Source organism: Pseudomonas fildesensis, from assembly GCF_001050345.1.
Lineage (GTDB): Bacteria > Pseudomonadota > Gammaproteobacteria > Pseudomonadales > Pseudomonadaceae > Aquipseudomonas > Aquipseudomonas fildesensis.
Genome location: NZ_LFMW01000012.1, coordinates 54,112 through 110,307, shown reverse-complemented (window position 1 = coordinate 110,307; position 56,196 = coordinate 54,112). Strand labels below are relative to the sequence as shown.

Genomic DNA, 56,196 nt, shown 5'->3' with positions numbered 1-56,196 from the left:
TCTGCGCCAGGCGCGCGGCCACGGTTTCAGTGTTCACGGTGTCCGGGTGTTCGCCTTCCAGGCCCAGCAGCACGGCTTTGTCACTGCCGTGGCCTTTGCCGGTGGCGCCGAGGGAGCCATAGAGTTCCACCTTGATACTGTTGGTGGCGTTCAGCAAATCATCGCGTCTCAAACCCTCGACAAAACGGGCTGCGGCGCGCATCGGGCCGACGGTGTGGGAGCTGGAGGGGCCGATGCCAATCTTGAACAGGTCGAACACGCTTAAAGACATGAGTTGTTCTCCGGTTTCTTGTTATGTATTGGGTGTACTCGGTCAGTGTGGGAGGGGGCTTGCTCCCGATGGCAGTGTGTCAGTCAACAGAGATGTTGAATGCACAGCCGCCATCGGGAGCAAGCCCCCTCCCACATTTGATTGAGTTCAGCCTCAGGTTACGCGTAGCTCTCGATCGACGGGCACGCACACACCAAATTGCGATCGCCAAACACGTTGTCGACCCGGCCAACCGGCGGCCAGTACTTGCCTTCGATCAAGGACGCAACCGGGTAAACCGCTTGCTCACGGCTGTATGGGTGGCTCCATTCGCCCACCAGTTCCGCCGCCGTGTGTGGGGCGTTCTTCAACGGGTTGTCATCCTTGTCCAACGTGCCGTTTTCCACCGCGCGGATCTCGCAGCGGATCGCGATCATCGCGTCGCAGAAGCGGTCCAGTTCTTCCTTGGATTCGCTCTCGGTAGGCTCGATCATCAGGGTGCCCGCGACCGGGAACGACATGGTCGGCGCATGGAAACCGAAATCGATCAGGCGCTTGGCCACGTCATCCACGCTAATGCCGCTGCTGTCTTTCAGTGGGCGCAGGTCGAGGATGCACTCGTGTGCCACCAGGCCGTTGCTGCCGGTGTACAGCACGGGGTAGTGCTCTTCCAGGCGACGGGAAATGTAGTTGGCATTCAGGATCGCCAGCTGCGAAGCGCGCTTGAGGCCCGCGCCGCCCATCATGCTGATGTACATCCAGGTGATCGGCAAAATGCTCGCGCTGCCGAACGGCGCCGCGCACACCGCACCTTCCTTGCGTTCCATGGCTGCGTGGCCGGGCAGGAACGGCGTCAGGTGCGACTTCACACCAATCGGGCCAACGCCCGGGCCGCCACCGCCGTGGGGGATGCAGAAAGTCTTGTGCAGGTTCAGGTGGGACACGTCGCCGCCGAACTTGCCCGGGGCGCACAGGCCGACCATTGCGTTCATGTTGGCGCCGTCGATGTACACCTGGCCGCCGTTGTCGTGGATGATCCCGCAGATTTCGCGGATGCCTTCCTCGAACACGCCGTGGGTCGACGGGTAGGTGATCATCAGCGCGGCGAGGTGTTCGCGGTGCTCGATGGCTTTGGCGCGCAGGTCTTCGATGTCGACGTTGCCACGTGCATCGCAAGCAGTGACCACAACACGCATGCCGGCCATGTTGGCAGTGGCCGGGTTGGTGCCGTGGGCCGACGACGGGATCAGGCAGATGTCGCGAAGGGCTTCGCCACGGCTCTGGTGATAGGCACGAATGGCCAACAAGCCAGCGTATTCACCCTGGGAGCCGGCGTTCGGTTGCAGCGAGATCGCGTCGTAACCGGTGGCCGCACAGAGCATGGCTTCCAGTTCGGTGGTCAGTTGCAGGTAGCCGGCGCTTTGTTCGGCGGGGGCGAACGGGTGCAGGGCACCGAATTCGGCCCAGGTTACCGGGATCATTTCGCTGGCGGCATTGAGCTTCATGGTGCACGAGCCCAGCGGGATCATGGTGCGGTCCAGCGCCAGGTCCTTGTCGGCCAGCTTGCGCAAGTAGCGCATCAGCTCGGTTTCCGAGTGATAACGGTTGAACACCGGGTGGCTGAGGATCGGCGACTGACGCAGCAGCGCCGCCGGCAGGGTGCTGTCGACGCTGGCGGCGAGTGCGGCGAAGTCCGGCAGCGCTTTGCCGCCTGCGAACACGCTCCACAAGGTTTCGATATCGGCCTGGGTGGTGGTTTCATCCACCGACAGGCCCAGGCGTTCGCCGTCGACCACACGCAGGTTGATGCGCTGGGCGCGGGCCTTGTCGTGCAGGGCCACGGTGTTGGCACCGGTGGCGAGCGTCAGGGTGTCGAAGAAATGCTCTTGCTCAACCTTCAGGCCCAGCGCGCTCAAGCCATTGGCCAGGATCGCGGTCAGGTGATGAATGCGGTTGGCGATCTGAGCCAGGCCTTTAGGCCCGTGGTACACGGCGTACATACTGGCGATGTTGGCCAGCAGCACTTGCGCGGTGCAGATGTTGCTGGTGGCTTTCTCACGGCGGATATGTTGCTCGCGGGTCTGCATGGCCAGGCGCAGGGCCGGCTTGCCGAAGCGGTCTACGGAAACGCCGACCAGACGGCCCGGCATGTCGCGCTTGAACGCATCCTGGGTGGAGAAGTACGCCGCGTGCGGGCCACCAAAGCCCAGCGGCACGCCGAAACGTTGCGCGCTGCCGATGGCCACGTCGGCGCCGAACTCACCCGGCGGGGTCAGCAGGGTCAGGGCCAGCAGGTCGGCGGCCACGGCTACCAGGGCGTTGGCGGCGTGGAAACGGTCGGTCAGTTCGCGGTAATCAAACACGTCACCGTTGCTGGCAGGGTATTGCAGCAGGGCGCCGAAGAACGCGCTGACGTCAGTCAGTTCACGCTCATCGCCGACTACCACCTCAATGCCCAGCGGCTCGGCACGGGTGCGCAGTACGTCGAGGGTTTGTGGGTGGCTGTGCACCGAGGCGAAGAAGGCGTTGCTGCCTTTGTTCTTGCTCAGGCGCTTGCAGAAGGTCATCGCTTCGGCAGCGGCGGTGGCTTCATCGAGCAGCGAGGCGTTGGCGATCGGCAGGCCGGTGAGGTCGCTGATCAGGGTCTGGAAGTTCAGCAGCGCTTCCAGGCGGCCCTGGGAAATTTCCGGCTGGTACGGGGTGTAGGCGGTATACCAGGCCGGGTTTTCCAGGAGGTTGCGCAGGATCGGCGACGGCGTGTGGCAGTTGTAGTAGCCCTGGCCGATGTAGGTCTTGAACAGTTGGTTCTGGCTGGCGATGGCCTTGATCTTGGCCAGGGCCTCGGCTTCGCTCAAGCCGTCTTCCAGGCCGAGCACGCTGGTGCCCTTGATACTTTCCGGGATCACGCTGGCGCTCAGGCCTTCCAGGGAGTCAAAGCCCAGGCTGGCGAGCATCTGCTGCTCATCTTCCTGGCGTGGGCCGATGTGACGGGCGATGAATTCGTTGGCGGTGCTGAGATTGATCGTCATGGTGCGCTCCTCAAGCTTCAGCGTTGGCTTTGATCAGGCGGTCATACGCATCCTGATCCAACAGTTTAGCGACTGCTTCGGCATCGGCCGGTTTAAAGCGGAAGAACCAGCCTTCGCCCATCGGATCTTCGTTGACCAGTTCCGGGCTGCCATCGAGCTTGTCGTTCACTTCGAGGACTTCACCGTCCAATGGCATGTACACACCGCTGGCAGCTTTTACCGACTCGACGGTGGACGCTTCGGCGCCCTTGGCGTAGGTCTGCAACTCCGGCAGTTGCACGAAAACCACATCACCCAGCGCGTTCTGCGCGAAAGCGGTGATACCCACGGTGACGCTGCCATCGGCTTCGGCGCGCAGCCATTCGTGATCTTCAGTGAAACGCAACTCGCTCATGGAAACTCCTCGGGGCCAGATTCGTCTGGTGGACGGGATTGGAATAATGAGGAGTTGCTTAGCAATATCGCGGCCAATGTTATTAAATCTTTATAAATCAATAACTTAATAAAACTGGTTATGACGTTATAGATTTTGGCTGTAGCGATTTCGCTACAGTCGGGCCGGTGAAAAAAAGCCTATGTGGATCAAAGCCTTGCATGGCGCGTAAAAAACAGGGTTGTAGCGATATCGTTCCACTGTAGCGATTTCAGTACAGACGGAGGTCGCATTTGATGAGGCACCGCAAAACCAATGTGGGAGGGGGCTTGCTCCCGATGGCGGGCGTTCAGCTATAGACAAGCTGACTGACACACCGTCATCGGGAGCAAGCCCCCTGCCACATTAGTTTTGCGTTTAGTCAGGGCTTGTTCGGGATGCCGTACTTGCGCAGGCGATGGGCGATGGCGGTGTGGGAGGTTTGCAGACGGCTGGCCAGTTGCCGGGTCGAGGGGTAACGGGTGTAGAGCTTTTCCAGCAGGCTGCGCTCGAAGTCTTCCACGGCTTGCTCCAGGCTGTCGATTTCGCCGTCGTTCTGGCGTGCCACCGAGGTGCCGGCGATGTCCAGGTCGCCGATGTCCACCAGGCTGCTTTCGCAGATGGCGGCGGCGCGGAAGATCACGTTCTGCAATTGCCGCACATTGCCCGGCCAGCGGTTTCCCAGCAGCGCCGGGTACGTGCCGGGTGCCAGGCGGCACACCGGACGCTGGATCTGCGCGCAGGCCTGCTGCATGAAGTAGCGCGCCAGCAGCAGGATGTCCTGGCCACGCTCACGCAGCGGCGGCACTTCGACGTTGAGCACGTTGAGGCGGTAGAACAGGTCTTCGCGAAAGGTGCCCTCGCTGACCATTTTTTCCAGGTCGCGGTGAGTGGCGCTGAGGATGCGCACATTGACCTTCACTTCACGGTCGCCGCCCACCCGGCGAAAGCTGCCGTCATTGAGAAAACGCAGCAGCTTGGCCTGCAAGTACGGCGACATCTCGCCGATCTCGTCGAGAAACACCGTGCCCTGGTTGGCCAACTCCATCAGCCCCGGCTTGCCGCCGCGCTGGGCGCCGGTAAAGGCGCCGGGGGCGTAGCCGAACAACTCACTTTCGGCGAGGTTTTCCGGCAGCGCCGCGCAGTTCAACGCCAGGAACGGTGCGCTGTGGCGCGCACTGATGGCGTGGCAGGCACGCGCCACCAGCTCTTTGCCGGTGCCGGTCTCGCCCTGGATCAACAGCGGTGCATCCAGCGCCGCCACGCGTTGCGCCCGCGCCTTGAGGGTGCGGATCGCCGGGGACTCACCCAGCAGTGCATCAAACCCTTCGGCGTGATCATGGTGCAGCGCCGACAATTGCTCGCCGATGCGGTTGGGTTGGTAAAGGGTGAGCAGGGCGCCGGCATCGGTGATCGGCGTGGCGTCCAGCAGCAGGGTCTGGCCGTTGACGCTGATCTCGCGCAGGGGCAAACGAAAGCCATTGTCCAGCAAGGTCTCCAGCAACGCCGGGTCATTGAACAGCTCGGTGATGCTTTCCCCGGCCGGCTCGCGACCGTACAGCGCAATCAGCGCCGGGTTGGCCAGCAGGATCTTGCCCGCGCTGTCCAGGGCCAGCACCGGGTCGGTCATCGCCGCCAGCAGGGCGTCGAGTTGCAGGTGGCGGCGTTGGCCGGGGAGGATGTCCACCACCTTGACCGCCTGCACGCCGTGCACGCTGAACAGGGCATCGCGCAGTTCTTCGAGTACTTCGGCGCTGAGGGTCGGGGCGTCGATGTAGACGTTGGGCGGCACCATTTCCACCGCATCCAGGTTGAGATTGCGCCCACCGAGCAAGGCCAGGACTTCCTGGGTAATGCCGACGCGGTCGATGAAGCTGACGTGGATACGCATGGGGCGGATCTTGATTCTGGAGTGCGGAGGGTGGCAAGTATGCCTTGGAGGAGAGCTGAGGTGAAATCTGACGGGTGATGGAGATGTTGATCGTTCCCACGCTCTGCGTGGGAATGCCGCCCAGGACGCTCCGCGTCCCGCTGTCGATGCAGGTTTTCAATCCTGCGCAAGGTGACGCGGAGCGTCACGGGATACATTCCTTTGCTGCGCGTGGGAACGATCAACATCTGTAGCTGTTCCACCGCTATCGGGAGCAAGTCGAATCGTCGCACCGCCCCTCCCACATTTGGAAGCGTGTTGTTATCCCAGGTGTTCGGGTTTGACCGGATCGCCTGGCTTCACATCCAGCTGATGCCGCACATCTTCGAACATCTTGTCGTACTGCTGGTGCATCGAACCATTCAACACGGCAGTCTTCGGCATTCCGTACTTCTGCGCGATATTCATCGCATGCCGCGCAAAGTCGAACGCCTGGTCCTTGGGCAGAAAGAACTCTTCCTTAAGCTCCTTGCCCTGCACCGTTCCGTGCAGCTTGAACAGCATCCCCTTGCCGTCCTTTGGGTCCTGGCTGACTTCATAGTCGATGCACAGGTTGTAGCTGTAGTCATCCTTGTTCAGCGCATGACGTTCGACATGCAAGTGACCGGGTTCAAAGGTGGCCATAGGCGAATCTCCTCTACTTCACAGATAGGTGATGCCAGGTTTTGCCGTGCTGATGCGCGTGCCGGCGCTGCCCTGGACGATGGCTTCGATGTCCGAGAGTGAACCGATCACTGCGGTTTTGCCAGTCTGGCGGGCGAACTCGCAGGCGGCTTGCACCTTGGGTCCCATGGAGCCGGCGGCGAAGCCGAGTCTTTCCATTTCGTCGGGGTGGGCCTGGCCGATGGCCTTCTGGGTTGGCTTGCCGAAGTCGATAAACGCCGCGTTGACGTCGGTGGCGATCACCAGCAAATCGGCCTCCAGTTGCTTAGCCAACAGGGAGGAACACAGGTCCTTGTCGATCACCGCTTCGATGCCGCGCAGCTTGCCGTCTTCGCCATACATGGTCGGGATGCCGCCGCCACCGGCGCAGATCACGATGCTGCCTTTTTCCAACAACCACTGGATCGGGCGAATCTCGAAGATGCGTTTCGGGCGCGGGCTGGCGACCACGCGGCGGTACTTATCGCCATCGGGGGCGATGGCCCAGCCTTTTTCGGCCGCGAGTTGTTCGGCCTCGGCTTTGGAATACACCGGGCCGATGGGCTTGGTGGGGTTCTGGAAGGCCGGGTCCTTGGCGTCCACTTCCACCTGGGTGAGCAGGGTGGCGAACGGCACTTCGAAGTCCAGCAGGTTGCCCAGTTCCTGTTCGATGATGTAGCCGATCATGCCCTCGGTCTCGGCGCCGAGCACGTCCAGCGGGTACGGCGAAACCTGGGTGTAGGCCGCCGCCTGCAATGACAGCAGGCCGACTTGCGGACCATTGCCGTGGGCGATCACCAGTTCGTTGCCGGGGTAGATCTTGGCGATCTGTTCGGTGGCGATTCGGATATTGGCGCGTTGGTTGTCCGCTGTCATGGGTTCACCACGGCGGAGCAGGGCGTTACCGCCCAGTGCAACGACGATACGCATAAAGAATGTCCTTTTAAAAAGCTTAAACAACGCGGTCACTGTAGGAGCCAGCTTCCTGTGGTGAGCGGGCTTGCCCCGCGTTGGGCTGCGAAGCAGCCCCAGTACAGTCACCGCGTTTATGTCTATCAAACCGCAGTGGCAGGTTTTGGGGCTGCTGCGCAGCCCAACGCGGGGCAAGCCCGCTCGCCACAGAGGCCTCCTCCTATGTGCATGTCCCGACAGTGAGGTTTAGATATCCGCCAACGCCGACACCAGGATCGCCTTGATGGTATGCATGCGGTTTTCCGCCTGCTCAAACGCGATGTTGGCCGGCGACTCGAAGACTTCCTCGGTCACTTCCACGCCATTGGCCAGGTTCGGATAACGCGCGGCGATGTCCTTGCCGACCTTGGTTTCGCTGTTATGGAACGCCGGCAGGCAATGCATGAACTTCACGCGCGGGTTGCCCGAGGCTTTCATCATCTTGGCGTTGACCTGGTACGGCAGCAGTTGCTCGATGCGCTCGTCCCACGCTTCCACCGGCTCACCCATCGACACCCAGATATCGGTGTGGATGAAGTCCACGCCTTTCACGGCTTCTTTCGGGTCTTCAGTGATGGTGATGCGCGCGCCGCTCTCTTCGGCAAACGCCTGGCATTGTTTGATGAAATCTTCATCTGGCCACAGCGCTTTCGGCGCGCCAATGCGCACGTCCATGCCCAGCTTGGCGCCGATCATCAGCAGCGAGTTGCCCATGTTGTAACGGGCGTCGCCCAGGTAGGCGTAGCTGATGTCATGCAGCGGCTTGTCGCTGTGTTCGCGCATGGTCAGGGTGTCGGCGATCATTTGGGTCGGGTGGAATTCGGCGGTGAGGCCGTTGAACACCGGCACGCCGGCGAACTTGGCCAGCTCTTCGACGATCTCCTGCGCGAAGCCACGGTATTCAATGGCGTCGAACATGCGGCCGAGGACGCGGGCGGTGTCTTTCATGCTTTCTTTGTGGCCGATCTGCGACGACACCGGGTCGATATAGGTGACGTGGGCGCCCTGGTCATGGGCCGCGACTTCGAAGGCGCAGCGGGTGCGGGTCGAGGTTTTTTCGAAGATCAGCGCGATGTTTTTGCCCTGCAGGTGCGGACGCTCGGTGCCGGTGTATTTGGCGCGTTTGAGGTCGCGGGACAGGTCCAGCAGGTAGTTGAGCTCGCGGGTGGTGTGGTGCATCAGCGAGAGCAGGCTGCGGTTGCGCATATTGAAAGCCATGGTGGATCTCCTTCTGTTTAGGTTATCCCCTTGGCCGGCGCCTCGTGAGCGGCGGCCAAGGCCTGAAAATTAATAATCGATAGGGTCGCGGATGATCGGGCAGGTCATGCAGTGGCCACCGCCACGGCCACGGCCGAGTTCACCGGCGCTGATGGTGATGACTTCCACACCGGCCTTGCGCAGCAGGGTGTTGGTGTAGGTGTTGCGGTCGTAGCCGATCACCACGCCAGGCTCCAGGGCCACCACGTTGTTACCGTCGTCCCACTGCTCGCGTTCGGCGGCGAAGCTGTTGCCGCCGGTTTCGACGACCCGCAGGGCCTTGAGGTTGAGCGCTGCGGCCACGGTGTCGAGGAAGTTGGTTTTCTCCCGTTGGATATCGATGCCGTGTGGCTTGCTTTCGTCAGGGCGCAGGGTGAAGGCGACGATCTGGTTGACCACTTCAGGGAAGATGGTGACCAGATCGCGGTCGCAGAAACTGAACACAGTGTCCAGGTGCATCGCCGCGCGGGATTTTGGCAGGCCGGCAACGATTACCCGTTCTACCGCCTTGTTTTTGAACAGGTTTCGCGCCAGTTGGCCGATGGCCTGGTGGGACGAGCGCTCGCCCATGCCGATCAACACGACGCCATTGCCAATCGGCATAACGTCACCGCCTTCCAGCGTGGCGGCGCCGTGTTCCAGGTCGGGGTCGCCGTACCAGATCTGGAAGTCCGCGTTGGCAAACTCAGGGTGGAATTTGTAGATGGCGCTGGCCAGCAGGGTTTCCTGACGTCGCGCCGGCCAGTACATCGGGTTCAGCGTCACGCCACCGTAGATCCAGCAGGTGGTGTCGCGGGTGAACTGGGTGTTGGGCAGCGGCGGCAGAATGAAGCTGGAGTGGCCGAGGAAATCGCGGAACATCTCGATGGTCTTGCCACCGAAGCTGCTCGGCAGGTCATCGGCCGACACGCCACCAATCAGGAACTCGGCGGTCTTGCGCGGCTCCAGGCTGCGTAGCCAGGAGCTGACTTCATCGACCAGGCCCAGACCCACCGTGTTGGAGGTGATCTTGCGTTGCAGAATCCAGTCGAGGGCTTCGGGGATGGCGACAATGTCGGTGAGCAGGTTGTGCATTTCCAGCACATCAATGTCCCGCTCGCGCATTTTGGTGACGAAGTCGAAATGGTCGCGCTTGGCCTGGGCCACCCACAGCACGTCATCAAACAGCAGTTCATCGCAGTTGTTGGGGGTCAGCCGTTGGTGGGCCAAACCTGGGGAGCACACCATGACTTTGCGCAGTTTGCCGGCTTCGGAATGTACGCCGTACTTCACTTTTTCCGTGGTCATTACAGATCCTCCAAGGAACAAAAATTAACAATTACAGCGTCAGGAAACCGTCGTAGAGCCCATAGGCCGCCACCAGGGCGCCAATGACTACCGCGGCGAAAATCAGCTTCTCGACGTTGGTGAAAATCGGTTTGCCCAGTTCATGCTTGGCCTTGGCGAACAGGATCGCGCCGGGGGCATAGAGCAGGGCGGAGAGCAGCAGGTATTTGGTACCTCCCGCATAGAGCAGCCAGACCGCGTAGATCACCGCAATCGCGCCGATGAACAGGTCTTTTTTGCGCTCGGCAAGAGCGTTTTCGTAAGTCTCACCGCGTACCGCCAGCAACAGGGCGTAGGCCGCCGACCACAGGTAAGGCACCAGGATCATCGAGGTGGCGAGGTATATCAGCGACAGGTAAGTGCTGGCGGAAAACAGCGTGATCACCAGGAACACCTGGACCATGGCATTGGTCAGCCACAGCGCATTGACCGGCACATGGTTAGCGTTTTCCTTGCGCAGGAACTCCGGCATGGTGTGGTCCTTGGCGGCGGCGAACATGATCTCCGCACACAGCAGCACCCACGACAGCAACGCGCCGAGCAACGAGATGATCAAGCCTACGCTGATCAGCACCGCGCCCCAGTGGCCCACCACGTGTTCCAGTACGGCGGCCATCGACGGGTTCTGCAGCTTGGCCAGTTCCGGCTGGGTCATGATGCCCAGGGACAGTACGTTCACCAGCATCAGGAACAGCAGCACGGTGATAAAGCCGATCACCGTGGCCTTGCCCACGTCGCTGCGTTTTTCCGCACGGGACGAGAAGATGCTCGCGCCTTCGATACCGATAAACACCCACACGGTGACCAGCATCATGTTGCGTACCTGGTTCATCACGCTGCCCAGGTCGGGGTTTTTGATGCCCCAGATGTCAGCGGTGAAGATGTCCAGCTTGAACGCGAACACGGCGATCAACACAAACAGCACCAGCGGCACCACTTTGGCGACGGTGGTCACCAGGTTGATGAACGCCGCTTCCTTGATCCCGCGCAGCACCAGGAAATGCACGGCCCACAACAGCACCGAGGCGCCGATGACCGCCGCCGGGGTGTTGCCTTCGCCAAATATCGGGAAGAAATAACCGAGGGTGCTGAACAGCAACACGAAGTAACCGACGTTACCCAGCCAGGCACTGATCCAGTAACCCCAGGCGGACGAGAAACCCATGTAGTCGCCAAACCCGGCCTTGGCGTAGGCGTACACGCCGCCGTCGAGGTTGGGCTTGCGATTGGCCAGGGTCTGGAACACGAAAGCGAGGGTCAACATGCCAACAGCGGTAATCACCCAACCGATCAGCACCGCGCCGACATCGGCACTGGCGGCCATGTTTTGCGGAAGTGAGAAGATCCCGCCGCCAATCATTGAGCCCACGACCAGTGCAACCAGTGCACCTAATCGAAGTTTTCCGGGAGATTCAGACATTGCATGACTCCAATGCAGGAGAAGAGAGACCACAGATTAAATCCGTGCGCTAATCAAACAGCTGACTCAGATCACTTCATTGGCACATTCCATTGTGAATTAATGACTTATGATGAAAGCTGCGGGCGCACGACTACCCCGGAAATACGCTTTTCAGAGCCTTTCCGTTTTAAATAACAGGTTTTCTCATTGGTGTGGACGATTGAAGTTAGTCCTTATTTCAAGATATGCAAACGTTTAAAAAAGCGTTTTATCGGAATCGATAGGTTCAAAAAAATTAGTCTTATTTAAATAATAAATTGCTCGGGGCGTTATTTGTTGTAATGCCAGTGAGTTATGAGGTTTATAGGTTTATTCACAATAGCTATTAAGCGCGGATAAGACTTCAAATAGCCGTCGAGTGCACAGTTGTTGCCTCAATAAATGTAGTTAATCAGGAATATTCATGTCTCAACCGACGGAAAAACTTCGGCTCGGCGCGCTGATCGCCTTGGTCGTGGGCTCGATGGTCGGCGGGGGGATTTTCTCCCTGCCGCAGAACATGGCCGCGCGCGCCGAAGTGGGCGCGGTATTGATCGGCTGGGCGATCACTGCCGTGGGCATGCTGACCCTGGCCTTCGTGTTCCAGACCCTGGCCAACCGCAAACCCGAGCTGGATTCCGGTGTGTATGCCTACGCCAAGGCTGGGTTTGGCGACTACATGGGCTTCTCGTCCGCCTGGGGTTATTGGATCAGCGCCTGGATGGGTAACGTCGGTTATTTCGTGCTGCTGTTCAGCACCCTCGGTTACTTTTTTCCGGTGTTTGGCCAGGGCAATACACCGGTGGCCATCGGCTGCGCGTCGCTGTTGTTATGGGCCGTGCATTTCCTGGTGCTGCGTGGGATCAAGGAAGCGGCGTTCATTAACCAGATCACCACCGTGGCGAAGATCGTGCCGTTGATCATGTTTATCGTGATCGCTGCCGTGGCGTTCAAGGCTGATATCTTCACCCGCGATATCTGGGGCCTGGGCAATCCGCAGTTCGGCAGCGTGGTCGATCAGGTGCGCAACATGATGCTGGTCACGGTGTTTGTGTTTATCGGAATCGAGGGCGCCAGCGTGTATTCGGCGCGGGCCGAAAAACGCTCCGACGTGGGCCGCGCCACGGTGATCGGGTTTCTCGGCGTGCTGGCGCTGCTGGTGTTGGTGAACCTGTTGTCGTTGGGGATCATGAGTCAGCCGGAATTGGCCGGCCTGCAGAACCCGTCGTTGGCGGGGGTACTGGAGCATATCGTCGGCCCATGGGGCGCGCTGCTGATCAGCATTGGCTTGGCGGTGTCGTTGCTGGGAGCGTTGTTGTCATGGGCGTTACTCTGCGCCGAAATCCTCTACGCCACAGCCCATGACAAGACCATGCCGGCCTTCCTGAAAAAGGAAAACGCCAACCAGGTGCCGGTCAATGCGCTGTGGCTGACGAACGTGATGATCCAGGCCTTCCTGGTGATCACGCTGTTTTCCCACAGCACCTACACCAGCCTGATTTACCTCGCTTCGTCGATGATTCTGGTGCCCTACCTGTGGTCGGCGGCTTATGCCGTGCTGTTGAGTGGGCGCGGCGAAACCTATGAAGGCGCCCAACACCACCGCGTGAAGGACTTGCTGGTGGGCCTGACGGCCCTCGGCTATGCCGTGTGGCTGCTTTACGCGGGTGGTTTGAAATACCTGCTGCTGTCGGCGTTGCTCTACGCGCCGGGAGTGGTGTTGTTTGCCCTGGCCAAGCGCGAGCAGGGCCTGCCCTTGTTCACGCATGTGGAAAAAGGCATTTTCGCCTGCGTGATTGCAGGCGCAGGGCTGGCGGCGTATGGGCTGTATAGCGGGGTGTTGTCGTTGTGAGACTGGCCTATCAACCGCCCTATGACTGGGCGGCCATGTTGGGGTTTTTAGCCGCGCGGGCGATCACTGGGTTGGAGACGGTGGTGGCGGGCGTGTATCGGCGCAGTATCAGCGTGGGCGAGCAGCATGGCTGGATCAGCGTCGCGCCAGGTTCGGGAGATTGGCTGGAGGTAACGATCGACTTTCCTGACCCTGCGGCGTTGCCCGAGATCGAGCGACGGCTGCGCCGGATGTTTGATGTGGACGCCCAGCCTGAGTTGATCAACCCGCAGTTGGCGAAAGACCCATTGATGGCGCAACTGGTCGCGGCTCGCCCGGGCCTGCGGCTGCCAGGCACGTGGGATGGCCTGGAGTTGGCGATCCGCGCGGTGCTGGGCCAGCAAATTACGGTGGCGGCGGCGATCCGCCTGGCGGGAAAGTTGGTCGCGCAGTACGGCCAGCCGCTGGAGACACCGCATGACGGGATCACCTATGTGTTCCCTATGCCCGATGTCTTGGCGGCAGCGGACCTGGCTACGTTGGGCATGCCCAAAGCCCGAGGCCGAACGTTGTCCGGTGTCGCCCAGGCGTTGCTGGATGACCCTGAATTATTTCAACCCAAGGCCAGCCTCAAGGAAGGCGTGGCGCGCTTGGTGGCCTTGCCGGGGATTGGCGACTGGACGGCGCAGTACATCGCCATGCGCCAGTTGCGCGAGGCGGATGCATTTGCGTCGGGGGATATCGGCTTGATCAATGCGCTGGCGGCGCTCGAGGGTGGGCCGGTTTCGGCGCGGCAGTTGTTGGCGCGGGCTGAAGCGTGGCGACCGCTGAGGGCGTATGCGGCGCAGCATTTGTGGACGTCGTTGAGCCGGGCGGATTGATAGCGGATGTGAGGGCCTCATCGCGAGCAAGCCCGCTCCCACATTTGTACCGTGCACATCTTTTGGAATGCGGTCGAATGTGGGAGCGGGCTTGCTCGCGATAGCGGTAGTCAGCTCACCACTGCGGCCGATGCGAGCCCAATTCCCCCGCCGGCAAATCCCACTGCAACGGTGTGCCGCTGATGGTCACCGGCGGCAACAATCGATGCGCCGGCCCCCAACTGGTTTGTTCCTCCACCACCCCTTGATCCTCTGCCTCTTCGGCTCGCAGCGCCGGCTGTTCCGGCACCTGACCCGCGTCCACCAACAACTTCGCCGTGCGCGCCAATGACAACCGCGCCGAGCCGCCACGGCCGGATTTCAATCGCTCGCTCAACGCCTGGATCGCACTGGCCGCCATCAAATACCCGGTTGCATGATCCAGCGCCTGCAACGGCAGTGGCACCGGTTTGTCAGCCTGCTTCCAGGCCATGCCCGCAACGGCGATCCCGCTGCTCATCTGCACCAGGCTGTCGAACCCCCGGCGATTGCGCCACGGGCCACTCCAGCCGTAGGCATTGAGGCTCACGTCGATGAGGCCGGGGGCAAGGTGTTGCAGTTCGCGGGAGGTGTAGCCGAGTTGTTCCAGGGCATCGGCGCGGTAGCCGTGGAAGAGGATGTCGGCGTCCTTGAGCAACCCTTCGAAAACCTGCCGGCCTTCCGGGGTTTTCAGGTCAAGGCGCGCGCAGCGTTTGCCCAGGGTCATTTCAGGGACCACACCCGGTTCGTTCCAGGTGGGTGAGTCGATGCGCAGAACATCCGCGCCCAACCCAGCGAGGAAACGACTGGCCACGGGACCGGCCAGTACGCGGGTCAGGTCCAGTACCTTGATTCCGGCCAGTGGGCGCGCCACCGAGCCGAGCCAGGGTTTGTCGGTGAGGGTTTCGAAGGTCTGGCGCTGGACCAGATCCTCGGCATTCACCGCCAGACCCTGCGGATGAGTCAGCCAGGCCTGCGAGGAACGCATCTGCGCGGCACAACCGCCTTCATCGGCAATCGTCTGCTCCAGTTCGGCGGCGTTCCAGGCGGCGACCTTGCTGGCCATCTCGGCGCGGTCGACAACCTTGCCGAGCACCCGTTCGGCGGCGGCACGGTGATGGGGCGCGTTGGTGTGCAAGCGAATCCAGCCGTCGGCGCTGGCATAGTCACCGGCCACCGGGTCCCACAGCGGTGGCACTTGCCAGCCCACCGGGCGAATCGACGACGAGAACCAGAAGGAAGCAAGGCGCCGGTCGACACTGACGCTGGGCAAGCGCCCGGTCTGATGCTGGATCAGTTGGGCGACGGCCTGGCCGGCGGCGCTGATGCTGGCGCTGGCCAGGTCGGTCACGGCGAAGGTCGAGGGCAGGGCGCCGGCCTCGGTAAAGGTCAGCGGCGTTTGCGGTAGATCGAGTGCGGCTTGGATGGGAGTCAGCAGGTCAGTCATCAAAGGCCCTCCGTAAGAGAAGGGCCACTAAAAAGATCATCACACCGGTGTGACAACCCCAGGCTCCAAGGGCAGGTCGAGACTTGCAATAAAACCACCGTTGGCATGATTGGCCAGAATCAGGCGGCCGCCATGGCGCTCCGCTGCGCGCCGTGCAATCGCCAGGCCCAGGCCGTGGCCCTGGGCGGTCTGGCCGGGCGCGCGATAGAACGGTTCGCCCAGCAGGCTGAGGTGCTCGGCTTCCACGCCGGGGCCGTGATCGCGCACGCTGATCAAAATCCGTTCGCCCTGGCGTTGGGCCTGTAACTCGATCGGTTGGCCTACCGGATTGAAACGCTGGGCATTGCGCAGCAGGTTATCCACAGCGCGTTCGATCATGGTCGGCCAGCCCTTGAGGTGCAGATCGGTTTCGGCGGTGAGGTGCACCACCTGGTCAGGCGCGCTGAGCTGGGCGTCTTTTTGCAGGGTCTTGAGCAGCGGGGTGAGGTCGACTTCTTCAGCGCTGGCGTTGTCGGCATCGACGCGGGCCAGTACCAGAATCTCGCTGATCAGCGCTTCGAGACGGTCGCATTCGCGGGTCAGGCGCGGCCAGAGTTTCTCGCGCTCTTCGGGGCTGGCGCGTTCGGCCAGGGCCAGGGCGATACGCAAGCGGGCCAGCGGCGAGCGCAGTTCGTGGGACACGTCCCGCAGCAGTTGGCGCTGGCTGCCGATGAGGCTCTGCAGGCGGGCGCCCATACGGTTGAAGTCGGTGGCCAGCACGCCGAACTCATCGCGCCGGTTGGCCAGGCGCGCCAGGCTGTTTTGCTGGTAGGTGGCCTGGCCGAGGTCATGCACCGCACCGCGCAGGCGGCTCAACGGGCGGGTGATGGACAGCGTCACCAGCAGGCTGAACAGGGTCAGCACCACCAGGGCAATCGCCAGCGCGCTCAACGGCCAGACCAGGCTGCTGCGGTGCCAGGCGTCCAGTTCCGGGTGGGGGATGCGGTAGATCAGCAGGTAGGTGTCGCCGGTCTTGTCGCTGGTGTACTCGGCGGTCAGGCGCCGCCAGGGCAGGTGGCCGTCCTTGTTGTCGTTCTGCCGTGCTTCGAAGGCGGCGGCGCGGCGCGGGAAGGTGCCGCGCACCACGGGCTCGCCGCTTTCGTTCAGCACTTGCACGTCGATGTGGTACTGGCGCTTGCGCTGTTGCAGCAAGTCCTGCGCAGCGTCCTCGCCCTGGGCTTCGTAGAGTTGGGTCCACTCTTCGGCCAGGTTATTGAGGCCGGGGTGGCGGCTGAGAATCCAGGCATCTTGATTAAGCATGTGCCCAAGCAGGATCGACAGCCCGGCAACCAAGGCGATGGCCAGCCAGAAACTGGCCAGGATGCGCCAGAATAATGAACGCACAGGAAACCCTCAAACAGGAAAAGCCCAGTGGCGTGGGCCACTGGGCTGGGAGCGTTAACGCGGGGGCATTATTGCGCTTTTTGCGGCTGTTGCGCTTTCCAGGCCTGGAATTCCTTCCACTCGGCGCGGCGCTGTTCTTGCTTCTTGACGATCTCGTCGAACTTCTTCTGTTGATCGGGTTTCAGCACTGCGCGGATATCCGCCTGAGTTTTCTGCTTGCCGGCAGCCATTTCGTCTTGCATGGCTTTCTGGTCAGCGGCCGGGAGTTTGTCCAGGTACTTTTTGACCAGGTCTTTGCGAGCGTGCCATTGGTCGCCCATCAGCCTGCCGATCTGCTGGCGCTGTTCCTTGCTCAGGTCCAGCTGGCTGAACGGGCCACCTTTGCCACGCGGACCGTGTTCACCGCCGTGGCCCGGGCCACCCATCATGTGGCCTTCAGGACCGCCCATCGGGCCTGGGCCTTCGGGCATGGCGGCCATGGCAACGGTAGGCAGGGCAGCGGCGAACATCAGAGCGATTAGGGTCTTGCGCATGGTGATTCTCCTGTCTCTATTCCGGTGAGTCCGGATGTGAGTAGATTACGGAGATCAAGGTCAGCGGCGGTCAGGGGAGGGTAAAGGTTTGGTAAGGGGAGGGCGGCAGTTGCAAGCTGCAAGCCTTAAGCTGCAAGTGGAGCGTTTTCGCTTGCAGCTTAAGGCTTGAAGCTTGCGGCTGCTTCAAAGGCTGTAATAGTAGCCGCGACTGCGCAACGCCACGATCCGTGGCCGGCCATCCTGGTGCGGGCCGATTTTTTTGCGCAGGTTGCTCACGTGCATGTCCAGGCTGCGATCGTAAAGGGTCAGTTTGCGGCCCAGGGCGATCTGCGCCAGTTCCTGTTTATCCAGCGGCTCGCCAGGCTGGCGCAGCAAGGCTTCGAGCAGGCGGCTTTCGGAGACGGTGAGGGTGAATTCCTGATCATCGATGCTGACCACGCCGCGCACCGGGCTGAAGCACAGGTCGCCCAATTCCAGTTGGCTCGACACGGCGGCCGGGTGGCTGCGGCGTAATACGGCGCGCAGGCGGGCGGTCAGTTCGCGCGGGTCGCAGGGCTTGGCCAGGTAATCGTCGGCGCCCAACTCCAGGCCGAGGATGCGGTCCAGCGGTTCGCCACGGGCCGAGAGCATCAGCACGGGCAATTCCGGGTGGTCGTTGCGCAATTGTTTGAGCAACTCCAGGCCGCTGCCGTCGGGCAGCATCACGTCGAGTACCACCGCTGCCGGAGCGGTGTCGGCCAAGGCTTTGCGGGCGCTCAAACCGTCGTGGCAGGCGCGCACCTGGAAGCCTTCCTGGCTCAACCAACTGGTCAGCAGCTCGCAGAGCTCCTGGTCATCATCTATCAGTAACAGCTCGCTCATGACTCACTCAATTTAGCCATTGTCGACGGCGACGGTGCCCACCGCTGGCGAAGATCCCGCACAGCAAGGCGATCAGCGCGACGGCCCCACCGGTGACGAACCACTGCTGTTGCTCGGTCAGCCATCGGGTCAAGGCGCCGCCCTGTGTCTCTTTGAGTTGCTGGGCCAGGCGTTGGTTCTCCTGGCGCAAGCGATTCAGTTGAGCACTTTCGCGTGCGGCGTCTGCGGTTTGCAGTTGCTTGCTCAGTTCTTCACGCAGCCGTTCGCTTTCTTTCAAGCGTTGCTGCAATTCGGTGATCTGGCTGCCGGCACTCAAGGACAGGGGCGTGGAACTGCCGGTGTTCGAGGTTTCTTCAGCGTGGGCCGTAGCCCCGATCATTAACACTGCCAACAGACACAACTGACGTAAGCGCATCGGAACTCCTGATTCCACACGAATATTCAGAACGTTGTCGGCAGGTTACCGGGAATAATGAGCAATTAGGAGCGCGCCGAACGCAATTGGTTCGGCGCGACCGGGTTCAACAAAGGTAGGTCAAGGCAGGACTTGCTTGAACGGCTTGACCACGACATTGGCGTAGACGCCCGCCGCTACATACGGGTCAGCATCGGCCCAGGCCTTGGCATCGGCCAGGGACGCGAACTCGGCGACGATCAGGCTGCCGGTGAAACCGGCCTCGCCCGGGTCATTGCTGTCGACCGCCGGGTGCGGGCCGGCGAGCACGATGCGGCCTTCGGTTTGCAGCACTTTCAGGCGTTCGACGTGGGCGGGGCGCACGCTCAGGCGTTTTTCCAGCGAGTTGGCGACGTCGGTAGCAATGATGGCGTAGAGCATGTCAGTCCTCGGTTTTCGGCGTAGTAGGGTCGGTGTCATGCAGGTGGCGCGACAGGTAGATGCCTTGGCCAACCAGGAACAACAAGGTCATGCCCAGGCTGCCGAACACTTTGAAGTCGACCCAGTAGCTCTGGAAGGTAAAGGCCACGAACAGGTTGGCGGCGCCGCAGAACAGGAAAAATACGATCCAGGCTACGTTCAAACGCGTCCAGACCGGCTCCGGCAGGGTCAGTGCGTGGCCCATGATCCGCTTGATCAGCAGGCGATCACCGATGAAGTGGCTGCCGATGAAGGCCAGGGCGAACAGCCAGTTCACCACCGGGGCTTTCCATTTAAGGAAGGTTTCGCTGTGGAAGGCCAGGGTCAGGCTACCGAAGACCAGGCACGCGACCAGGGTCAGCCATTGGCTTTTTTCCAGTTTGCGCTGGGAGATGAAGAGGGCGCCGTAGACCACGAGCGAGCTGATGATCAGTACTGCGGTGGCACTGTAGATGCCTCCGAATGACAGCTCATGGCCGGCGATATCGATGACCCGAGGGTCGAGTTTGTAAACGATGAAAAACAGCAACAGCGGGATGAAGTCGATGAATTGTTTCACAGTAAGAGCCAGAAGCTGGATGTGGCGGCATAATAACAAACATCCTTGGTAGCGAAAGCGCCAGCTGACTTGAGGTTACACACTCCCGTGAATGTTGATTTGCACTGCCACAGCACGGCCTCCGACGGCGCTCTCGCGCCCGCGGTACTGGTTGCGCGTGCGTTTGAAAAAGGCGTGCGAGTCCTGTCGTTGACCGACCACGACACCCTCGAAGGCCTCGACGAGGCCCGTACGGCGGCGCATGCCCTGGGCATGCAACTGGTCAACGGCGTTGAATTGTCCTGCACCTGGGGCGGCGCAACCATCCATGTGCTTGGCTACGGCTTCGATCAAAACGCCCCGGCGTTGGTGGCCGCCATCGCCCAATTGCACGATGGCCGCTGGCTGCGGTCCGAAGAAATAAGCCGAAAACTCAGCCTCAAAGGCATGCCCAACGCCCTCGAAGGCGCCCGCGCCATCCAGCAGGAGCTGGGCGATAGCGGCAATGCACCGGCCCGTCCGCACTTTGCCGACTGGATGGTGCGTGAAGGTTTTGTCAAGGATCGCGCCGAAGCCTTCCGCAAATGGCTGGGTGCCGGCAAGTTGGGCGACGTCAAGCAGCATTGGCCGACCCTGGAAGACACCGTCGAGACCCTGCGGGCCTCCGGGGCCTGGGTCAGCCTGGCGCACCCCTGGCATTACGATTTCACCCGCAGCAAGCGCCGCAAGCTGATTGGCGACTATATTGGAGCGGGCGGCCACGCAATCGAAGTGGTCAACGGGCATCAACCCGCCGAACAGGTGGGCAGCCTGGCGATTCTTGCCCGCGAATTTGGTCTGCTGGTCAGCGCCGGCAGTGATTTTCATGGCCCAGGCGGCTGGTCCGAGATCGGCGAGTATCGCCCCGTCCCGGAAGACTTGCCGCTCTTGTGGGGGCGATTCAAGCATGACCCCATTATTGCCACCGTCTGAACAGGTAGAACACGTGAGTCAATTCTTCCAGATTCATCCGGAAAACCCTCAACCTCGCCTGATCAAACAGGCCGTGGAGATCATTCGCGCCGGCGGTGTGGTGATCTATCCAACGGACTCGTCCTACGCCATCGGTTGCCAGATCGGCGACAAGGGCGCCGTGGAGCGGGTCAGGCGCTTGCGTGACCTGGACAAGAATCACAACTTCGCGCTGATCTGCAGCGACCTGTCCCAGTTGGGGCTGTTCGCCAAGGTCGACACCGGCACGTTCCGCCTGCTCAAGGCCCACACGCCCGGCCCTTACACCTTTATTCTCAACGCCACCCGCGAAGTGCCGCGCCTGTTGCTGCACCCGAAAAAGCGCACCATTGGCCTGCGTGTGCCGGAGCACCCGATTGCCCTGGCGTTGCTCGCCGAGTTGGGTGAGCCGCTGATGAGCGTGTCGTTGATCATGCCGGGCGACACCGAGCCGCTGGAAGACCCCTACGAAATGCGCCAACTGCTGGAAAAGCAGGTGGACCTGATCATCGACGGCGGTTTCGGCGGCGGCAAAGCCTCTACGGTGATCAACCTGGCCGATGGCGAGCCGGAAGTGGTGCGTGTGGGCTGCGGCGACCCGACCCCGTTTATGGTCGAGGCCTGAATGTCGGTCGTGGAAACCGTCGACAGCCAGGCGGGTGCGCAGCAGGAACTGCCGTTTGCCATGGTCTACGGCCAGGCCGTGCTGGAAATGCCGCTGGATTTGTACATCCCGCCGGATGCGCTGGAAGTCTTCCTTGAAGCCTTCGAAGGCCCGCTGGACTTGCTGCTGTACCTGATCCGCAAACAGAACATCAACATTCTCGACATCCCCGTGGCGGAAATCACCCGCCAGTACATGGGGTATGTCGAGCTGATGCAGTCGGTGCGCCTGGAACTGGCCGCCGAGTACCTGGTGATGGCCGCCATGCTCGCCGAGATCAAGTCGCGCATGCTGTTGCCGCGCTCGGAGACGATCGAAGCCGAAGAGGATGACCCGCGCGCCGAACTGATCCGCCGCCTGCAGGAGTACGAACGCTTCAAGGCCGCTGCCGAAGGCATCGACGGCTTGAGTCGCGTTGGTCGCGACGTGGTGGTGCCCAAGCTCGACGCCCCGGAAGCCCGTGCGCGCAAGTTGTTGCCGGACGTGAGCCTGGAAGAACTGTTGATGTCCATGGCCGAAGTGCTGCGCCGTGGTGACATGTTTGAACATCACCAGGTCAGCCGCGAGGCCCTGTCGACCCGCGAGCGCATGAGTGATGTGCTGGAACGCCTCAAGGGCGGGGGGTTTGTGCCGTTTGTCGAGCTGTTTACCAAAGAGGAAGGGCGCTTGGGGGTGGTGGTGACCTTTATGGCGGTCCTCGAACTGGTCAAGGAATCCTTGGTCGAGTTGGTCCAGAATGAGCCTTTTGCGGCTATCCACGTGCGGGCGCGAGCCGAATAAAGAGCTGAATCGATGAATCTGACTGAACCCCGCGAACTGGCCCCGCTGCTGGAGGCCTTTCTTCTGGCCTCGGGTAAGCCGCAATCCCTGGAGCGCCTGTTCGAACTCTTTGAAGAAGCCGAACGTCCGGAACCGCCGGTGTTCAAGAAGGCGCTGGAGATTTTGCGCAAGTCCTGCGACGGCCGTGCCTTTGAACTGCGCGAAGTAGCGTCGGGTTATCGCCTGCAGATCCGTGAGAAATTTTCCCCGTGGGTCGGCCGCTTGTGGGAAGAACGCCCACAGCGTTATTCACGGGCGATGCTGGAGACCATGGCGCTGATCGCCTATCGCCAGCCGATCACCCGGGGCGAGATCGAGGACGTGCGGGGCGTGGCGGTCAACAGCCATATCGTCAAGACGCTGCTGGAGCGCGAATGGATTCGTATCGTCGGCTACCGCGACGTGCCCGGCAAACCGGCGATGTTCGCCACCACCAAGGTGTTCCTCGACCACTTCAACCTGAAGAACCTAGACGACCTGCCGCCTCTGGCCGAACTGCGCGAAATGGAAGTCGAGCCGGTGCTCGACTTCGACGACGCCCCGGTCCCTGCGAGTTTGCAGGAACTGGCCGACGCTACTGCCGAGCCGGAAGAGCCGAAGGACGAAACCAGTTTCCACACCTTGTTGCTGGAACTGGACGACATGGAGCTGGGAATCAAGACCGACTTCGACGATTTGCTGCGTGACGGTGCTGTCGAGCCGGAAGCGGAGGTGAACGTTGAAACGGAGCCTGCGGTCGAAGTTGAACCCGAGCCCGAGCCCGAGGAAGACATCCTCGGCGTCGCCGAAGCCCGCGAGAAACTGCTTGCCGCCGTCGCAGCCCTCGAGCAGCCGCCGTTGAACGATGAAGAGGACGAAGCCCGCGCCCTGGCCGAAGCCATCGAAAACGAGCGGCGCCAGTTCGAAGACTGAACCGTTGATCGTTCCCACGCTCCGCGTGGGAATGCCGCCTTGGACGCTCTGCGTCCGCTTGTGACGCGCAGCGTCACGGGATGCATTACCACGCTGAGCGTGGGAACGAGAGTTGTGGTGATGATTTCAACCAAAGACCCCTGCATCAGCATCTGCACATTCAGCGACGACATCTGCGTCGGCTGCGGCCGCAGCAAGCGCGAGATCCGCGCCTGGAAGAAACTCGACAAAGCCGATAAACGCACGGTTCTGGCCGAAGCCGAACTGCGACTCCTGGCCCTGGGCGCCACCGGTCGGCGGAAAAGCAAATGACCAGGCACTTATCGACTAGTCTCTGATGCGCAACGCGCGCCATGCGCGTATGATTCGCGACCCTTTGGCGATCTATTCGCCCAAAGCCCCGCTTTCAACACTCTTCAGGCCACGCCTGAATCGACCCACCGGGAGGTGCTTAAGATGAACGACAAAGACCAGAACGACAGCCAGGAAATCGGCCCAGCAGGCGAAAAACTGCAAAAGGTGCTGGCGCGTATCGGCGTGGGCTCACGCCGCGACGTCGAAGCCTGGATCACCCAGAAGCGCATCAAGGTCAACGGCGTTGAGGCCACCCTTGGCCAGCGCGTCGACTTGCACGATGCAATCACCATTGATGGCAAGGTCATCAAGCGTGTCGAGGCTGACGAATCCGTACGCCGCGTCATCATGTACAACAAGCCCGATGGCGAGATCTGCACCCGTGACGACCCGGAAGGCCGTCCGACCGTGTTCGACAAGATGCCCAAGCCCAAAGAAGGCCGCTGGATCAACATCGGTCGTCTCGACATCAACACCACCGGCTTGCTGATGTTCACCACCGACGGTGAACTGGCTAACCGCCTGATGCACCCGTCCTACGAGATGGACCGCGAGTACGCTGTGCGTGTACGCGGTGAAGTCGATGACGAGATGATTGCGCGCCTCAAGGCTGGCGTGGTGCTGGAAGACGGCCCGGCCAAGTTCACTGACATCAAGCAGGCTCCCGGTGGCGAAGGTTTCAACCACTGGTACCACTGCGTGGTGATGGAAGGCCGTAACCGTGAAGTGCGTCGCCTGTGGGAATCCCAGGGCCTGGTGGTCAGCCGCTTGAAGCGCGTGCGTTTCGGCCCGGTGTTCCTCAACTCCGACCTGCCGATGGGCCGCTGGCGCGAAATGAGCCAGTTCGAAGTCGACATCCTCAGCGCCGAAGTTGGCCTGACGCCGGTCGCCATGCCGCAGATGAACGCCAAGAGCAAAGACAAGCTTGAGCGTATGCAGCGTAAATCGTCGCGTCCTGTGGCCCGTACCGAACGTGTTGCCCGCACCCTGCGCCCCGCGCTGGATGCACCGGCCACCGGCGGTCGTATTTCCCGTGAGCCGCACATCGAAGGCGAGCGTCGCCCAACCGCACCATCGCGTCAGGAAGGCGAGCGTGCTCCACGCGCACCGCGTCCTGCCGGCCGTGGCGAAGCGCCAAGTGGCGGTCGCGGTAACCGTGGCGAAGCTGGCCGTGGTGCTCCGTCCGATCGCCCGGCCGACAGCGCCAACACCAAGCGCCCAGCCAAGCCTGCGCCGAAAAAGCGTCCTGGCCTGAAGCTGGTGGCTGATGAGCCGTCGGGCAAGCGCCGTGGCGCACCGGCAGGTTCCGGTCAGCGTCCTGGTTTTGGTCGCAAGAAGCCGCAGTGATGTAAACGCTGCACAAAAACGCCAACCCTAGGGTTGGCGTTTTTTTTTGCAAGATTTTCGGCTGAAATTACTCACTCAACTGCCGTGCAGTTCATTGTGGTGAGCGGGCTTGTCCCGCGTTGGGCTGCGCAGCGGCCCCAGAAGGTCACCGCGTTGTGTCAGGTAGAAATCAACTGCAGGGCTTGGTGCGGCTTCGCCGCCCAACGCGGGGCAAGCCCGCTCGCCACAGAAGGGAGTGTCTGCATTCAGAACGCAAATGTGCCATCAAATACTGGTTTATCGTCGAGGGCCAACACCCCACTGGCAAAGATCAAATCCAGGTGATGACTGCCTTTCTGCCCACCGCCCAGGCCCAGGTGCAACCCGCAATGGCGTTCTTCAAACCCCGCATTACGCGCATACAGGTCCTTGACCCCTTCATTGGTACCAATCCCCAGTTCCTCCACGCGGCGGTTGGACGGGTTGGCGTTCAGGTACTTGTTGAAATCATCTGCCAGCCCCGGCACATCGCTGGCTACGCTGCAGATGGTCGAGTTCTCGATCCACAGTTCCAGCGGTGATTGCAGCACGCCGTATTTGCGTGCGAACGGGATGGTGCTGAGAAAGGTGCCGACAAACCTTACCTGGCCATTGATGGCCTCGCTGTGGGTGGCGATTTCGCCGGGGGCCAGGTCGTGGTTGCCGACGCCGTTGATATTGGTCCACTTCTTGATGCTGCTCATCGGCGCTTCCAGGCGTGAGCCGTGCTCGTCGGTAAAACTCAGCACCGTGGCCTCGGACATGCGCCGGATCAGCGTGGCGTTGAGGTCGGCTATCCGCTGCGGTTCGACGCTGAACGTGTCGTAGAAATAGTCGCCGTAATCCTTGAACAGCAGGGATTTCTTCCAGTGTTCGGCCATCACGCCCTGCAAGGCGCGGATGAAGTCCGGGCCTTCGGCGCGTGGGTTGGGCAGGGTCGAGGCGTCGTAGAGAAACAGGTACAGGTCGCAGGCTTCGATGGCCTGGGCCAGGGAATCGCTGGCGGCCAGGTCCAGGCGCTGCACCTGGAAGTTGAATCGGGCGGCGCTGCTGTGAGTGATCGCGTGGGCGATAGCGTCGTAGCGCTCGGTGTGGCCCAGCAGTACGGTAGGGCGGCTCAGGCCGTTGAGGGCCGGGTGGTGAGCGAGGTAGTAGAGGAAATGTTCGACGGCGCGGGCCTTGTCCATGACGTATATCCTTCTGTGCCTGGGGTAAGGGGGCAGATGCCGTGCACAGCACCTGCCGGATGCCTGCCGGGTGTTAGAAAGGCCACATCGCGGTGCCAAAGGGCACAACGGCATCGGCTTGCATCATTTCAACGGCGGCCTCATGGGTCGGCGCTTCAAACCAATCGTCGAGTTGCAGTTCGGTTTCCAGGGCGTTTTCCAGTGCTTGCATGGTGTATCTCCTAGAGGACGTTGTTTGAGAACGGCTTGCCAGCGGGCTTCGCTGAGCAAGTGGAACGAACCTAGGGGAGAGTGTTTCGGAATGCAAAAAATTTATTGACACGGTCTCATTCGGATTTTTTGTTCTATTTTCCCTCCGTTGTTTTTTATTCAAAAAAAACAGCGCGATGGCTGGACTGAACGGTCAGAAATTCCCTACCGACAATTTTCCGTTAGGTGCCCGATTTACCTTGGCTGTAACGTTTAATTTCCGAGATGTAACGATAAATTTACGATCCAGGTCAGTCATATCGGGGCCTGGTCCGGCTGTAAGCAATACCTGACAGATTGTCGCGCGCGCTTTGCTGGTGCGTTGCGAAGCGGTCGAGCGGTGTACAATGCGCCGCGTTTTACTGTGACGCCCCTTGCGTACCTACGCAAAAGGCCAAGACCTCAGGGTTTACGACCCCTGATCACTCCGCCTGGCCACGAGCCGGACGGGTTCGATTTCGTCACAGATAAAAACAAACAGGTGACGCATGACCGTTAGAAAGACGCTGTACTCCTGGTGCCTGCGCTGGGGTTTGAGCGGCGCTGCTTGAGTCGGACATCAAGTCAGCAACCTGCATTCAACATTCTCAAACCTTGCGTGAGACCCTTTTCATGAGTGGACCCCATTCCCCTTCAGGCGAGCTGAAACGCGGCCTGAAAAATCGGCATATCCAGTTGATCGCCCTCGGTGGCGCCATCGGCACCGGCCTGTTCCTCGGCTCGGCCGGGGTGCTCAAATCTGCCGGCCCATCGATGATCCTGGGTTATGCCATCTGCGGCTTTATCGCCTTCATGATCATGCGCCAGCTCGGCGAAATGATTGTCGAAGAGCCGGTCGCCGGCTCCTTCAGTCACTTTGCCCACAAGTACTGGGGCGGTTTCGCCGGCTTCCTGTCGGGCTGGAACTGCTGGATCCTGTACATCCTGGTGGGCATGTCGGAGCTGACGGCCGTCGGTAAATACGTGCACTACTGGTGGCCGGAGATCCCGACCTGGGTCTCGGCGGCGGCGTTCTTCGTGCTGATCAACGTGATTAACCTGGCCAACGTCAAAGTCTTCGGTGAGGCCGAATTCTGGTTCGCCATCATCAAGGTGGTGGCCATCGTCGGCATGATCGCCCTGGGCAGCTACTTGCTGGTCAGCGGCAGCGGCGGCCCGCAAGCCTCGGTGAGCAACCTGTGGGAGCACGGCGGCTTCTTCCCCCATGGCGTCGGCGGGTTGGTGATGGCGATGGCGATCATCATGTTCTCCTTTGGCGGCCTGGAAATGCTCGGTTTTACTGCGGCTGAAGCCGACCAGCCACGCACCGTGATCCCCAAGGCAATCAACCAGGTGATCTACCGCATCCTGATTTTCTACATCGGCGCCCTGGTGGTGCTGTTGTCGCTGACGCCGTGGGACAGCCTGCTGGCGAGCCTTAATGCCTCCGGCGATGCCTACAGTGGTAGCCCTTTCGTGCAGGTGTTCTCGATGCTCGGCAGCAACACTGCCGCGCATATCCTCAACTTCGTGGTGCTGACGGCCGCACTGTCGGTGTACAACAGCGGCACCTACTGCAACAGCCGTATGCTGCTGGGCATGGCCGAGCAGGGTGACGCACCTCGCGCCCTGGCCAAGATCGACAAGCGCGGCGTGCCGGTGCGTTCGATCCTCGCCTCGGCGGCGGTCACCCTGGTGGCCGTGCTGATGAACTACCTGATCCCGCAACACGCGCTGGAACTGTTGATGTCACTGGTCGTGGCCACGCTGGTGATCAACTGGGCGATGATCAGCTTCTCTCACTTCAAGTTCCGCCAGCACATGAACCGCACCGGCCAGGTGCCGTTGTTCAAGGCGCTGTGGTATCCGTATGGCAACCTCGTCTGCATCGCCTTCGTGGTGTTTATCCTGGGGACGATGTTGATGATCCCGGGCATTGACCGCTCGGTATATGCGATCCCGGTGTGGGTGGCGTTTATGTGGGTGTGCTACTTGATCAAGAACAAGCGAAAGGCGCAGGCGGCCCTTGGCACGGTGGAGACCGTTCTGGAGTAGGACGTTACCCATAAACAGAAAACCCGGCGCCTTGCCGGGTTTTTTGTGGGTGCGGGCAGGTTAAACTCGCGCCTCGTTTTTCATCGACGCTCTACTGGAGGTCCTCATGCAGCACACCGATATCGACGGCGGCACTTTGCAGCGTGAAGAGTTGGAAGAGCTGATCGACCAGCACAGCGGTCCCCTGCGCCTGATTGGCGTGGACCTGAGCGGAGCCGATCTGTCGCGGATGGTGCTCGATCACTGGGTGTTCGAGCGCTGCATCCTGGTCCAGACCTCTTTCCTCGGTTCGCGCCTGGAAGGTACCCAGTGGAAAAGTTGCCGTGCCGGTCATGCCATCTTCGAAGCGGCGAACCTGCTGGAAGCCCAGTTCAACAGTTGCGACCTGAACAACACGCGCTGGCAGCGCAGCAAACTGCCCCAGGTAAACTTCGCCCACTGCAAGCTGACCGGTGCCAACTTTACTCATTGCGCGTCCCTGGGGCTGAGTTTCAGCGAGACCCGCCTGAACAGCGCCTTTTTGTCCGGGCTGTCGTTTGCCCGAACCGTGCTGAACAACCTGGATTTTTCTGACAGCGATTTGTCGGATGCAGATTTTCGTAAAGCTGAACTGATCGACTGCAGCCTCGCCCACGCCCGTATCAACGGCGCCAATTTCGCCGGTGCCGACCTGCGTGGTGCGGATTTGAGCGGGTTTCGCCTCAATGATGCCAAACTGTTCAAAGGCGCCGTGATTTCCAAAGCCCAGGCGTCGATGTTGTTGTCCGAGTTGGGCTTATCCGTTGCTTAAGGTTTTTGATTGATGCTGGTGATTTCCAACAACGTGCACCTGCCCGACGCCGAGATCGAGCTGACTGCCATTCGCGCCCAGGGCGCCGGTGGGCAGAACGTCAACAAGGTGTCGAGCGCGGTGCACCTGCGGTTTGATATTCCGGCGTCGTCGTTGCCGGATTTCTACAAGGAACGGCTGCTGGCGCTGCGCGACAGCCGTATCACCAGCGAAGGCGTGCTGGTGCTCAAGGCCCAGCAATACCGCACTCAGGAACAGAACCGCGCCGATGCGCTGGAGCGTCTGGTGGAGTTGATCCTCAGCGCCACCAAGGTCGAGAAGAAGCGCCGACCGACCAAGCCGACCCTGGGCTCGAAGAAGCGTCGCCTGGAATCCAAGACCAAGCGCGGCAGCATCAAGGCCGGGCGCGGCAAGGTCGACTTCTAGGCGCCGCGTGCCTCGCGGGCTTTGGGCGCCTGTCGGTACAGGTACACGCTCAGCAGCAAACCACCTGCGGCTGCGAGGGCGGCGAACAGGAAGATCGATGCAAAGCCGAAGCCTGCCGCCACGGCCCCGGCCAGCGGGCCGGTGATGCCCAAGGACAAGTCGATAAACAGCGAGTACGCCCCCACCGCCGAACCGCGGCTGGACGCCGGCACGAGGTTGACCGCTTCCACCCCCAAGGCCGGAAACACCAGGGAAAAGCCGAAGCCGCTCAATGCCGCACCGGCCAGGGCCAAGTGGGCATCCGGCGCCAGCCACAGCAACAGCAAGCCTAGAATTTCTACCGACAGGCAGGCGATCGCCACGCGAAAGCCGCCGATCCGGTTGATCAGGTTGCCGAACAGCAGGCGCGCGCCGATAAAGCTGGCGCCGAACAGGCTCAGGGCCCACACCGCGTTATCCCAATGCTGGGTGGTGTAATACAGGGTGATGAACGTGGCGATGGTGCCAAAGCCGATGGAGCCCAAGGCCAATGCGCAACCATGAGGCAAAACCCGGCCCAGTACGTTTATGAACGGCAAGCGCACACCGGCCACAATCGGCGCAGGTTCTTTGCGCCAGGCCAGCAGCACGCCGACCACGGCCAGCAGGATGATGCTGACGCCCATGCTCCAGAGCCCGAACTGGCTGACCAGTACCACGCCCAACGGCGCGCCGACCGCCAGCGCGCCGTAACTGGCGATACCGTTCCAGGAGATCACCTTGGCGGTATTCGCCGCGCCAACCCGGCCAATGCCCCAGCCGATGGCGCCCGAGCCCACGAGGCTTTCGGCGCTGCCCAGCACCAGTCGGCCGATAAACAGGCTGGCCAGGCTCAGGGCCGGCAGGTTGGAAAACCACGCTGCGAGCAACATGAACACACCGCTGAGGCCACAGCCCACCAGGCCAATCAGCACCGCGCGTTTGCTGCCGAGGGTATCGATCATCCGCCCGGCGTAAGGGCGGCTCAGCAGGGTGGCCAGGTATTGCACGCTGATCACCAGCCCCGCGATTACTGCGCCGAAGCCCAGCTCACTGTGGACATAGCCCGGCAAGACGGCCAGGGGAATGCCGATATTCAGGTAGCCAATAAAGGTAAACAGCACGATGGAAACAACTTGCAGCGTGACCGCCATGGGGCGCTGGGTATCTGGCATGGGAAAGGTCCACTGTCGCAGCAGGTAAAGATAGGCTGCTAATGATACCGATGCTTTGGCCCGGGCAGGGCGGCAAAACGCAAAAACCTCAGATCAGGCTTTTGCAGCGGCGAGCAATTGGGTGGTGACCAGGGCTGCCAGGGCATTCTCCTGGGTGCCGAAGCGCTTGAGCAGCACGGCTTGTTTGTCCGCGCTGAGGCGGTTCCACACTTCGACCATCTGCAGCGCAGCGTCGAGTACGGCGGTGTCGGGGAGGGTATCGGTCATGGCGGGTATCCGGGGTGATTCAGGCAGTGTGGAAAGCGCTCAAAACGCTGCGCTTTCCACACGGTCTGGTACGGCGTCAGTCCTGGCTTTTGCTGTCGACTGGTTTTGCTTCTTTGGCCTCAGGCTGCTTGGTGCTTGCCTGCTGCGGTGTTGGCTGCTCAGTTTCGTGCAGGCTTGGGAAGGGGAGATTAGGTATCTCGTGCATCGTCGTCGCTCCTCGCAAGGTCTGTGGTTTTCAATCGCAGGTGATTCCGCGCTCTCAAAGAGCCTTGGCAGGATACAGCACTGTAAATGACAAAAAGACTTTTATATCGACGGATGTACGAACCTTCATCGCTTAAACGCAAGTGACAAGAGGTCACACCGTCAGAAGGGCACCTGTTTAAAAGGGCGCCTATTTAAAAGGGTACCTTGCCCAGAATCATGTCGCGGTACATGACAAAATCCCCCAACAGGCTGTAGAGCGGATGCTGGAAGGTCGCCGGGCGGTTCTTTTCGAAAAAGAAGTGGCCGACCCAGGCAAAGCCGTAGCCGGCAATCGGCACGGCCAGCATCAGGCCCAAGGAGCCTCTGCCGACGGCATACGCCAGAATGCCGATCACCAGCGTGGTGCCGATAAAGTGCAGGCGCCGACACGTGCTGTTGCCGTGCTCAGTCAGGTAATAGGGGTAAAACTCGGCGAAGCTGTTGAATCGCTTGACGTTTTCCACGGTGGCCAGCCTTTTGATTGTTGTACCGACCGACAGATGTTCGGCGGGGAGCTTATTTGAGTCTAGAGTGATCAGTGGTAACAGCCAGTGACAATAGATGCCACTTTAGTATCCTTGGCTTCCTGGCTGTAGTTTCAGCCTGCTTTATTAAGAAGACGCCATGAGCGAACGAACAACTTCTGCAAGCTGGGCGATGGGGATAGTCAAGGCATTGGAAATGGACGGCCTGGATTGCCGTGCCTTGTTCAAGCAACTGGGCCTGGACTATACCGCCCTCAAAGACCCTGATGCTCGCTTTCCGCAAGACTCCATGACCCGGCTCTGGCAGCGCGCGGTGGAGTTGTCGGGCAACCCCGCGATTGGCCTGAACATGGGCAAGGTGGTGCGCCCGGCATCGTTTCATGTGGCCGGTTATGCGCTGATGTCCAGCAACACCCTGGCTGAAGGCTTTATGCGCCTGGTGCGCTACCAGCGGATCATCGCCGAAAGCGCCGACTTGAGTTTCCGACTGTTGCCCGAAGGCTATGCGCTGATTCTGACGGTGCACGGCGATCACCTCCCACCTACCCGGCAAAGCGCCGAAGCCTCGCTGGCCAGTGCGTTGGCGCTGTGCGGCTGGTTGACGGGGCGCACCCTGCAACCGCGCAAGGTGCTGTTGCAAGGTGAGCAACCGGCTGACCTTGCGCCCTACAAGCAAGCGTTCCACGCGCCGCTGGAATTCAACGCGCCGTATGACGCGCTGATTTTTGAACGCGATGATATGGACGCGCCGCTGCCCACGGCCAACGAAGCCATGGCGGTGTTGCATGACCGCTTTGCCGGTGAATACCTGGCGCGTTTCTCCGAAAGCCGCGTGACCCACAAGGCGCGGCAAGTGCTGTGCCGCCTGTTGCCTCAGGGCGAGCCCAAGCGTGAAGTAGTTGCCCAGACGCTGCACCTGTCCCAACGCACCTTGCAGCGGCGGTTGCAGGAGGAGGGCACCAGCTTCCAGACGTTGCTCGACGACACCCGTCGAGAACTGGCCGAGCAATACCTCGCGCAGCCCAGCATGACCCTGTTGGAAATTGCCTACCTGTTGGGCTTTGCCGACCCGAGCAACTTCTTCCGCGCGTTTCGCCGCTGGTTCGATGCCACGCCCGGCGAGTACCGGGCGCGGTTGTTGGACACGTCGACGGTCAGTGACGCCAGAACGCCGGAATGCACAGAACAAACACCGTAATGATCTCCAGTCTGCCCAGCAGCATGCCGAGCGACAAGATCCACTTGGCCGCATCCGGCAGGCTGGCGAAGTTACCGGCCGGACCGATAGTTTCCCCCAGGCCCGGGCCGACGCCCGACACGGTGCTGGCGGCGCCGGTCAGCGCGGTCATCCAGTCCAGGCCCAGCAGCGACAGGGCCAGGGCGATGGCGCAGATGGTGATGGCGAAGAAAAACGAGAACGTCAGGATCGAGCGCACGATCTCTTCGTCGAGACGGTGGCCGTTGTACTTCTGCTTGATCACCGCGCGCGGGTGAATCAACTGGTTCAAGTTGGCCTTGAGCAGGATATAGGCGACCTGAAAACGGAAGATCTTGATCCCGCCGGCGGTGGAGCCCGAACAGCCGCCGATAAAGCCCAAGTAGAAAAACAGCATCAGTGAGAAGTTGCCCCACAGGCTGTAGTCCCCCAGTGCAAAACCGGTGGTGGTCACCACCGACGTGACGTTCAAGGCCACATGGCGCAGGGCGTCGAGCCAATGCAGGTTGGTGGTCCACCAGTACCAGGTGCCGAGTACCAGCCATGTCACCACCAGCAAACCGAGCAAACCCTGCACCTGCTGATCCTTGATCAGCGCCCGGCGGTTGCCGCGCAACGTGGCGACATACAGGGTAAACGGCAAGCTGCCGAGGATCATTACCACTACCGCCACCCAGTGCACGGCGGGTTGTTTCCAGTGCGCCAGGGATTCATCGGAGGTGGAAAACCCGCCGGTGGAAATCGCCGACATCGCATGGTTGATCGCATCGAACAGGCCCATTCCGGCCCACCAGAACGCCAGGCTACCGAGGATCGTGATGCCCACATACGCCGCCACGATCAGCCGCGCCACCATGTGCGAGCGAGGCATGACCTTTTCCGAGCGGTCCGACGATTCAGTCTGGAACAGGCGCATGCCACCAATGCGCAGCAGCGGCAGGATCGCCACCGCCATGCCGATAAAACCGATGCCGCCCAGCCAGTGCAGCAGCGAGCGCCACATCAGGATGCCCGGCGACATGGTGTCCAGCCCGCTCAATACCGTGGAACCGGTGGCGGTGATGCCGGACATGCTTTCGAAAAACGAGTCGGTGTAGCTGATGTGCTGCGTCAGCAAAAACGGCAGTGCGGCGAACACGCACACCACCACCCAGCTGCTCACCGTCAACAGGTACATGTCCCGTGGGCGCAGGTGCACATGCTCGGGACGGCCGGGGATTACCAGTGCGAGGCCGGCGATAAAGGTAATCAGGCTGGCCCAGAGGAACGAGGGCAGGTCGCTGGTGCGCTCGAAGATCACCAGGGTGGCCATGGGCACGACCATGGCGATCGCGAGGGTGATCAGGAAGATGCCGAGGATGAAACCGATGATGCGTAGGGTCGGCAACGCCATGAAGTTCGCTCGAGATAGGGCAGAGGCGTCATTCTACCTGCGGTGCAGGGCATGTAAACCGGCGCACTTGGGAACGACATGGATTTTGTAGAGGCAGGGATAGTGCATAAAAAAGGCGACCCGAAGGTCGCCTCATTCAACACTGCGTTGATCAGAACTCGTGATCAGCATTGTCGGGGTTCAGGTCGCTGATCCCCAGCTTGCCGGCAGCGGCTTCGATCGAACCGGTCTGCTTGACCAGCGCAGCAATCGCATCACGCACGATCTGGTTGCCCGCATCGTTGCCCGCGGCGATCAACTGGTCGTAGTGCTCGCCTTTGGCAGCGTGGTCAACCATGACCTGGATCTTCGCTTCGGTAGCGGCCAGGTCAGCCTTCAGCGCCGTGTCGGCAGCCGGGTCGGCCTTGGCCACCAGGGACGACAGGCTGGCACCGGTCATTTTGGTGCCGTCAACGCGGGTGTACTCGCCCAGGTAGACGTTGCGGATGCCCTTGGCGTCGTAGAAGTGCGAGTAGTGGGTGTTGTCGCTGAAGCAATCCTGCTCGTCTTCCGGCGAGTTGGCTTCCAGGGAAACCTTCATGCGCTCACCGGCCAATTCGCCGAGGGACAGGCTGCCCATGCCGAACAGCATTTTGCGCAGGCCGTCGGTAGCCGGTTCGGCTTCCAGCGTGGCGCGGTAGTTGTCTTCGACGTTGGGTTTCCAGTTGCCGACCATTTCTTCCAGGTCGCTCACCAGCAGTTGGGTCACAGCGCTCAGGTAGGCGCGGCGACGCTCGTTGTGGCCGCCTGTGGCACCGTCGCCGGTCAGGTAGTCCGACGCAGGACGGTTGCCCGCGCCAGGGCCGGTGCCGTTCAGGTCCTGGCCCCAGAGCAGGAATTCGATCGCGTGGTAGCCGGTGGCGACGTTGGCTTCGGAACCGCCCAGCTCATTGAGGCTGGCGAGTTTTTCCGGGGTGATGTCCTTGACGTCGACCTTGTCTTCGCCGACCTGGATCTCGGTGTTGGCGATGATGTTGGCCGTGGCGCCTGGGTTACCCAGGGCGTGCTCGTAGGATTTGTCGGTGTAGTCGATCAGGCCTTCGTCCAGGGGCCAGGCGTTCACCTGACCTTCCCAGTCGTCGATGATGGTGTTGCCAAAGCGGAACACTTCGCTCTGCAGGTACGGTACGCGTGCGGCGATCCAGGCGGTACGCGCGGCTTTCAGGGTGTCGGCGTTTGGCTTGGCGAGGAACGCATCGATCGCGGTTTGCAGGGTTTTCGCCGTGGACTCGGCATCGCTGTACACCGCGAACACCATGTCAGCGTAATGCGCGACGACAGCTTTGGCGGCCGTTTCGTCGACCTGGCCGGCAGGGGTGGCAGCCGCTGGAGCGGTAGTGCTGGCAGCCGGGGTCGGCGCTTGTGGCGCGGCGGCCTTGTCTTTACCTTCGCCGCAACCGGCGAGAGAAATGGCAATGGCCAGCAGACTGGCGGTGGCCAGGGGCATACGAATCATGGCGAACATCCTGCTTCGGTTGTTGATGGGGCGCGCGGGGGGCGCGCAAAAAGCTGTAACATAATGCGAAAGATTTGCATTTTGTGTAAAGGTTTAAACGCAGGAAATATTCAGTATTGTTTGCTGGAGTCAGAGAATCGCCGCGTTATTGCGTTCGGACTGCTTCAAATAAGCCACCACCTCCCGTGCCGGCAGGGGTTTGCTGTAGTGGTAACCCTGACCTTCGTGGCAGCCCTCGGAGATGATGTAGGCCTCCTGTTCGGCGGTTTCCACGCCTTCGGCGATCACCTGCATGCCCAGGCTTTTGCCCAGTTGGATAATCGCCCGCACGATGGTGGCATCGTCATCGTCGTCCAGCAGGTCCTGGACGAAGCTCTTGTCGATCTTGATCTTGTCCAGCGGCAGGCTTTTCAGGTAGCTCAGGGAGGAATAGCCGGTGCCGAAGTCATCAATGGCGATCAACGCCCCGGACCGGCGCAGGCTCAACAGGTGCTGGGCGGCGGTGCTGATGTCTTCCATCAGGCCGGTCTCGGTCACTTCCAGTTCCAGGCTACGCGGCGGCAGGCGGTAGATCTGCATCAGGTTGTTGACCACGCGCGGCAACTCGGTGTGGTGCAGTTGCACGGTGGACAGGTTGACCGCCATGCGCAGCTCGGTGAAGCCCAAGTCATGCCATTCGCGCAATTGCCGGCAGGCCTGGTCCAGCACCCATTCGCCAATCGCAATAATGGTGCCGTTCTGTTCCGCCAGTGGGATAAACAAATCCGGCGGCACCAGGCCATGTTCCGGGTGCTGCCAGCGGATCAGCGCTTCAACGCCGACCACGCGGTGGTCGCGGTAGCTGATCTGCGGCTGGTACACCAAGTGAAACTGGTTGCGGCTCAAGGCATCGCGCAGGTCTTTTTCCAGTTCACGGCGGCGGCGCATTTCGCTGTCGACGCTGGCGATATAGAACTGATAGCGATTGCGCGAGCGGCTCTTGGCCAGGGTCATGGTCTGTTCGGCTTTTTGCAGCAGCTTCTCGGTGCTGTCGCCGTCTTCCGGGAACAAGGTGATGCCGATGGTGGCGCGCAGGCGAATCTGCTCGTGGTCGAGGGCGAACTCGGCGTCCAGGTCATCGAGGATGCTCTGTGCCAGTTCGGCGGCTTCGTAAGGCTGGTCGATATCGGCCTGGACCAGGGCGAACTGGTCACCACCGAGACGCGCCAGGGTGCCGAGGCGGCCACTGTGCGCGCGCAGGCGGTCGGCCAGGGCGAGCAGCAATTTGTCACCGGCCTGGTAGGTGAACTGTTCGTTGACACTTTTGAAGTCGTCCAGCCCTACGCACAATACCGCTACGCGGCGTTGCCGGCGGCCGGCATCGATCAGGATCTTGTCCAGTTGCTCCTGCAGCTTCTGGCGGTTCGGCAGGCCCGTGAGGAAGTCGTACTGGGCCATGCGCAACAGGCTGGATTCCGCTTCGTGGCGCAGGTGGGTGTTGCGTTCGATGGATTCGAGCAACTGGTTGGCGGTGTTGATCCACAGTCCCAGCTCATTGTGTTCGTGGCCCTTGAGTTGCGGGATCTTGTGTTCGCTTGGGCGGTCGGGGTTGATCGACGTCAGGTGTTCGATAATCCGCGACAACGGCTTGGTCAGCAGCCAGTGATACACCAGGTACAGCACCAAGCCCATGGCCAAGGCGCGTAACACCCCGGAAATGAAGATAATCACCGAGCTGATAATAAAGCCCTTGCCGTAAGTGGCGGTGTCGAGGGTGATGCTCAGGTCGCCGTAATACTCGCTGTAGGGGCCTTTGCCGACCAATGCGGTGTTGAACGTGCGTTCCTGGCCCAGAATCAGGTCGGTCAACCAGCGGCTGGAGGATTGCTGCAAGGCTCGGCTTTTTTCGGCGAGCATGGTTTCGTTGGGGTGGCCGATGGAGGCCATGCCCACTGCGTCATCCTGAAACAGGCCTTCAATCACCTGCATCCCCATCTCGCGGTCCAGGCTGTAGACGGCCTGGGTCGAGGGGTCGCGAAACATGTCGAGGATGCGCTGGGCATCACCGGCTACGGCCTGGCGCGTCTTGTAGGCATCGAAAACGATCTGCGCCACGCTCAGCGCCATGCCTACGATCAGTGCCGACAGCAGCACAACCCGGAGCAACTTCACCGACAAGCTGTTCTTGAGTTCCAGCTTCAAAGGGTCATTCCTTGTTCCATGCGGGTGGCCTCAATATGCCATGAGTATTGGCAATCCCGTGATGGCAGTCAAAGGGACATTGCGCCGGGCCCTGTCTGGAAGTTGGCAATGTGATCGGTTTTGCTTAAAACGCCCATAAAAAAGCCCGGCAATCGCCGGGCTCTTTCTACTGCAAGCGTTGCTTAGGCAGTGAAGGTCTTGCCTTCGAACTGCTCAGCCACGAACTTCCAGTTGACCAGGTTCCAGAACGCTTCCACATACTTTGGACGCACGTTGCGGTAGTCGATGTAGTAAGCGTGTTCCCAGACGTCGCAGGTCAGCAGCGGGGTGTCGCCGCTGGTCAGCGGGTTGCCGGCGCCGATGGTGCTGGCCAGGGCCAGGGAACCGTCAGCCTTTTTCACCAGCCAGCCCCAACCGGAACCGAAGGTGCCGACCGAAGTCTTGGTGAACTCTTCCTTGAACTTGTCGAACGAACCGAACGCAGCGTTGATGGCGTCGCCAAGCGCGCCGGTAGGTTGACCACCGGCGTTTGGCGCCAGGCAGTTCCAGTAGAAAGTGTGGTTCCAGACCTGAGCGGCGTTGTTGAAGATGCCGCCCGAAGAAGACTTGACGATTTCTTCCAGGGTCTTGCCTTCGAACTCGGTGCCTGGCACCAGGTTGTTCAGGTTCACGACGTAGGTGTTGTGGTGCTTGTCGTGGTGGAATTCCAAGGTTTCCTTGGAAATGTGCGGCTGCAGGGCATCGTGTGCGTAGGGCAGCGGCGGCAATTCGAAAGCCATGATGATTCTCCTAATCAGGTCAGTTGCGGTGAGCGCAAGGCCGATCACGGGCGGCCAAACAAGCGCCGGGGAGTTTGTACTCTTTGCGGCGCAGGGGCAGGATCATAGCACCGGGGTTGCGGCATAACCACGCAACAACTGTGTGGGATAGAGGTTCCAGAGCGTTTTGGAATAATCCTCAGGCGGCGATCAGTTGATAGGCCACGCTGAACATCATCACTGCCACCAGCAGGTCCAGCAGGCGCCAGGTAGCAGGGCGTGCCAACCAAGGGGCCAGCCATGCGGCACCGAGTGCCAGGGTCGCGAACCACAGGAACGAAGCGCTGGCGGCGCCGGCCACGTAGGCGCCGGGTTCGGTTTGTTGGGCGCCCAGTGAGCCGATCAGCAATACCGTGTCCAGGTACACGTGGGGATTGAGCAACGTCACGGCCAAGGCGCTGAGCATCACGGCCCGCAAAGAGCGCACCTTGAGGTTGCCCCCTTGCTCCAGGCTCTGTTTGGAAAACGCCCGGCGCAACGCCAGGGTGCCGTACCACAACAGAAAGGCCGCGCCGCCCCAGCGGGCAATCGCCAGCAGCAGCGGGTTTTGCGCCAGTACCGTCGCCAGGCCGAATACCCCGGCCGCCACCAGCAAGGCATCGCACACCACACACAACGCCGCCACGGGCAGGTGATGTTCACGGCGCAGGCTTTGCGCCAATACAAACGCATTTTGCGTGCCGATGGCCATGATCAGGCCGAGGGCGACCAGCAGCCCGTTCAGATAGCTTTGCCACATAAGGTTTACTCCGCGTCCGTCGCCAATTGCCGCAATACACCCATGGCGCGCTCGGCATCGGTGCGTCCGACAAACAGGTGGTCGTGGTAATAACCGGCAATCACATTGCAACTGATACCGGCCTTGCCCAGCGCGCTGGCGAACGCGGCGGTCAGGCCTACCGCTTCCAGCGCCGAATGCACGTTCAAGGTGATCCAGGCCGCCACATAGTCGAAGGCCAGCCCGGCCTGCTCGGCGTGCTGGCGCTCAAGGATCAGCGTCAGGCCTTCCTGTTCGCGAAAGCTGCCGATCACCTCACAACCGGCTGGGATGCGGTTATCGGGCAGGGTGCAGAACACATAATCACCGTCATTCAAGTGCGGGCTCATGCTGCGCAGCAGGGTTGCCAGGGCGGTTTCGCCAGCCATGTGAGGTTCCTTATAAAGAGAGACGCAATGCTGGCTATTCTCATGGGGCAGGCTGTATAAGAAAAACCAATATTGCTGATCGCTCATTAGAGAAACTGATGTTCGACTATAAATTGCTCTCTGCCCTGGCGGCGGTGGTGGAACAAGCCGGCTTCGAACGCGGCGCACAGGTGCTGGGGCTGTCGCAATCGGCGATCTCTCAGCGCATCAAATTGCTCGAAGCGCGCATCGGCCAGCCGGTGCTGGTGCGCTCCACGCCGCCAACGCCTACCGATATCGGTCGCCGCCTGCTCAACCATGTGCAACAGGTTCGCTTGTTGGAACGCGACCTGCAAAGCCAGGTGCCGGCACTGGACGAAGAGGGCATGCCCGAACGCCTGCGCATTGCGTTGAATGCCGACAGCCTGGCCACCTGGTGGGCCGAGGCCGTCAGCGGTTTTTGCGCCGAGCAACATCTGCTGCTGGACCTGGTGGTGGAAGACCAGACCGTCAGCCTCAAGCGCATGCGCGCTGGTGAAGTCGCGGCCTGTATCTGCGCCAGTGAACGCCCGGTGGCTGGTGCACGCAGCCTGTTGCTGGGGGCCATGCGCTATCGGGCGCTGGCCAGTCCGGCGTTTATTGCGCGGCACTTCCCCGAGGGCGTGCGCGCCGATCAACTCGCGAGAACGCCGGCACTGGTGTTTGGACCGGACGATTTCCTGCAACACCGCTACCTCGCATCCCTCGGCGTGGACGGCGGATTCGAGCACCATTTATGCCCGTCGTCCGAAGGCTTCATCCGCCTGACGGAAGCCGGGCTGGGTTGGGGCCTGGTGCCGGAATTGCAGGTGCGCGACCAGCTGGAAAAGGGCGTATTGGTCGAGTTATTGCCAGATAAGCCCATCGACGTGCCGTTGTACTGGCATCATTGGCGCAGTGGCGGGCAACTGTTGGGCCTCTTGACCGACCATCTGGCCAAGGCGTGTGGCCAATGGTTGGTGTCGTATGAACAGTGACGAGCGTCAAGCTGCAAGCTGCAAGAGAAGAGCTTGCAGACCGTATTTAACTTGCAGCTTATTAGCTTGAGGCTTTCAACTGCATCCGTAGGAGGCTCCATGAAAATTCTGGTCACAGGCGCAAGCGGCTTCATCGGCGGGCGCTTTGCGCGTTTCGCCCTGGAGCAGGGCCTGGACGTGCGGGTCAACGGGCGGCGCGCCGAAGGTGTGGAACACCTGGTAAGGCGCGGCGCCGAGTTTATCCAGGGGGATTTGAACGACGCCGACCTGGTGCGCACCTTGTGCCGCGATGTTGAAGCCGTGGTGCATTGCGCCGGCGCTGTCGGGTTGTGGGGGCGTTATCAGGACTTCCACCAGGGCAATGTGCTGGTGACCGAAAACGTCGTCGAAGCCTGCCTCAAACAGCGTGTCGGACGCCTGGTGCACCTGTCGTCGCCGTCGATCTACTTTGACGGGCGCGATCACCTCGGGCTGACCGAAGAGCAAGTGCCCAAACGCTTCAAACATCCCTACGCTGCTACTAAATACCTGGCAGAGCAAAAGGTCTTCGGCGCCCAGGAGTTCGGCCTCGAAGTGCTGGCCCTGCGCCCGCGTTTTGTCACCGGCGCCGGCGACATGAGCATCTTCCCGCGCCTGCTGAAAATGCAGCGCAAGAACCGCCTGGCCATCGTCGGCGACGGCCTGAACAAGGTCGACTTCACCAGTGTGCACAACCTCAACGAAGCGCTGCTCAGCAGTTTGCTCGCCACCGGTTCGGCGCTGGGCAAGGCCTACAACATCAGCAACGGCGCGCCGGTGCCCGTGTGGGATGTGGTGAACTACGTGATGCGCCAAATGGAAATGCCTCAGGTCACCCGTTATCGGTCCTACGGCTTGTCCTACAGCGTGGCAGCCATCAACGAGGCATTCTGTGCGATGTGGCCAGGGCGGCCGGAGCCGGCGTTGTCGCGCTTGGGCATGCAGGTGATGAACAAAGATTTCACCCTCGACATCAGCCGGGCGAGGCATTATCTGGATTACGAGCCCAAGGTCAGCCTGTGGACCGCCCTCGACGAGTTTTGCAGTTGGTGGAAAGCTCAGAATCCGCAGCTCAAGTAAGCTCACAAGCAGCAACATATCGGGAACCGAATTCAGGCTTCCGGGTCGATCAGTGCGACGTCACTGCGGTTTATACTCGCGTCGCTCGGCTTTCCAGCTAGCCATCTCACCGATTCAGGGTTGATTCATGCGTAACGATGCTAACGACGACTTCGACAATGTTCCCAGCCTGCGGGCCGATAATGGGGATGACGATGACTTCGTACCGACTCCCGCCACGTCCGTACGCTCGCGCAGCACGCCGGTGGTCAAGGTTAAAAGCGCCAGCACTGGCCCACTTTGGGCCTTGGTCGGCGCGCTGCTGATCGCTTTTGCCGGCCTCGCCTGGTGGAGCTTCCAGCAGATTTCCCTGATGGGCCAGCAATTGGTCGCCACCCAGGAAAGCTTTGCGCGCATCAGCGAAGAAGCGGCAGGGCGCCTGCAGGATATTTCCGGCAAGGTCGTGGCCAGTGAAGCCAGTGTGAGCAACGGCAGCGAGGCGCTGAAGTTGCAGATCAAACAGTTGGAAACCCAATTGCTGGAGCAGGGCAAGCAGCAAGTCGGCGTGGCCGGCCAGGCCACCGAGCTGGACAAGCGCCTGGCGCAAATGACGGCCAGTACCACCGACCTGTCGAGCGCCAACGCCAAGCTGCAAGGGCAGGTGCAAGCGCTGACAGACGCCGTGGCCGCTCTCAAGTCGGCGCAAGGCGATGCCGGCAAGCGCGATACCGAGATCAAGGAACTGGTCGCCGACGTTGCCACGTTGAAAAAACAGGGAAACCCGAGCGCCGACATCGCTCGCTTCGAACAGGACCTGGTGGTGCTCAAAAGCGCCCAGGATAACCAGCCTGCCAACGCCAATGCGCCGACCAACAAAGAGTTCGACGTGTTCCGCATCCAGACCACCCGCAACATCACCACCTTGCAGAGCCAGGTGCAGAACCTGCAACAGCAGCTCAACGCACCGGCGAAGATCACGCCGCTCGGTCAATAAGGCTAACGATCGTTCCGACGCACGATGATCGTTCCCACGCTCTGCGTGGGAATACATTCCGTGGCGCTCTGCGCCACCCATGTGTAGGGTTTGAGCCATGCACAGACGCGGGACGCGGAGCGTCCAGGGCGGCATTCCCACGCAGAGCGTGGGAACGATCGGGGTGTGCGTGGGAGCAATCGGGCGAATGCGTGGGAGCGATCGGAGATTGTCACTATATGGTGACATTTCCCATCCCCTTCGTTACTTGCCCCCGCCGTGCCCTTGTTTAGACTCCGGTCATCCCACAAAAAATAATAAGGGCCACCCATGACCACACAACCACTGCCTGCCAGCAGTTGGCTGAACGCACCTGCCCATCACGCCTGGCTCGCCAACGAAGGCCAGCGCCTTTTGTCTTTCGCCAAGGCCTCTCGACTGCCCGACGGTTTTGGCAACCTGGACGACCACGGCCAACTGCCAGTCGATGCCCACCCCGAAACCATGAACACCGCCCGCATGACCCACAGCTTCGCCATGGCCCATGCCATGGGTTTGCCGGGTTACGCCGAGCTGGTCGGGCACGGTGTTGCCGCCCTGAGTGGCCCCCTGCGTGATAGCGAGCACGGTGGCTGGTTCGCCGCGCCTCACGCGTTGGATGGCAATACCGGCAAGGCCGCCTACCTGCACGCCTTTGTTGCCCTGGCCGCAAGCTCTGCCGTGGTGGCTGGCGCGCCGGGTGCGCAAACGCTGTTGAACGATGCAATCCATATCATCGATCAGTTCTTCTGGAGCGAGGAGGAGGGCGTGATGCTCGAGTCCTTTGCCCAGGACTGGAGCGGCGTCGAAGCCTATCGCGGCGCCAACAGCAACATGCACGCCACCGAAGCCTTCCTCGCCCTGGCCGATGTCACGGGTGACACCCGCTGGCTCGACCGCGCGTTGCGCATCGTCGAACGCGTGATCCACACCCACGCTGCTGGCAACCAGTTCATGGTGATCGAGCATTTCGACGCCCAGTGGAAACCCCTCCTCGGTTACAACGAAGACAACCCCGCCGACGGCTTCCGTCCCTATGGCATAACCCCCGGTCACGGTTTTGAGTGGGCGCGGCTGGTGCTGCACCTGGAAGCCGCGCGCCTGAGTGCCGGGCTAACCACGCCGGACTGGCTGGTGAACGACGCCAAAGGCCTGTTCGCCAGTGCCTGCGAGTATTCCTGGGCGGTGGATGGCGCCCCCGGCATCGTCTACACCCTGGACTGGAACAAGCGGCCGGTGGTGCGCGAGCGCCTGCATTGGACCCACGCCGAAGCCAGCGCCGCCGCCCAGGCGTTGCTCAAACGCACGGGTGAGCTGCATTACGAAACCTGGTACCGGCGCTTCTGGGAGTTTTGTGAAACTCACTTTATCGACCGTATCCACGGCAGCTGGCACCACGAACTCAGCCCGCACAACCTGCCCAGCAGCAAGATTTGGGGCGGCAAACCCGACCTGTATCACGCGTGGCAAGCGGTCGTACTGCCTGCGTTACCCTTGTCACCCAGCATGGCCAGCGCATTGGGGACAGGCTGTTATGTCACCAAGTGGTGACATTTGAGCATCCCTTTGTTACCTGCGCTTGAAAAAACCCTGTTTAAACTCCGTGCAGCGCAAGCTCTAGACTTGCATGCATAACAACAAGAAAAGGTACTCAGATGAACGCGATTAATCGCCTCGCCGTCGCTATTTCCATTGCCTCGTTGTTTCCCCTCAGTGCATTTGCCGCCGACTCGAAAGGGACGGTTGAAGTTGTGCATTGGTGGACCTCAGGCGGTGAGAAAGCGGCTGTGGATGTCCTGAAGGCCCAAGTTGAGAAAGACGGTTTCACCTGGAAAGACGGTGCCGTCGCAGGTGGCGGTGGCGCCACTGCCATGACCGTGCTGAAAAGCCGTGCGGTCGCCGGCAACCCGCCTGGCGTTGCCCAGATCAAAGGCCCGGACATCCAGGAATGGGCGTCCACCGGCTTGCTCGACACCGACGTCCTGAAAGACGTGGCCAAGGCTGAGAAGTGGGACTCCCTGCTCGACAAGAAAGTCTCCGACACCGTGAAGTACGACGGTGACTACGTCGCCGTACCGGTCAACATCCACCGCGTGAACTGGCTGTGGATCAACCCGGAAGTCTTCAAGAAAGCCGTTATCACCAAGAATCCAACCACCCTCGAAGAATTCTACGCAGCCGGCGACAAGCTGAAGAAAGCGGGCTTCATTGCGCTCGCCCACGGTGGCCAGCCTTGGCAGGACAGCACCGTTTTCGAAGCCGTCGTTCTGTCGGTGATGGGTGCCGATGGTTACAAGAAAGCCCTGGTTGACCTGGACAACGCTGCGCTGACTGGCCCGGAAATGGTCAAGTCGCTCACCGAGCTGAAGAAAGTCGCGACCTACATGGACGTCGACGGCAAAGGCCAGGACTGGAACCTCGAAGCAGGCAAGGTCATCAACGGCAAGGCAGGCATGCAGATCATGGGTGACTGGGCCAAGTCCGAGTGGACCGCCGCCAAGAAAGTCGCCGGCAAGGATTACGAGTGCGTAGCCTTCCCGGGCACCGACAAAGCCTTCACCTACAACATCGACTCCCTGGCGGTGTTCAAGCAGAAAGACAAAGGCACTGCTGCCGGTCAGCAGGACATCGCCAAAGTCGTGCTGGGTGAGAACTTCCAGAAAGTCTTCAGCATCAACAAGGGTTCGATCCCGGTTCGTACCGACATGCTCAATGAAATGGACAAGCTCGGCTTCGACTCCTGCGCCCAGACTGCTGCGAAAGACTTTTTGGCTGACGCCAAGTCCGGCGGCCTGCAACCAAGCATGGCCCACAACATGGCCACCACGCTTGCTGTACAGGGTGCGTTCTTTGATGTCGTGACCAACTTCATCAACGACCCGAAAGCAGACCCGGCCGACACCGCCAAGAAACTTGGCGCAGCGATCAAGTCTGCCAAGTAAAACCCTGTGTAGGAGCCGGCTTGCCGGCGATGCGGGCTACTCGGTTTGCCAGTTGAACCGAGGTGATGCAATCGCCGGCAAGCAGGCTCCTACAGGATGCGGTCCTTTTCCCCTGTATTGGATTTCCCCATGAGTTCTGTTGCTGTGTTCAGCAAGGCCTCGCCGTTCGATGCACTGCAGCGCTGGCTACCCAAACTGGTGCTGGCGCCCAGCATGTTCATCGTTCTGGTGGGCTTCTACGGCTACATCCTGTGGACGTTCGTTCTGTCGTTCACCACGTCCACGTTCCTGCCGAGCTACAAATGGGCGGGGCTTGCGCAATACCAGCGCCTGTTCGACAACGACCGCTGGTGGGTGGCGAGCAAGAACCTGGCCCTGTTTGGCGGGATGTTTATCGGCATTACACTGGTAATCGGCGTGACGCTGGCGATTTTCCTCGACCAGAAAATCCGTCGCGAAGGCTTTATCCGCACCATTTACCTGTACCCGATGGCGCTCTCGATGATCGTCACCGGTACCGCCTGGAAATGGCTGCTCAACCCGGGCATGGGCCTGGACAAACTGTTGCGTGATTGGGGTTGGGAAGGCTTCCGCCTGGACTGGCTGATCGACCCGGACCGCGTGGTGTACTGCCTGGTGATTGCCGCTGTCTGGCAAGCCTCGGGTTTTATCATGGCAATGTTCCTCGCAGGCCTGCGTGGCGTTGATCAGTCGATCATCCGTGCCGCCCAGATCGACGGTGCGAGCCTGCCGCGCATCTACTGGAGCGTGGTGCTGCCTAGCCTGCGCCCGGTGTTCTTCAGTGCGGTGATGATCCTTGCGCACATTGCAATCAAGAGCTTCGACCTGGTGGCGGCGATGACCGCTGGCGGCCCGGGCTACTCGTCCGACCTGCCCGCGATGTTCATGTACTCGTTCACCTTCAGCCGTGGCCAGATGGGCATGGGCTCGGCCAGTGCAATCCTGATGCTCGGTGCGATCCTCGCGATCATCGTGCCGTACCTCTACTCCGAGCTGAGGACCAAGCGTAATGACTAGTCTCGCTGCCAAACCTTCCATCAGCCTGAGTCGCATCGCGATTTACGCGGTGCTGATCCTCGCGGTGCTGCTTTACCTGGTGCCGCTGGTGGTGATGTTGCTCACCAGTTTCAAGACCCCGGAAGACATCAGCACCGGCAACCTGCTGAGCTGGCCGACCGTGGTCACCGGCATTGGCTGGGTCAAGGCCTGGGCCACTGTGGATGGCTACTTCTGGAACTCGATCAAGATCACCGTGCCTGCCGTGATGATTTCCACCGCCATCGGCGCGTTGAACGGTTATGTACTGTCGTTCTGGCGCTTCCGTGGTTCGCAACTGTTCTTCGGTTTGCTGTTGTTCGGCTGCTTCCTGCCGTTCCAGACCGTGCTGCTGCCGGCCTCGTTCACGCTGGGCAAAATGGGCCTGGCGAGCACCACCACCGGCCTTGTGTTTATCCATGTGGTCTACGGCCTGGCGTTCACTACGCTGTTTTTCCGTAACTACTACGTGAGCATTCCGGATGCGCTGATCAAGGCGGCACGCCTGGACGGTGCAGGTTTCTTCACCATCTTCCGTCTGATCATCCTGCCGATGTCGACCCCGATCATTATGGTCTGCCTGATCTGGCAGTTCACCCAGATCTGGAACGACTTCCTGTTCGGTGTGGTGTTCTCCAGTGGCGACTCCCAGCCCATCACGGTGGCGCTGAACAACCTGGTCAACACCAGCACCGGGGCCAAGGAATATAACGTGGATATGGCGGCGGCGATGATCGCCGGGCTGCCGACCCTGCTGGTCTATGTGATCGCAGGCAAGTATTTCGTGCGCGGCCTCACGGCCGGCGCGGTCAAGGGGTAATCATGGCTACGCTTGAACTTCGCAATGTAAACAAGACCTACGGTGCCGGCCTGCCCGACACCTTGAAGAACATCGAGCTGTCGATCAAGGAAGGTGAATTCCTGATCCTGGTCGGCCCGTCGGGTTGCGGTAAGTCCACGCTGATGAACTGCATCGCCGGCCTTGAGACCATCACTGGCGGCGCGATCATGATCGGCGACCAGGACGTCAGCGGCATGAGCCCCAAGGATCGCGACATCGCCATGGTGTTCCAGTCCTATGCGCTGTACCCGACCATGAGCGTGCGCGAGAACATCGAGTTCGGCCTGAAGATCCGCAAGATGCCCCAGGCCGACATCGACGCCGAAGTGGCGCGCGTGGCCAAGCTGCTGCAGATCGAACACCTGCTCAACCGCAAGCCGGGCCAGTTGTCCGGTGGCCAGCAACAGCGTGTAGCCATGGGTCGTGCCCTGGCGCGTAGGCCGAAGATCTACCTGTTTGACGAACCCCTGTCCAACCTCGACGCCAAGCTGCGCGTCGAGATGCGCACCGAAATGAAACTGATGCACCAGCGCCTGAAAACCACCACCGTCTACGTCACCCATGACCAGATCGAGGCGATGACCCTGGGCGACAAAGTGGCGGTGATGAAGGACGGCATCATTCAGCAATTCGGTACGCCGAAGGAAATCTACAACGACCCGGCCAACCTTTTTGTGGCAAGCTTTATCGGTTCACCACCGATGAACTTCATCCCTTTGCGCCTGCAACGCAAGGACGGTCGTCTGGTGGCGCTGCTAGACAGCGGCCAGGCGCGTTGTGAGCTGCCGTTGAGCATGAACGACGCTGGCCTTGAAGACCGCGACGTGATCCTCGGCCTGCGCCCGGAGCAAATCATGCTGGCGACGGGTGAGGGCAATGGGTCGTCGAGTATTCGTGCCGAAGTCCAGGTCACCGAGCCGACCGGGCCGGACACCCTGGTGTTTGTGCAACTCAATGACACCAAGGTCTGCTGCCGCTTGGCGCCCGACGTGGCACCGCAGGTGGGCGAGACCCTGACACTGCAATTCGATCCGGCCAAGGTGCTGCTGTTCGACGCCAACTCCGGCGAGCGCCTGGGCACTGCTGCTTCAGTGCCGACACAAGGACATGCCGATAACGTGGCTCAGTTCAAGGGCCGCTGAGCGAGATAAGTGGTTGTTTTAGTTAAAAAATGTAACCCGCGTTAGATAAAAACAGTTTAATAACAATAAAGACGAGGATGTAGGGATGAAAAAGCAACACAACAACACCCGGCTGATCTGCCAACTGTCAGCAGCAGCAGCCCTTGTACTGTCCGCCAATGCGATGGCGGCCGATGCATTCAGTGCCGATTCCAAGTGGATGACCGGCGATTGGGGCGGTGAGCGTACCAAGCTGATCGAGCAAGGTATCGACATCAAGGCTGACTACGTAGGGGAAATGGGCGCCAACCTGCGCGGCGGCTATAACGACGACAGAACCGGCCGTTACTCCGACCAGTTCGGGTTGGGCGTAGCGCTGGACCTGCAAAAACTGTGGGGCTGGGATAACACCCAGGCCAAGATCCAACTGACTAACCGTAATGGCCAGAACATCTCCAACGACCGCATTGGCGACCCGCGTGCCGGCACGCTGAGTTCGTCCATGGAAGTCTACGGTCGTGGCCACATGGTGCGTCTGACCCAGTTCTGGATTCAGCACCAGATGTTCGACAACAAGCTGGACGTGAAACTCGGTTACTTCGGTGAAGGCGAAGACTTCAACACCTTCCCGTGCGACTTCCAGAACCTGTCGTTCTGCGGGTCCCAGGTCGGTAACTATGTGAACACCTGGTACAACTGGCCGGTCAGCCAGGCTGCCATCCGCGTGAAGTACAACATCACGCCTGAGCTGTATGCGCAGATTGGCGCGTACAACCAGAACCCATCGCAGCTGGAGCACGGCAACGGCTTCAAGCTCAGCGGCAGTGGCACCAAGGGCACCGTGATTCCAGTGGAATTGGTCTGGTCGCCGAAGGTCAATAACCTGCCGGGCGAATACCGTGTGGGTTACTACAAGAGCGCGGCTGATGCACCCGACGTGCGTGAAGACGTCAACGGCGGCAATGCGGTCCTCACTGGCGCAGACTTCCGTACCCGCAGCAGCAAGAAAGGCTACTGGTTCGTTGCACAACAGCAGCTAACCACGCACAACGGCGATGCTTCGCGCGGCCTGAACATCGCAGCCAACGCCACCTTCCACGACAAGGAAACCAACCTGGTCGACAACTACCAGTCCTTGATGCTGGTGTACAAAGGTCCATTCGACGCGCGTCCAAAAGATGACGTCGGCATTGGTGCTGCTCGTCTGCACGTCAACAATGATGTGAAGAAGAACGCTGAGCTGCTGAACGCCGCTAATGGCGTAAGTGACTACGACAGTGCGCTGTACACGCCGATTCGCGAGACCGAGTACAACTTCGAAATCAACTACGGCTTCCACGTCACCAACTGGCTGACCGTGCGTCCCAACCTGCAATATGTTGTCCAGCCGGGCGGCGTGGATAAAGTCGACAACGCCGTGGTTGCCGGTCTGAAAATTCAGTCGGTCTTCTAACGCTGTTGCGATAAGCTCCTTCTCTCTGTGCGCATTTTGCGGATAGCCATGGCTATCCGCTTTTTTTTGGGAAATGGTGCACACCCCCTGTAGGCACTGGCTTGCCGGCGATGGCGACCTCACGGACGCCATCGCTGGCAAGCCAGCGCCTACACGGGCCCGCGACATTGATTTTCAGGACCGTGGCACATGCATGAGCATCCGCTGCAACGCTTTTTCACATCCCTGCGCGAGCGTCCGGTGTTCGCCTGGGAGCGCTTTCAGATGCGTGACGTATTGGTGATTGATCACCCGCTTTGCCAGGCGGTGTTCAGTCGCCAGGGTGCGCAACTGTTGCATTTTCAGCCCCGTGGCCAGAAACCCTGGTTGTGGTGCGCGGCCAAGTGGCCGCAAGTCGGTGCCATTCGAGGTGGCGTGCCGGTGTGCTGGCCGTGGTATGGCCGGCATCCCAGCGAAAACGCATGGCCGTCCCATGGTTGGGCGCGGTTGATCGACTGGAAACTGCTCGACAGCAGCACCGACGACGACGGCGTACGCCTGCATTGGCAATTGCAGCTGTGCGACTGGCAGGTCGACCTGCACGCACACTTGGGTGAAACCCTCGAACTGCGCCTGAGTACCGAGCATCAGGACGAACTGCCGTGCCAGCTGAGTCACGCTTTGCACGCTTATTGGCGTATCGGCAACGTCGGTGAGGTAGCGCTGTCTGGGCTCGACGGGGCGCAAGGTTATGACCAGCTCAATCGCCAGGCTTGTCAGCAGGAAGGTGAGCTACGGGTAGACGGCGGCTGCCAGCGGGTGTTCCAGCATGAGGGCGAGTTGCACCTCAAGGACCACGCCTGGCAGCGCGAACTGTGCATCGACACCGGCGACAGCGCCGACACCGTGGTGTGGCACCCAGGCAGCCGGCCGCTGTTGGGCGTGAGCTTCAACGAGGCGTCGGGTTTTGTGTGCGTGGAGTCGGCGATGGCCGGGGCCAGCCTGGCGCCGGGGGAGAGGGCGCACCTCAGTCTCCAAGCCCGGGCTGGGGCCTGAAGCGAATACACTTTCGTGGCGAGCGGGCTTGCCCCGCGTTGGGCTGCGAAGCGGCCCCAATGAAAACGCTGAGTTCTTTCTGAAAGAGCTCAGCGTCTGGTATTAGGGCTGCTTCGCAGCCCAGCGCGGGGCAAGCCCGCTCGCCACAGGGGGAGGCGCGGCCCTAGTTGAATTCATCCCCCACCGGATACCGGCTGTCATTCAAGCTCGCTTTGATCTTGCGCAAATGCGGCTGGAAATCAACGCCACGGCGCAACGTCATACCGGTCGCCAGCACGTCCAGCACCGTCAGTTGAATGATCCGCGAGGTCATTGGCATGTAGATGTCGGTGTCTTCCGGCAGCGGAATGTTCAGGCTTACGGTACTGGCCTTGGCCAGCGGCGAGTTCTCGGCGGTCACGCCCAGCACCGACGCACCGTTTTCCCGCGCGATACGCGCCACTTCCACCAGCTCGCGGGTGCGCCCTGTGTAGGAAATAATCACGAACAGTTCGCCCGTGTGCGCCACCGACGCGATCATGCGTTGCATCAGCACGTCGGCGTGGGCGGTCACCGCCAGGTTGAAGCGGAAAAACTTGTGCAGCGCATCCATCGCCACCGGTGCCGAAGCGCCCAGGCCGAAGAAGTGGATCTGCCGAGCCTGGATCAACAGGTCCACGGCCTTGCTGATGAGGGCGGGGTCCAGGGCCTGGCAAGCGCTGTCCAGCGAGGCGATGGCGCTGCCAAAGATCTTCTGGGTGTAGGCCTCAGGGTTATCATCGGCCTCCACTGCACGGCTGACATACGCTGCGCCACTGGCCAGGCTTTGCGCCAGCTGCAATTTAAGTTCAGGGTAACCGCTGACACCGAACGAACGGCAGAAGCGGTTGACCGTCGGTTCACTGACCGAGGCGGCCTGGGCGAGGGCTGCGATCGAGAAGCGGGTCGCCTGCTGCGGGTTGAGCAGGATGACCTCGGCGACTTTTTTCTCGGCCTTGTTCAATTCTTCGAGGCGGTTCCGGATGGTTTCCAGAAGATTTCGCACGCGGTCCATTCAGTCTTTCCTTCGGGCGACGATGCAAATTAAAGGGCGACAACCAATCGACGAGTGGCGTTTCGCGGTGGCCTATCCTACTGAGGGTAGCTGAACACCACCACTCGGAATGCGTATTTCGGGAAAATGTTGTGGTTATTACTACATTTTTCCTTGAGTGATGCCTTGAAAAAAGGTATTTGTAGCTTAACTTGATAAAAGAACAAACATCATGCCTTCGATAACCGTAGAACCCTGCACCTTTGCCCTGTTTGGCGCGTTGGGTGATCTGGCGCTGCGCAAGTTATTTCCTGCCCTCTATCAACTTGATGGCGCCGGGCTCTTGCACGACGACACCCGCATCCTGGCCCTGGCCCGCGAAGCCGGTTCCGAGCAACAACACCTGGCCCATATCGAACAAGAACTGCGCAAGTATGTCGGCAACGAGCTGGATGAGGCGGTTGCCCAACGCTTCCTGGCACGTCTGACCTACTTGCATGTAGATTTTCTCAAGGCTGACGACTACGTCGCCCTGGCCGAAAAGGCCGGCACCGAGCAGCGTCTGATCGCCTATTTCGCCACCCCGGCAGCGGTGTACGGCGCGATCTGCGAGAACCTGTCCAAGGTCGGCCTGGCTGAAAACACCCGCGTCGTGCTGGAAAAACCCATCGGTTCGGACCTGGAATCCTCGCGCAAGGTCAACGATGCCGTCGCGCAATATTTCCCGGAAAACCGCACCTACCGCATCGACCACTACCTGGGCAAAGAAACCGTCCAGAACCTGATCGCCCTGCGTTTCGCCAACAGCCTGTTCGAAACCCAGTGGAACCAGAACTACATCTCCCACGTGGAAATCACCGTGGCCGAGCAGGTCGGTATCGAAGGCCGCTGGGGCTATTTCGACAAGGCCGGCCAGCTGCGGGACATGATCCAGAACCACCTGCTGCAGCTGCTTTGCCTGATCGCCATGGACCCGCCGGCCGACCTGTCCGCCGACAGTATTCGTGACGAGAAGGTCAAGGTGCTCAAGGCCCTGGCGCCCATCAGCCCGGACGGCCTGACCACCCAAGTGGTGCGCGGCCAGTACATCGCCGGCTACAGCGCCGGCAAGCCGGTGCCGGGTTACCTGGAAGAAGAGAATTCCAACACCCAGAGCGACACCGAAACCTTCGTCGCCCTGCGTGCCGATATTCGTAACTGGCGTTGGGCCGGGGTGCCGTTCTACCTGCGCACCGGCAAGCGCATGCCGCAAAAGCTGTCGCAGATCGTCATCCACTTCAAGGAACCGTCCCACTATATCTTTGCCCCCGAGCAGCGCCTGCAGATCAGCAACAAACTGATCATCCGCCTGCAACCGGACGAAGGTATTTCCTTGCGTGTGATGACCAAGGAGCAGGGCCTGGACAAGGGCATGCAACTGCGCAGCGGGCCGCTGCAACTGAATTTTTCCGACACCTATCGCAGCGCACGGATTCCCGATGCCTACGAGCGGTTGTTGCTGGAAGTGATGCGCGGCAATCAGAACCTGTTTGTTCGCAAAGATGAAATCGAAGCCGCGTGGAAGTGGTGTGACCAGTTGATCGCCGGGTGGAAAAAATCCGGTGATGCGCCCAAGCCGTATGCGGCGGGGTCCTGGGGGCCGATGAGCTCGATTGCACTGATCACGCGGGATGGGAGGTCGTGGTATGGCGATATCTGAATTGAAACTGCCTCAGGGCGTCACTGCCCATGAGTACCTTACGGCTGCCTTGCTGGCGGACGGCCTGGCCAATGATGTGGCCGAACAACTGCGCGCGGCCATCAGTGCTCGTGGCGAAGCGACGTTGGTGGTGTCCGGTGGCCGTAGCCCCGTGGCGTTCTTCCAGAACCTGGCCAAGCAGGGCCTGGACTGGTCGAAAGTCACGATTACCTTGGCCGACGAGCGCTGGGTGCCGGTGGAACACGCCGACAGCAATGCTGGCCTGTTGAAAAAGTATTTGCTGCAAGGCCCGGCGGCCAAGGCGAGGTTTCTGAGCCTTTACAGCGTCGCCGCCACACTGGATCAAGCTGCCGAGCAGGCTGATCGCCTGCTGGTCGAATTACCAGCGATTGATGTGCTGGTACTGGGCATGGGCGATGACGGCCACACCGCATCGCTGTTCCCCAACAGCCCGAACCTGAGCTCAGCCCTGCAGGCCGACGGCACCCGCCGTTGCTGGCCGATGCTGGCGCCGACCGTGCCGCACCAGCGCCTGACCATGAGTCGCGCGCTGCTGGCTACAGCCCACTACACCGTGCTGTCGATTTCCGGCAGCTCGAAATTGACCACATTGAGCGCCGCGCTGGCCAGTGACGATGTTGCTGCCATGCCGATACGCGCGTTTTTGCAACCTACATTAGAGATTTACTGGTGCCCATGAGCCAAGGATCAGCCGCTATGAAAAGCCCTCAACCGACCGTGTCCATGGCGGATAAAGTTGCCCTGATCGACAGCCTCTGCGCCAAGGCGCGGATCCTGCCGGTGATCACCATCGCCCGCGAACAGGACATACTGCCGCTGGCCGATGCCCTGGCAGCCGGTGGTTTGACCGCATTGGAAGTGACCCTGCGCTCCGAGTTCGGTCTCAAGGCTATTCAGGTCCTGCGCGAGCAGCGCCCTGAACTGTGCACCGGTGCCGGCACCGTGCTCGACCGTCATATGCTCGAAGCAGCGGAAGTGGCCGGCTCGCAATTTATCGTCACCCCCGGCATTACCCGCGACCTGCTGGAAGCCTCGGTGCACAGCCCGATCCCGCTGCTGCCTGGCATCAGCAATGCCTCCGGCATCATGGAAGGCTATGGCCTGGGCTATCGCCGCTTCAAGCTGTTCCCGGCCGAAGTCAGCGGTGGTGTTGCCGCGATCAAGGCCCTTGGCGGCCCGTTTGGCGAAGTGAAATTCTGCCCGACCGGCGGCGTTGGCCCGGCCAACATCAAACACTACATGGCGTTGAAAAACGTGATGTGCGTGGGGGGTAGCTGGATGCTTGATCCTGAGTGGGTCAAGAACGGCGACTGGGCCCGCATCCAGGAAGTCACCGCGCAGGCGCTGGCGCTGCTGGACTGATCTGATTTAACGAATCGTTGTTGCTGTGCTTAACGGCATTTTTTGCGGTGCACTTGGTCGGTGTACCGCTTTTTTTTGCCCGCCAAAAACCTTGAGACCCATTCAAATGTGGGAGGGGCTCAGTTCGGTGATGGCGTTGACCAGAGCATCGATGTCAGCGGTAGAAGTCACCAAGCCTGGAGTGACTCGAATACAGGTCCCAAACGACGGCCCGACACGCGTAGTGGTAAACAGGCCGTAATCCCTGAGCAACCGATCTGCCATCACCTGCTGATCCCTTCCGATAAACTTGAACGCCGTGATCCCGCAATACAACCGCGGGTCATCCGAGGTGAGCACCTCAATCCCCGCTAACGGCCGTACCCGACTCACCCACAAATCCCGCAGGTAATTCACCCGCGCACCTTTGGCCGCAGCGCCGCCCAATGCCCGATGTTCTTCAAACACCAGCGGCAAGGTCATCAGCGCCGGAAAATTTGGCGTGCTGTAGGACGTGCGTGCGCGTACGTCGCTGGCCGGGTAGTGGAACTCGCCCATGTCCGGATCGATGTCGGCCAGACGCTCCGGCGCTATGTAAAGAAAGCCCAGGGTCAGCGGCGCGCCGATCCATTTGTGCAAGTTGAAGCCGGCGAACGCGATGCCGAGTTCAGTGAGGTTGAATTCGATCTGGCCCAAGGCGTGGGCGCCATCAAGGATCACATCGATACCCTGCTCGCGGGCCGCATTGGCAATGGCC

55 protein-coding genes (2 of these 55 cut by a window edge) are annotated in these 56,196 nt (G+C 60.8%); 25 read left to right on the top strand and 30 right to left on the bottom strand.

Annotated elements, in window-relative coordinates:
• The 9 genes from ACR52_RS17670 to arcD (ACR52_RS17630) form a co-directional block, all read right to left on the bottom strand.
• Window positions 1–271: the start of an L-serine ammonia-lyase gene (locus ACR52_RS17670; RefSeq protein WP_048726982.1), read on the bottom strand. The gene continues 1,106 nt to the left of window position 1, outside the view; 271 of the gene's 1,377 nt are visible here — the first part of the coding sequence; it begins with the start codon at window positions 269–271; its stop codon lies beyond the left edge, outside the window.
• Between the two features lie 158 nt (window positions 272–429).
• Window positions 430–3,279: an aminomethyl-transferring glycine dehydrogenase gene (gene gcvP, locus ACR52_RS17665; protein WP_048726981.1), complete on the bottom strand. Its 2,850-nt coding sequence runs from the start codon at window positions 3,277–3,279 to the stop codon at window positions 430–432.
• A 10-nt stretch (window positions 3,280–3,289) separates the two neighbouring features.
• A complete protein-coding gene (gene gcvH, locus ACR52_RS17660) occupies window positions 3,290–3,673 on the bottom strand; it encodes a glycine cleavage system protein GcvH (RefSeq protein WP_048726978.1) in 384 nt (127 codons plus the stop codon).
• 400 nt (window positions 3,674–4,073) lie between these two features.
• Entirely contained in the window at window positions 4,074–5,582 is a 1,509-nt protein-coding gene (locus ACR52_RS17655) for a sigma-54-dependent transcriptional regulator (protein ID WP_048726975.1), read from the bottom strand.
• Between the two features lie 300 nt (window positions 5,583–5,882).
• On the bottom strand, window positions 5,883–6,245 hold the full coding sequence (locus tag ACR52_RS17650; protein ID WP_048726972.1) for a DUF5064 family protein: 363 nt from the start codon (window positions 6,243–6,245) through the stop codon (window positions 5,883–5,885).
• Window positions 6,246–6,263: 18 nt separating this feature from the next.
• The gene (arcC, locus tag ACR52_RS17645; RefSeq protein WP_048726969.1) at window positions 6,264–7,193 is read right to left on the bottom strand and encodes a carbamate kinase; all 930 of its coding nucleotides are present in this window, start codon (window positions 7,191–7,193) and stop codon (window positions 6,264–6,266) included.
• Window positions 7,194–7,421: 228 nt separating this feature from the next.
• Window positions 7,422–8,432 carry an ornithine carbamoyltransferase gene (locus ACR52_RS17640; RefSeq protein ID WP_048726967.1) on the bottom strand — a complete coding sequence of 337 codons (1,011 nt, stop codon included), beginning with the start codon at window positions 8,430–8,432 and terminating at the stop codon, window positions 7,422–7,424.
• Between the two features lie 69 nt (window positions 8,433–8,501).
• Window positions 8,502–9,758 (bottom strand): arginine deiminase, encoded by a 1,257-nt coding sequence (gene arcA, locus ACR52_RS17635; RefSeq protein ID WP_048726964.1) that lies wholly within the window; start codon window positions 9,756–9,758, stop codon window positions 8,502–8,504.
• Window positions 9,759–9,789: 31 nt separating this feature from the next.
• Window positions 9,790–11,217: an arginine-ornithine antiporter gene (gene arcD / locus ACR52_RS17630; protein ID WP_048726961.1), complete on the bottom strand. Its 1,428-nt coding sequence runs from the start codon at window positions 11,215–11,217 to the stop codon at window positions 9,790–9,792.
• Between the two features lie 445 nt (window positions 11,218–11,662).
• On the opposite strand from arcD (ACR52_RS17630), the gene arcD (ACR52_RS17625) reads away from it, so the two are divergent.
• Both arcD (ACR52_RS17625) and ACR52_RS17620 read left to right on the top strand, forming a co-directional pair.
• Complete coding sequence (arcD, locus tag ACR52_RS17625) at window positions 11,663–13,090, top strand: arginine-ornithine antiporter (RefSeq protein ID WP_048726959.1); 1,428 nt, start codon at window positions 11,663–11,665, stop codon at window positions 13,088–13,090.
• A complete protein-coding gene (locus tag ACR52_RS17620; RefSeq protein ID WP_048726957.1) occupies window positions 13,087–13,950 on the top strand; it encodes a DNA-3-methyladenine glycosylase family protein in 864 nt (287 codons plus the stop codon). Before arcD (ACR52_RS17625) ends, ACR52_RS17620 begins: the two co-directional genes overlap by 4 nt.
• A 115-nt stretch (window positions 13,951–14,065) precedes the next feature.
• Here ACR52_RS17620 and ACR52_RS17615 read toward each other — a convergent pair whose 3' ends face one another.
• From ACR52_RS17615 to ACR52_RS17585, 7 genes are all read right to left on the bottom strand, one after another.
• The gene (locus ACR52_RS17615; RefSeq protein ID WP_048726954.1) at window positions 14,066–15,415 is read right to left on the bottom strand and encodes a CoA transferase; all 1,350 of its coding nucleotides are present in this window, start codon (window positions 15,413–15,415) and stop codon (window positions 14,066–14,068) included.
• Window positions 15,416–15,454: 39 nt separating this feature from the next.
• A complete protein-coding gene (locus ACR52_RS17610; RefSeq protein WP_048726952.1) occupies window positions 15,455–16,798 on the bottom strand; it encodes a sensor histidine kinase in 1,344 nt (447 codons plus the stop codon).
• Between the two features lie 68 nt (window positions 16,799–16,866).
• Window positions 16,867–17,331, bottom strand: a complete 465-nt coding sequence (locus ACR52_RS17605) for an LTXXQ domain protein (protein WP_048726950.1) — start codon at window positions 17,329–17,331, stop codon at window positions 16,867–16,869.
• A gap of 183 nt (window positions 17,332–17,514) precedes the next feature.
• Window positions 17,515–18,192, bottom strand: a complete 678-nt coding sequence (locus ACR52_RS17600) for a response regulator transcription factor (protein ID WP_048726947.1) — start codon at window positions 18,190–18,192, stop codon at window positions 17,515–17,517.
• A gap of 7 nt (window positions 18,193–18,199) precedes the next feature.
• The gene (locus ACR52_RS17595; RefSeq protein ID WP_048726945.1) at window positions 18,200–18,607 is read right to left on the bottom strand and encodes a translation initiation factor 2; all 408 of its coding nucleotides are present in this window, start codon (window positions 18,605–18,607) and stop codon (window positions 18,200–18,202) included.
• A 120-nt stretch (window positions 18,608–18,727) separates the two neighbouring features.
• Window positions 18,728–19,027, bottom strand: a complete 300-nt coding sequence (locus ACR52_RS17590) for a YciI family protein (RefSeq protein WP_048726942.1) — start codon at window positions 19,025–19,027, stop codon at window positions 18,728–18,730.
• 1 nt (window position 19,028) lies between these two features.
• Entirely contained in the window at window positions 19,029–19,625 is a 597-nt protein-coding gene (locus ACR52_RS17585) for a septation protein A (RefSeq protein WP_048726940.1), read from the bottom strand.
• An 87-nt stretch (window positions 19,626–19,712) separates the two neighbouring features.
• On the opposite strand from ACR52_RS17585, the gene ACR52_RS17580 reads away from it, so the two are divergent.
• The 6 genes from ACR52_RS17580 to rluB all read left to right on the top strand — a co-directional run bounded on the left by ACR52_RS17580 (window position 19,713) and on the right by rluB (window position 24,690).
• Window positions 19,713–20,576: a PHP domain-containing protein gene (locus ACR52_RS17580; protein ID WP_048726937.1), complete on the top strand. Its 864-nt coding sequence runs from the start codon at window positions 19,713–19,715 to the stop codon at window positions 20,574–20,576.
• A gap of 13 nt (window positions 20,577–20,589) precedes the next feature.
• A complete protein-coding gene (locus ACR52_RS17575; RefSeq protein ID WP_048726935.1) occupies window positions 20,590–21,219 on the top strand; it encodes an L-threonylcarbamoyladenylate synthase in 630 nt (209 codons plus the stop codon).
• 120 nt (window positions 21,220–21,339) lie between these two features.
• Window positions 21,340–22,038 (top strand): segregation and condensation protein A, encoded by a 699-nt coding sequence (locus ACR52_RS17570; RefSeq protein ID WP_173439289.1) that lies wholly within the window; start codon window positions 21,340–21,342, stop codon window positions 22,036–22,038.
• 12 nt (window positions 22,039–22,050) lie between these two features.
• Complete coding sequence (gene scpB / locus ACR52_RS17565) at window positions 22,051–22,989, top strand: SMC-Scp complex subunit ScpB (protein ID WP_048726930.1); 939 nt, start codon at window positions 22,051–22,053, stop codon at window positions 22,987–22,989.
• Window positions 22,990–23,109: 120 nt separating this feature from the next.
• Window positions 23,110–23,301: a DUF1289 domain-containing protein gene (locus tag ACR52_RS17560; RefSeq protein WP_048726928.1), complete on the top strand. Its 192-nt coding sequence runs from the start codon at window positions 23,110–23,112 to the stop codon at window positions 23,299–23,301.
• Window positions 23,302–23,445: 144 nt separating this feature from the next.
• Window positions 23,446–24,690: a 23S rRNA pseudouridine(2605) synthase RluB gene (gene rluB / locus ACR52_RS17555; RefSeq protein ID WP_048726925.1), complete on the top strand. Its 1,245-nt coding sequence runs from the start codon at window positions 23,446–23,448 to the stop codon at window positions 24,688–24,690.
• Window positions 24,691–24,935: 245 nt separating this feature from the next.
• Here rluB and ACR52_RS17550 read toward each other — a convergent pair whose 3' ends face one another.
• Both ACR52_RS17550 and ACR52_RS30940 read right to left on the bottom strand, forming a co-directional pair.
• Window positions 24,936–25,895 (bottom strand): M29 family metallopeptidase, encoded by a 960-nt coding sequence (locus ACR52_RS17550; protein ID WP_048726922.1) that lies wholly within the window; start codon window positions 25,893–25,895, stop codon window positions 24,936–24,938.
• Between the two features lie 73 nt (window positions 25,896–25,968).
• On the bottom strand, window positions 25,969–26,106 hold the full coding sequence (locus ACR52_RS30940) for a hypothetical protein (RefSeq protein WP_048726918.1): 138 nt from the start codon (window positions 26,104–26,106) through the stop codon (window positions 25,969–25,971).
• Between the two features lie 650 nt (window positions 26,107–26,756).
• Here ACR52_RS30940 and ACR52_RS17540 point away from each other — a divergent pair.
• The 3 genes from ACR52_RS17540 to arfB all read left to right on the top strand — a co-directional run bounded on the left by ACR52_RS17540 (window position 26,757) and on the right by arfB (window position 29,394).
• A complete protein-coding gene (locus ACR52_RS17540) occupies window positions 26,757–28,178 on the top strand; it encodes an amino acid permease (RefSeq protein ID WP_048726916.1) in 1,422 nt (473 codons plus the stop codon).
• A gap of 106 nt (window positions 28,179–28,284) precedes the next feature.
• The gene (locus ACR52_RS17535) at window positions 28,285–28,968 is read left to right on the top strand and encodes a pentapeptide repeat-containing protein (protein WP_048726912.1); all 684 of its coding nucleotides are present in this window, start codon (window positions 28,285–28,287) and stop codon (window positions 28,966–28,968) included.
• Between the two features lie 12 nt (window positions 28,969–28,980).
• Window positions 28,981–29,394 carry an alternative ribosome rescue aminoacyl-tRNA hydrolase ArfB gene (gene arfB, locus ACR52_RS17530; RefSeq protein WP_034109044.1) on the top strand — a complete coding sequence of 138 codons (414 nt, stop codon included), beginning with the start codon at window positions 28,981–28,983 and terminating at the stop codon, window positions 29,392–29,394.
• On the opposite strand, the gene ACR52_RS17525 is transcribed toward arfB, so the two are convergent.
• From ACR52_RS17525 to ACR52_RS17520, 4 genes are all read right to left on the bottom strand, one after another.
• On the bottom strand, window positions 29,391–30,587 hold the full coding sequence (locus ACR52_RS17525) for an MFS transporter (protein WP_048726905.1): 1,197 nt from the start codon (window positions 30,585–30,587) through the stop codon (window positions 29,391–29,393). The two genes, arfB and ACR52_RS17525, sit on opposite strands and share 4 nt — an antisense overlap.
• Before the next feature lie 93 nt (window positions 30,588–30,680).
• On the bottom strand, window positions 30,681–30,854 hold the full coding sequence (locus ACR52_RS30935; protein ID WP_173439272.1) for a hypothetical protein: 174 nt from the start codon (window positions 30,852–30,854) through the stop codon (window positions 30,681–30,683).
• 76 nt (window positions 30,855–30,930) lie between these two features.
• Entirely contained in the window at window positions 30,931–31,059 is a 129-nt protein-coding gene (locus ACR52_RS31515; RefSeq protein WP_269084182.1) for a hypothetical protein, read from the bottom strand.
• A 193-nt stretch (window positions 31,060–31,252) separates the two neighbouring features.
• On the bottom strand, window positions 31,253–31,564 hold the full coding sequence (locus ACR52_RS17520) for a DUF962 domain-containing protein (protein ID WP_048726902.1): 312 nt from the start codon (window positions 31,562–31,564) through the stop codon (window positions 31,253–31,255).
• Between the two features lie 160 nt (window positions 31,565–31,724).
• Here ACR52_RS17520 and ACR52_RS17515 point away from each other — a divergent pair, with 160 nt between their 5' ends.
• Window positions 31,725–32,783: an AraC family transcriptional regulator gene (locus tag ACR52_RS17515; RefSeq protein ID WP_048726899.1), complete on the top strand. Its 1,059-nt coding sequence runs from the start codon at window positions 31,725–31,727 to the stop codon at window positions 32,781–32,783.
• Here the strand turns inward: ACR52_RS17515 and ACR52_RS17510 are convergent.
• From ACR52_RS17510 to ACR52_RS17485, 6 genes are all read right to left on the bottom strand, one after another.
• Complete coding sequence (locus ACR52_RS17510) at window positions 32,740–34,194, bottom strand: TrkH family potassium uptake protein (protein ID WP_048726897.1); 1,455 nt, start codon at window positions 34,192–34,194, stop codon at window positions 32,740–32,742. The genes ACR52_RS17515 and ACR52_RS17510 overlap by 44 nt on opposite strands.
• 151 nt (window positions 34,195–34,345) lie before the next feature.
• Complete coding sequence (locus tag ACR52_RS17505) at window positions 34,346–35,689, bottom strand: imelysin family protein (protein ID WP_048726893.1); 1,344 nt, start codon at window positions 35,687–35,689, stop codon at window positions 34,346–34,348.
• Window positions 35,690–35,818: 129 nt separating this feature from the next.
• Window positions 35,819–37,870 (bottom strand): putative bifunctional diguanylate cyclase/phosphodiesterase, encoded by a 2,052-nt coding sequence (locus ACR52_RS17500; RefSeq protein ID WP_048726891.1) that lies wholly within the window; start codon window positions 37,868–37,870, stop codon window positions 35,819–35,821.
• Window positions 37,871–38,052: 182 nt separating this feature from the next.
• Window positions 38,053–38,649, bottom strand: coding sequence for a superoxide dismutase (locus ACR52_RS17495; protein WP_048726889.1), 597 nt, complete (start codon window positions 38,647–38,649; stop codon window positions 38,053–38,055).
• 178 nt (window positions 38,650–38,827) lie between these two features.
• Window positions 38,828–39,427 carry a LysE/ArgO family amino acid transporter gene (locus ACR52_RS17490; RefSeq protein ID WP_048726887.1) on the bottom strand — a complete coding sequence of 200 codons (600 nt, stop codon included), beginning with the start codon at window positions 39,425–39,427 and terminating at the stop codon, window positions 38,828–38,830.
• 5 nt (window positions 39,428–39,432) lie between these two features.
• Complete coding sequence (locus ACR52_RS17485; RefSeq protein ID WP_048726884.1) at window positions 39,433–39,834, bottom strand: ACT domain-containing protein; 402 nt, start codon at window positions 39,832–39,834, stop codon at window positions 39,433–39,435.
• 98 nt (window positions 39,835–39,932) lie between these two features.
• Here ACR52_RS17485 and ACR52_RS17480 point away from each other — a divergent pair, with 98 nt between their 5' ends.
• The 10 genes from ACR52_RS17480 (at window position 39,933) to ACR52_RS17435 (ending at window position 51,366) form a co-directional block, all read left to right on the top strand.
• Window positions 39,933–40,829, top strand: coding sequence for a LysR family transcriptional regulator ArgP (locus ACR52_RS17480; RefSeq protein ID WP_048726872.1), 897 nt, complete (start codon window positions 39,933–39,935; stop codon window positions 40,827–40,829).
• A gap of 99 nt (window positions 40,830–40,928) precedes the next feature.
• Window positions 40,929–41,927: an NAD-dependent epimerase/dehydratase family protein gene (locus ACR52_RS17475; protein ID WP_048726869.1), complete on the top strand. Its 999-nt coding sequence runs from the start codon at window positions 40,929–40,931 to the stop codon at window positions 41,925–41,927.
• A gap of 127 nt (window positions 41,928–42,054) precedes the next feature.
• Entirely contained in the window at window positions 42,055–42,900 is an 846-nt protein-coding gene (locus ACR52_RS17470; protein WP_048726866.1) for an ATPase, read from the top strand.
• A 309-nt stretch (window positions 42,901–43,209) separates the two neighbouring features.
• Window positions 43,210–44,469, top strand: a complete 1,260-nt coding sequence (locus ACR52_RS17465) for a D-mannose isomerase (RefSeq protein WP_048726864.1) — start codon at window positions 43,210–43,212, stop codon at window positions 44,467–44,469.
• A gap of 104 nt (window positions 44,470–44,573) precedes the next feature.
• Window positions 44,574–45,860, top strand: a complete 1,287-nt coding sequence (locus ACR52_RS17460) for an ABC transporter substrate-binding protein (protein ID WP_048726861.1) — start codon at window positions 44,574–44,576, stop codon at window positions 45,858–45,860.
• A gap of 96 nt (window positions 45,861–45,956) precedes the next feature.
• Entirely contained in the window at window positions 45,957–46,898 is a 942-nt protein-coding gene (locus tag ACR52_RS17455; RefSeq protein WP_173439270.1) for a carbohydrate ABC transporter permease, read from the top strand.
• Complete coding sequence (locus tag ACR52_RS17450) at window positions 46,891–47,736, top strand: carbohydrate ABC transporter permease (protein ID WP_048726856.1); 846 nt, start codon at window positions 46,891–46,893, stop codon at window positions 47,734–47,736. Before ACR52_RS17455 ends, ACR52_RS17450 begins: the two co-directional genes overlap by 8 nt.
• 2 nt (window positions 47,737–47,738) lie before the next feature.
• The gene (locus tag ACR52_RS17445; RefSeq protein WP_048726854.1) at window positions 47,739–48,899 is read left to right on the top strand and encodes an ABC transporter ATP-binding protein; all 1,161 of its coding nucleotides are present in this window, start codon (window positions 47,739–47,741) and stop codon (window positions 48,897–48,899) included.
• 85 nt (window positions 48,900–48,984) lie between these two features.
• Window positions 48,985–50,331, top strand: a complete 1,347-nt coding sequence (locus ACR52_RS17440; protein WP_048726851.1) for a carbohydrate porin — start codon at window positions 48,985–48,987, stop codon at window positions 50,329–50,331.
• A 189-nt stretch (window positions 50,332–50,520) separates the two neighbouring features.
• Window positions 50,521–51,366: a D-hexose-6-phosphate mutarotase gene (locus ACR52_RS17435; protein ID WP_048726849.1), complete on the top strand. Its 846-nt coding sequence runs from the start codon at window positions 50,521–50,523 to the stop codon at window positions 51,364–51,366.
• A 163-nt stretch (window positions 51,367–51,529) separates the two neighbouring features.
• Here the strand turns inward: ACR52_RS17435 and ACR52_RS17430 are convergent, their stop codons facing one another.
• Window positions 51,530–52,390: a MurR/RpiR family transcriptional regulator gene (locus ACR52_RS17430; RefSeq protein ID WP_173439287.1), complete on the bottom strand. Its 861-nt coding sequence runs from the start codon at window positions 52,388–52,390 to the stop codon at window positions 51,530–51,532.
• Window positions 52,391–52,610: 220 nt separating this feature from the next.
• Between ACR52_RS17430 and zwf the strand changes: the two genes are divergently transcribed.
• The 3 genes from zwf to ACR52_RS17415 are packed head-to-tail and all read left to right on the top strand — an operon-like array spanning window position 52,611 to window position 55,460.
• Window positions 52,611–54,077, top strand: a complete 1,467-nt coding sequence (zwf, locus tag ACR52_RS17425) for a glucose-6-phosphate dehydrogenase (RefSeq protein WP_048726845.1) — start codon at window positions 52,611–52,613, stop codon at window positions 54,075–54,077.
• Window positions 54,064–54,777 (top strand): 6-phosphogluconolactonase, encoded by a 714-nt coding sequence (gene pgl, locus ACR52_RS17420; protein ID WP_048726840.1) that lies wholly within the window; start codon window positions 54,064–54,066, stop codon window positions 54,775–54,777. The genes zwf and pgl overlap by 14 nt, the downstream gene beginning before the upstream one ends.
• 17 nt (window positions 54,778–54,794) lie before the next feature.
• Complete coding sequence (locus ACR52_RS17415; protein WP_048726837.1) at window positions 54,795–55,460, top strand: bifunctional 4-hydroxy-2-oxoglutarate aldolase/2-dehydro-3-deoxy-phosphogluconate aldolase; 666 nt, start codon at window positions 54,795–54,797, stop codon at window positions 55,458–55,460.
• A 102-nt stretch (window positions 55,461–55,562) separates the two neighbouring features.
• Here ACR52_RS17415 and ACR52_RS17410 read toward each other — a convergent pair whose 3' ends face one another.
• A protein-coding gene (locus tag ACR52_RS17410; RefSeq protein WP_048726833.1) for an aminotransferase class V-fold PLP-dependent enzyme crosses the window boundary here: on the bottom strand, window positions 55,563–56,196 show its 3' portion. The gene runs 548 nt beyond the window's last position; 634 of the gene's 1,182 nt are visible here — the last part of the coding sequence; its start codon lies beyond the right edge, outside the window; its stop codon occupies window positions 55,563–55,565.

What these genes read in the sequence shown, in the direction of transcription:
- ACR52_RS17470 (WP_048726866.1), top strand. Translation starts at nt 42,055, where the DNA reads ATGCGTAACGATGCTAACGACGACTTCGACAATGTTCCCAGCCTGCGG.
- ACR52_RS17480 (WP_048726872.1), top strand. Translation starts at nt 39,933, where the DNA reads ATGTTCGACTATAAATTGCTCTCTGCCCTGGCGGCGGTGGTGGAACAA.
- ACR52_RS17560 (WP_048726928.1), top strand. Translation starts at nt 23,110, where the DNA reads ATGATTTCAACCAAAGACCCCTGCATCAGCATCTGCACATTCAGCGAC.
- gcvP (WP_048726981.1), bottom strand. Translation starts at nt 3,279, where the DNA reads ATGACGATCAATCTCAGCACCGCCAACGAATTCATCGCCCGTCACATC.
- ACR52_RS17510 (WP_048726897.1), bottom strand. Translation starts at nt 34,194, where the DNA reads ATGGCGTTGCCGACCCTACGCATCATCGGTTTCATCCTCGGCATCTTC.
- ACR52_RS17475 (WP_048726869.1), top strand. Translation starts at nt 40,929, where the DNA reads ATGAAAATTCTGGTCACAGGCGCAAGCGGCTTCATCGGCGGGCGCTTT.
- zwf (WP_048726845.1), top strand. Translation starts at nt 52,611, where the DNA reads ATGCCTTCGATAACCGTAGAACCCTGCACCTTTGCCCTGTTTGGCGCG.
- ACR52_RS17490 (WP_048726887.1), bottom strand. Translation starts at nt 39,427, where the DNA reads ATGTGGCAAAGCTATCTGAACGGGCTGCTGGTCGCCCTCGGCCTGATC.
- arfB (WP_034109044.1), top strand. Translation starts at nt 28,981, where the DNA reads ATGCTGGTGATTTCCAACAACGTGCACCTGCCCGACGCCGAGATCGAG.
- gcvH (WP_048726978.1), bottom strand. Translation starts at nt 3,673, where the DNA reads ATGAGCGAGTTGCGTTTCACTGAAGATCACGAATGGCTGCGCGCCGAA.
- ACR52_RS17505 (WP_048726893.1), bottom strand. Translation starts at nt 35,689, where the DNA reads ATGATTCGTATGCCCCTGGCCACCGCCAGTCTGCTGGCCATTGCCATT.
- ACR52_RS17485 (WP_048726884.1), bottom strand. Translation starts at nt 39,834, where the DNA reads ATGGCTGGCGAAACCGCCCTGGCAACCCTGCTGCGCAGCATGAGCCCG.
- ACR52_RS17655 (WP_048726975.1), bottom strand. Translation starts at nt 5,582, where the DNA reads ATGCGTATCCACGTCAGCTTCATCGACCGCGTCGGCATTACCCAGGAA.
- ACR52_RS17465 (WP_048726864.1), top strand. Translation starts at nt 43,210, where the DNA reads ATGACCACACAACCACTGCCTGCCAGCAGTTGGCTGAACGCACCTGCC.
- ACR52_RS30935 (WP_173439272.1), bottom strand. Translation starts at nt 30,854, where the DNA reads ATGACCGATACCCTCCCCGACACCGCCGTACTCGACGCTGCGCTGCAG.
- ACR52_RS17450 (WP_048726856.1), top strand. Translation starts at nt 46,891, where the DNA reads ATGACTAGTCTCGCTGCCAAACCTTCCATCAGCCTGAGTCGCATCGCG.
- ACR52_RS17435 (WP_048726849.1), top strand. Translation starts at nt 50,521, where the DNA reads ATGCATGAGCATCCGCTGCAACGCTTTTTCACATCCCTGCGCGAGCGT.
- ACR52_RS17590 (WP_048726942.1), bottom strand. Translation starts at nt 19,027, where the DNA reads ATGCTCTACGCCATCATTGCTACCGACGTCGCCAACTCGCTGGAAAAA.
- pgl (WP_048726840.1), top strand. Translation starts at nt 54,064, where the DNA reads ATGGCGATATCTGAATTGAAACTGCCTCAGGGCGTCACTGCCCATGAG.
- arcA (WP_048726964.1), bottom strand. Translation starts at nt 9,758, where the DNA reads ATGACCACGGAAAAAGTGAAGTACGGCGTACATTCCGAAGCCGGCAAA.
- ACR52_RS17415 (WP_048726837.1), top strand. Translation starts at nt 54,795, where the DNA reads ATGAAAAGCCCTCAACCGACCGTGTCCATGGCGGATAAAGTTGCCCTG.
- ACR52_RS17515 (WP_048726899.1), top strand. Translation starts at nt 31,725, where the DNA reads ATGAGCGAACGAACAACTTCTGCAAGCTGGGCGATGGGGATAGTCAAG.
- ACR52_RS17605 (WP_048726950.1), bottom strand. Translation starts at nt 17,331, where the DNA reads ATGCGCAAGACCCTAATCGCTCTGATGTTCGCCGCTGCCCTGCCTACC.
- rluB (WP_048726925.1), top strand. Translation starts at nt 23,446, where the DNA reads ATGAACGACAAAGACCAGAACGACAGCCAGGAAATCGGCCCAGCAGGC.
- ACR52_RS31515 (WP_269084182.1), bottom strand. Translation starts at nt 31,059, where the DNA reads ATGCACGAGATACCTAATCTCCCCTTCCCAAGCCTGCACGAAACTGAG.
- ACR52_RS17460 (WP_048726861.1), top strand. Translation starts at nt 44,574, where the DNA reads ATGAACGCGATTAATCGCCTCGCCGTCGCTATTTCCATTGCCTCGTTG.
- ACR52_RS17525 (WP_048726905.1), bottom strand. Translation starts at nt 30,587, where the DNA reads ATGCCAGATACCCAGCGCCCCATGGCGGTCACGCTGCAAGTTGTTTCC.
- ACR52_RS17640 (WP_048726967.1), bottom strand. Translation starts at nt 8,432, where the DNA reads ATGGCTTTCAATATGCGCAACCGCAGCCTGCTCTCGCTGATGCACCAC.
- ACR52_RS17650 (WP_048726972.1), bottom strand. Translation starts at nt 6,245, where the DNA reads ATGGCCACCTTTGAACCCGGTCACTTGCATGTCGAACGTCATGCGCTG.
- scpB (WP_048726930.1), top strand. Translation starts at nt 22,051, where the DNA reads ATGAATCTGACTGAACCCCGCGAACTGGCCCCGCTGCTGGAGGCCTTT.
- ACR52_RS17600 (WP_048726947.1), bottom strand. Translation starts at nt 18,192, where the DNA reads ATGAGCGAGCTGTTACTGATAGATGATGACCAGGAGCTCTGCGAGCTG.
- arcC (WP_048726969.1), bottom strand. Translation starts at nt 7,193, where the DNA reads ATGCGTATCGTCGTTGCACTGGGCGGTAACGCCCTGCTCCGCCGTGGT.
- ACR52_RS17535 (WP_048726912.1), top strand. Translation starts at nt 28,285, where the DNA reads ATGCAGCACACCGATATCGACGGCGGCACTTTGCAGCGTGAAGAGTTG.
- ACR52_RS17615 (WP_048726954.1), bottom strand. Translation starts at nt 15,415, where the DNA reads ATGACTGACCTGCTGACTCCCATCCAAGCCGCACTCGATCTACCGCAA.
- ACR52_RS17540 (WP_048726916.1), top strand. Translation starts at nt 26,757, where the DNA reads ATGAGTGGACCCCATTCCCCTTCAGGCGAGCTGAAACGCGGCCTGAAA.
- ACR52_RS17495 (WP_048726889.1), bottom strand. Translation starts at nt 38,649, where the DNA reads ATGGCTTTCGAATTGCCGCCGCTGCCCTACGCACACGATGCCCTGCAG.
- ACR52_RS30940 (WP_048726918.1), bottom strand. Translation starts at nt 26,106, where the DNA reads ATGCAAGCACTGGAAAACGCCCTGGAAACCGAACTGCAACTCGACGAT.
- ACR52_RS17440 (WP_048726851.1), top strand. Translation starts at nt 48,985, where the DNA reads ATGAAAAAGCAACACAACAACACCCGGCTGATCTGCCAACTGTCAGCA.
- ACR52_RS17550 (WP_048726922.1), bottom strand. Translation starts at nt 25,895, where the DNA reads ATGGACAAGGCCCGCGCCGTCGAACATTTCCTCTACTACCTCGCTCAC.
- ACR52_RS17455 (WP_173439270.1), top strand. Translation starts at nt 45,957, where the DNA reads ATGCGGTCCTTTTCCCCTGTATTGGATTTCCCCATGAGTTCTGTTGCT.
- ACR52_RS17595 (WP_048726945.1), bottom strand. Translation starts at nt 18,607, where the DNA reads ATGCGCTTACGTCAGTTGTGTCTGTTGGCAGTGTTAATGATCGGGGCT.
- arcD (WP_048726959.1), top strand. Translation starts at nt 11,663, where the DNA reads ATGTCTCAACCGACGGAAAAACTTCGGCTCGGCGCGCTGATCGCCTTG.
- ACR52_RS17445 (WP_048726854.1), top strand. Translation starts at nt 47,739, where the DNA reads ATGGCTACGCTTGAACTTCGCAATGTAAACAAGACCTACGGTGCCGGC.
- arcD (WP_048726961.1), bottom strand. Translation starts at nt 11,217, where the DNA reads ATGTCTGAATCTCCCGGAAAACTTCGATTAGGTGCACTGGTTGCACTG.